The organism is Lonsdalea iberica (assembly GCF_002111585.1).
Lineage (GTDB): Bacteria > Pseudomonadota > Gammaproteobacteria > Enterobacterales > Enterobacteriaceae > Lonsdalea > Lonsdalea iberica.
In genome coordinates, this window is the sequence record NZ_LUTP01000002.1 from 1 (window position 1) to 57,671 (window position 57,671).

Here is a 57,671-nt window from a genome sequence, read left to right on the forward strand (position 1 = left end):
TGTTCGCACGCGTCGTGCGGGTGAGAAGCTGCGTTCAGGTTCGAGCCGAGCGAAGCGAGACAACAACGCGTAGTTTTGGACCAACGAAAGGCCGTGATTTCCTGCACACGTTCATCACAAGCGTCTATTGCATTCTGCACTCGCCCTTTTATTTTCTTTGTTCATCTATTGCCCATCCAAGCGACTGCACTCCGTCTATCCTTAAGAATCACGTTATCGGTTTTTAATAAATTGAACCTTTTTGCGATATATACCCCATCAAAGTGGAATTTGATGGAATGAAGGGATTGTTTTGTTTAGTATTTAAAACATTGTCTGACTGCAAGGTCAGATGCCATGACGATAACGTATTTTGGGGCAGACGAGGTGAAGATGGATTTTTTCAGTACGAGCAATATTTTGGTTCATATCCCTTTGGGGGCGAACGGTTACGACCTCTCGTGGGTTGAAGCCCTGGGAACCTTATTCGGCTTACTGTGTATCTGGTTAGCCAGCCTGGAGAAGACGAGCAATTATCTTTTCGGACTGATCAACGTGACGTTGTTTGCGCTAATTTTCTTTCAGATCCAGCTTTATGCCAGCCTTCTGCTGCAGATCTTTTTCTTCGGTGCGAATCTCTATGGGTGGTATGCCTGGAGCCGGAAGACCAGCGCCGACGAATCCGAGTTACGTATACGCTGGTTGTCTCTGCCGCAGGTGTTGGGGTGGGGGGCTGCCTGCGTCATTGCTATCGGGCTGATGACGGTTTATATCGACGCACTGTTCGCGCTTTTGACCGATACCGCCGTGATGCTGATGAAAGGCATTGGAATCAGCGCTGAGCGACCTCAGCTACAGCCTGACGCTTTTCCTTTCTGGGATTCCACCATGACCGTGTTGTCCATCGTGGCGATGATCCTGATGACGCGAAAATACGTAGAAAACTGGCTGGTTTGGGTGGTCATCGATGTCATCAGCGTGGTGATTTTTGCCTACCAAGGCGTCTATGCGATGTCGCTGCAATACGCCATCCTGACCCTGATAGCCCTCAACGGTTCTTGGCTGTGGATTAAGGGCGCGCGTGAAAACCAGTCACGCCCTTTAGCCCGAGGCCGAGCCCGCTAACAGCAACCAAGCACCTTTAGTGGTGGTGGTGGTGATGGTGCTCGCCGGTCACTTGCTGGATATGGCAGTGGCCGTGATCGCAGTGGTGATATTCCATTTGGATGGTCACGTGATCGATCTGATAGCGATGCAGCAGATAGTCCTGAATTTGATGTAACAGGGCGTCGTGATCGTCAGGAGGTGTCACCTGCGCATGCAACGTCAGCAGCGGTTTTTCTCCAACCTGCCATAAGTGGACGTGATGCACGTTCTGCACCGCCGGGATATCGGCACTCAGACTCTGTCTCAACGCGTCGACGTCAATTTGGGCAGGTGAACCTTCCAGCAACTCGTGAAGACTTTCTTTCAGCAGCGCCCAGGCGCTGCGCAATATCAACATTGACACCACCAAAGACAAAATGGGGTCGATGGGCGTCCAACCAGTCATCATGATGATGAGCGCCGCGGCAATCGCGCCGACCGACCCCAACATATCTCCCAACACATGCAGAGCCGCCGCTCGGACGTTCATGTTTTTCTCGCCGCTGCCGCGATGTAACAGCCAGAATGAAAGCAGGTTAACCAACAGGCCGCCGACTGCGATGATAAGCATCGGTATGCCCGCGACCGGCTGGGGATGGCTAAAGCGTTGAAAGGCCTCCCAGCAGATCCATACGGTGATGATGAATAGCGCGATGGCGTTAATGAAAGCTGCGAGTGTGGTCAATCGCAAGAAGCCGAAGGTGTGGTTTGACGTGGGACGCCGCGCCGCGAAGCGTACAGCTAGCAAGGCAATCAGCAGCGCGGCGGTATCCGTCAGCATGTGTCCGGCGTCAGCCAGCAGCGCCAGAGAGCCTGAGAGTAGCCCTCCGACCGTTTCCACAACCATGAAAAGGGCTGTGATCGTAAACGCCGCCAGCAGCCGTTGACTATTGTTCTGTTCGTTGGAGCGAGATTGAGTCATCGCATGGGTTCCTGTCTGCAGGTCTGTGTTAACTGTATGTCAAACAGGACAAAAAACCTACATTAGCGTCGCTAATGGGACCCCACTGCTAGAAAACGCCATGAGCGACGTCGTACTCCTCGGCGTGGGGTGAATTATTCAGGGATTTTAGTCCTTAGCTTGTTTTATAATGCGCCATCCGCGGGACTTCCTGCTTTTATTTGTGGCTGACTGAATTGTGGGCATGAATCACAGACCAAGCCTACCGTACAGGAACTATTGGGATTGCTATGAGTTATCAAAATGACGATTTAAGAATTAAAGAAATCAAAGAGTTGTTGCCACCTGTCGCACTGCTGGAAAAATTCCCCGCGACGGAAAATGCGGCCAAAACGGTGTCTCAGGCTCGCTCAGCCATTCATAAAATACTGCATGGCGGCGACGACCGTCTGTTGGTGATCATCGGCCCTTGCTCTATCCATGATGTTAAAGCTGCAAAAGAGTATGCAGCCAGGTTGCAGGAACTGCGTCAGGAATTGCACGGCGAGCTGGAAGTGGTCATGAGAGTCTACTTTGAAAAACCGCGCACGACGGTGGGCTGGAAAGGGCTTATCAACGACCCGTACATGGATCATAGCTTCCAGATCAACGACGGTCTGCGCATTGCCCGCAAATTGCTGCTCGACATCAACGACACCGGCCTGCCAGCGGCGGGTGAGTTTCTCGATATGATCACGCCGCAGTACCTTGCCGACCTGATGAGCTGGGGCGCGATTGGCGCTCGTACCACTGAGTCTCAGGTGCACCGTGAACTCTCTTCCGGTCTGTCTTGCCCGGTTGGATTCAAAAACGGCACAGATGGCACGATGAAGGTCGCTATTGATGCGATCAACGCCGCGCAGGCGCCGCATTGCTTCCTGTCAGTGACCAAGTGGGGTCACTCCGCGATCGTGAATACCAGCGGCAACAACGATTGCCATATTATTTTGCGTGGCGGTAAAGAGCCTAACTACAGCGCGAAGCATGTGCAGGAAGTGAAAGTCGGTTTGGAAAAAGCCGGGTTGACGCCGCAGGTGATGATCGACTTTAGCCATGCGAACAGCAGCAAACAGTTTAAGAAACAGATGGAAGTCGGCGCCGACGTTTGCGCGCAGATTGCCGGTGGAGAAAAAGCCATTATGGGTGTGATGATTGAAAGTCATCTTGTGGAAGGCAATCAAAACCCGGATAGCGGCGAGCCACTGGTCTACGGTAAAAGCATCACCGACGGCTGCATCGGCTGGGATGATACCGCGACGCTGCTGCGTCAGTTAGCCAGCGCCGTACGTCATCGCCGCGGCTAATCGTCTGTCTGGAGGGTAAACTACCGCCTTAACGGCGGTGGTTTTACGGTAAGGCGTTGGAAGAAGGGCGTGAAGATGTGCGGTTCTTGTCGCCGTCATTCTGGGGCGCAGGGGGCCCAGCCTGCTGACCCTAAGCCCTTCTGCTACCCTATGATGATGTCTTCAACGGCTTAGACAGCATCTGCGATATCGCTTCCAGTCGAGCAATCAATCCAAGTTTGACATCCCTTCCGGAGGAAACGATGGCAGACTGGCAATAAAAAACCCGGCCTGAGCCGGGTTTTTTTATGGAGTAAAAACGAATTACTTCGCTTTACCCTGATTAGCTACTGCTGCAGCTTTCGCGGCGATTTCGTCCGCGTTGCCCAGATAGTAACGTTTAGTCGGTTTGAAGTTTTCGTCGAATTCGTAAACCAGCGGAACCGCAGTCGGGATGTTCAGTTCCAGAATTTCGTCTTCGCTCAGGTCGTCCAGGTATTTCACCAGCGCACGCAGGGAGTTACCGTGGGCAGCAATAACAATGCGTTCACCGGTTTTCAGACGCGGCAGAATGGTTTCGTTCCAGAACGGTACAACGCGATCGATGGTCAGCGCCAGACTTTCAGTCAGCGGCAGCTCTTCGTCGGTCAGAGAAGCGTAACGAGCGTCGTGGCCCGGGAAACGCTCGTCTTCACGAGTCAGTTCCGGCGGAGTCACGGCAAAGCCGCGACGCCACAGTTTCACCTGATCGTCGCCATATTTTTCAGCAGTTTCGGCTTTGTTCAGTCCCTGCAAAGCACCGTAATGGCGTTCGTTCAGTTTCCAGCTTTTTTCTACTGGCAGCCAGGCCTGATCCAGTTCGTCCAGCACGTTCCACAGTGTGTGGATGGCACGTTTCAGCACGGAGGTGTAAGCGAAATCGAAAGAAAAACCTTCTTCTTTCAGTAATTTACCAGCCTGTTTGGCTTCGTTGACGCCTTTTTCAGACAGCTCAACGTCCATCCAGCCGGTGAAGCGGTTTTCTTTGTTCCACTGGCTTTCGCCGTGTCGTACCAGTACCAGCTTAGTTACAGCCATAGCTTAACTCCTTCAGATCCTAAGATTTCTGTAATGACTGGCCACATTATAGGGCTGTAGAACAGTCATCGGCAATCGCTTGTCGTCTCACTGTCAGTTTATTGCGCGCAATTGCGGCATAAAACCGCAAGCTTGATCGGTTCAGCCTGTTACTTTCCCCAAATGCCTGCGTGTCAGGGGACCGATGACCACAAAAGCGACCAGCGGGCGGCATTAAAACCGACGATTCCTATCGTATCTTTTGGCGACTATTCAAGCCACCTCTCGTCGGTCAGGGCTGCGCATAGTGTACCCATAATTTGCCGATGAATTTTGATCTGACCTAAGGTCGCGGACATTAACCCAGCAATCGGCTATCGAGACGCTAGACCACGTTCGGCGCATCCTCGAAGAAAAACCGATAGGCGGTAAGCGACAGATAAGTTTCTCCTGGATTGAGCCAGCAGTCTGGCTGCGGCCATTCGGGGTGGTGAGGGCTATCGGGCAAAAATTCGCTTTCGAGCGCGATGCCGGCATAGTTGGGGTAGCTGCCGCCGTTGCGGTCCGGCGTGCCTTCAAGCGCATTGCCCGTGTAAACCTGCAACGCGGGCGCGCTGGTGCTAACGTCCAGTCTGATCCGATTATCGCCGGACCACAATACGGCGGCAGGATGGGGCGAGGGCGTATCCTGCCGTAGTAAAAAGGCATGGTCATAGCCGCCGACCGCGCGTTGATCGTCGTCCGTCAAAAAATCCTGCATCAGCGTTTTCGGTAGACGGAAATCCATGCTGCTGTCGGCGACAGGCTTGAGCTCGGCAAAAGGAATGCCTTCCGCATTGGTGGGCAGAAACTGGTCGGCGAACAGCTGTAGATGGTGTTGACGCACATCCCCAAACGTCCCGTCGAGGTTGAAATAGGCGTGGTTGGTGAGGCAGACCGGACACGCTTGATCGACCTCCGCGCGATAGGCGATGGTCAGCCTATTATCGTCGGTGAGATGATAATGTGCCTCTACCTTAAGATGACCAGGAAAGCCCTGATCGCCTGCCGGAGAGTGTAGCTGGTAGGTAATGGCATTCTCGCTGTGTTGAACGATTCGCCAACGACGCGCATTAAACCCGACAGGACCGCCATGCAGCTGATGTTTTCCGCTGTTGGCCGCCAGTGGAATGAGGTCTCCCTCCTTGTACAAGGCCGCATTAGCAATTCTGTTGGCGTAGCGGCCGACGGAGGCGCCCATGTAAGCGCTCTGATGGGGATAGTGTTCGGGCGCGCAGCCGAGCAGAACTTCGCGTGTCTCACTCGGTGACAGCGGCAGAAGGCAGGACGTCCACGTGGCGCCCCAGTCCATCACGGTGACGCACATACCGGAGGCATTCCGCAGCTGATGCAGCTGAAAAGGCTGACCGTCCGGGGCCAGCGTAGAGGAAACTTCACTATGCATTACACTCTCCACCTCGCGACTGACAGCGCATCCCGCTGAGTGTTGCGGCGCAGAGAGACGCCACTGCCGTCGAAATTAGTCAGGAAACCCTGTCGGATGAGCGGACTGCCAGCGCCAGACGTCGGCGGCCATTTCATCCAACGTCCTTGCCACGCGCCAGTTGAGGTCGCGGGCCGCTTTTTCCGCATCCGCCCAGTAGGCGGGTAAGTCGCCTTCGCGCCGCGGCGCGAAGTGATAAGGGATGGGTTTGCCGCAGGCTTTGCTGAATGATTCTACGACCTGCAGCACGCTATAACCCACACCCGCCCCTAAATTATAGATGTGAACGCCGGGCTGACGATGCAGCGTATTCATGGCGGCGATATGGCCGTCCGCCAAATCGACGACGTGAATATAGTCCCGCACGCCAGTGCCGTCGGCGGTGGGGTAGTCGTTGCCAAATATCGCGAGGGAATCACGGCGGCCCACGGCGACCTGGGCAATATAAGGCATCAGATTATTAGGTATCCCCTGAGGGTCTTCACCCATTTCACCCGACGGATGTGCGCCGACCGGATTAAAATAACGGAGCAGAACGATGCTCCACGCCGGCTGGGCGCGTTGCAGATCCTGCAAGATCTGCTCCACCATCAATTTGCTGCGTCCGTAGGGGCTCGCAGGCATTCCCGTGAGAAAACCTTCCTGATAGGGAATTTGTGGTTGATCGCCGTAAACGGTGGCCGAAGAGCTGAAAATCAGCGTTTTGACGTTGGCTTTTTTCATTGCTTCGACCAGCGTCAGCGTGCCGTAGACGTTGTTATCATAGTAGTCGATCGGCTTTTGTACCGATTCGCCCACCGCTTTGAGACCGGCGAAGTGGATCACGGCATCGATCGCGTGCTCAGAGAAAATTTCATCCAGCAGCTGTTGGTCGCGTATATCGCCCTGATAAAAGATGGGAACCTGTTCGCTGAGTCGCGCAATGGTGGGGATGACGCTCGCTTTGCTGTTGCAAAGGTTGTCGAGGATGATGGGCTGATGGCCTGAGGCGATCAACTGCACGCAGGTATGGCTTCCTATGTAACCGCTTCCACCTGTAACCAGTACCTTCATAATGACCTCTAGTCAAAAAATAGGGGAAAGAGGGAGCACGCAAAGCCCGACGTAAAATCGATTGAAAAGGGGAACAATGAGCTTCGTTGAGCCTGATGCTCTCATCATGAAGACAGTGTACAAACTTCCGCGAAACAATTAAGTCTTTTACCTACAGAATAGGCTGAAAAGTAAAATCGTGAAATCGCTATCACGTCATAAGCTGACCGAAGGAACGTAATGCGGCGCAACCCGACCCCTGCGTCGGGTCACTGTAAGCATATTCAGCACGCTTCTTGCTGATAGCGGTAGGTTGAGCCTTCAGGCACGAATCTCAGGCGGTGCGTAATGCAGCGCGGGGCATCTTCCGCATGATGTGAGACGAAGAGCAGTTGTGTGTCGCCTTCCCCAATCAGTCGGTCCAACCAACTGCGAATCAGCTGACGATTAATCGGGTCCAGGCCCTGTAAAGGCTCATCAAGAATAAGCAGAGCGGGATGTTTTACCAAAGCTCGGACGATCAGAACCAACCGCTGCTGTCCCCACGACAGCGATTGGAAGGGCGCATCCGCCGCCGCGTCCGGCAGTCTCAGCAAGGATAGCCACGCCGTCGTCAGTTGGTTTTGCCGATCGGAGACCGTCTGATAAACGCCGATGGAGTCGAAAAAACCGGAAAGAATGACGTGGCGTACGCTGATGCTGACGCGATAGTCCATATGCAGGCTGCTGCTGACGTAGCCGATATGCCGCTTGATGTCCCAGATGGTTTCCCCGCTGCCTCGTCGACGGCCGAACAGCGTCAAATCGTTGCTGTAGCCCTGGGGGTGGTCGCCGGTGATGAGACTCAGCAATGTCGATTTTCCGGCCCCGTTAGGTCCAATAATCTGCCAGTGCTGGCCCGGCATGACGGTCCAGCTAAGATCGTCTAATATCCGGCGGTCGTCATAGCTCACAACGCCGTGATTAAGCCTGATCAAGGGCTGTGTCGCTGCGGCTGCGGCCCCTTGTGGTCGCGGCGATTCCGGTTCCGGTAAGCGGACATCGTGAAGTTTCTCGCTGTGAGCCAGCAGCGAGACCAGTTCATCCGCCATCATTTGCTCGCGTTTGCCGTGCCGGGTGAGCGAACAGTCCGCCAGCACGCCGACGTGTTCAACAAAAGTGGGAATATCCTCGAAGCGGTTGATGATCACCACCAGCGTGTAGCCCTGCGTTGCCAGTAGCGCAAGCAGGTCGCTTAGCTGTTGACGGGATCTTACGTCCAGCCCATCGAACGGTTCGTCCAAAATCAACAGGTCAGGCCGCGGCATCAGCGCCTGACACAGCATCGCCTTACGCGTTTCCCCCGTGGACAGATGCTTGAAACGCCGCTGTAGCAGGTGGGCGATGCCAAACTGTTCGGCCAGTGATGAACACCGAGCATCATCGCTGACGGCATCCTGAATCACTTCTGCGGTGGTACGGCCGGCATCGTTTTCGCCTTCGCTCAGCATGTCGGTATTGTTTCGCTGCCACTCCTGGCTCACCAACTGCTGCAACTGTTCGAACGAGAGCAGCGTGATGCGCTGAAAGTCGCTTTGCCGCTGGCCTTCCAACAGCGTCAACTCGCCGGCGATGGCTTTTGCCAGCAGCGACTTGCCGCTGCCGTTGGCACCGACGAACGCCCAGCTCTCTTTTTGGCGGATGATTACCTCATCCAGCCAGAATGTGCGGGTGTCGCTGAGACGATAGCGGGCCTGATGCAGTTGCAAAAACGACATAGTGATCTCCTTAGTGAGTATTCCAGCGCCCTCTATTCTGCTTATCGGCGTGCGAGTCATCGGCGCGTTTGCGGCTCAGCACAGCGTGGCGATAATCACCTGTTCAGCGCTAAAGCTGGCGTTGACGTGCTGATCGAGCCGAAGCGCATATCGTGCCACGGTGGCGTTGGAGAGCGTCGCGCACAACACCTCTCCCCCGGTCAGCGTCACCAGAATTTCGCTATGGTCGTGACCGGCTTGCAGATGGGTGATCTTGCCCGGCAAGATGTTATCCGTTTTTGTCGCGGTCTGGTCTTGAGGCGTGACGCTCACCCAGGGCGCTTTGATCAGCGCCAGCACCTCTTTGCCTTGCGTGAGTTGCAAACGCTCCGCGCTTTGGGCGGTGACGGCGGCCTGAATCCGTGTCTTGCCGTCGGCTAGCAACACCTCCAGATGTTGCTGCACCGGCCGTTCCGCCCGGCTTAACAGCGTGCCGAACAGCTGGTTGCGCGCGCTGGTTTGTAGCGAGAAGCGGGCGATGGCGGCCAGCAGACTGTCAAGCGGTAGGGAGTCCTGCTGCAAAACATCAAAGGCTTTCTGTTGAATTTGCGCCAAAAGATCATACAGCTGGATCAAGCGTTCCCCGTAGCTCGTGACTGCCGCGCCGCCGCCGCCTTTGCCGCCGGTAACCCGGTCCACAAGGGGCTGGTCGGCCAGTTGATTCATTTCGTTGATGGCGTCCCAGGCGCTTTTATAGCTGATGCCTGCCAGCTTCGCTCCCTGACTGATGGAACCCGTCTGCTTGATCTGTTTAAGCAGCGCGATACGGCGGAGATCGGCAAACAGACGCTGTTGCAGTTTCAGGGTAAGAAGAATTTCTGCTTGCATGACGATAGGTTCCATTGAGAGACGAGCGTGGAAAGGTATTGTCACCATTTTTCCTGGAGCGGGCAAATCGCACGAAAGGCCGCATTAATTCATCCTTTTCGGGTAGACTATTTACCAGCGCGGGCTAGCGTTGACGGTAGCCTGATAAACCTGGTTTGCTGTCTTTCCACGACAGCTATTGCTTCAAGCGAGGTCGACATGTTGGAGTTGCTGAGTAGTCTGCTATTTGCAGTATGTATGGTGCCGGTCATGATGGCCTTGATTCTGGGGTGCATCTACGGTCTGGGAGAAGTGTTCAACGTCTTCTCCGCCCTCGGTCATCATGAGTCCAAACCTTCACATAAAGCACCCTGAATCCACTCTCTGAAAATCCGGCGCCCGCCGGATTTTTCCCTGTCATTATCTCGTCAATTCGGCTTCCACAAAGCGGATGTTATTTTGTAACTACCGTTATATTATCCCCTACACAACGAAAAATAACGGGGAACATCGTCATGCAATACTCATGGAAAAAATGGCTGGCCATATTCACATTGAGCCTGGGAATGATCGCCTCGGCCTCCGCCGCGACCGACAAGGTGACGGTGTTCGCTGCCGCGTCGCTGACTAATGCGCTGCAGGATATCGCCGAACGCTATCAGCAAGAAAAACAGGTTTCCGTCGTGGCGTCGTATGCCTCTTCGTCAACGTTGGCGCGTCAAATAGAGCAGGGCGCTCCCGCCGATATATTCATTTCCGCCGACCAGCAGTGGATGGACTACGCACAGGACAAACAGCTAATCGATAACGGTAGCCGTTATACGTTGCTGGGTAACGAACTGGTTGTCATCGCACCAAAAAGCGCCGACGTAAAAACGATCGCCATTAATGCCTCCACCGACTGGAAGAGTCTGCTAAAAGGCGGCCGTCTGGCTGTCGGCGATCCTGACCATGTTCCCGCTGGCATCTATGCCAAAGAGGCGCTGCAACACCTCAAAGCCTGGGACACCTTATCGCCGTTGATGGCCCGTGCGAGCGATGTGCGCGGCGCGTTAGCGCTGGTCGAGCGTGAAGAGGCACCGCTGGGGATTGTTTATGGCTCCGATGCAGTGGCCAGCGCCAAAGTGAAGGTGGTGGGGATTTTCCCGGCCAGCAGCCATAAACCGGTGGAATATCCGGTCGCTATCGTCAAAAGTCGCGATACGGCGGCGGTCAAAGCCTTTTCCGACTATCTGAAAACCCCCCAGTCCGCCGACATCTTTAAACGTTACGGCTTCACTCCGCGCTAATGTGGCTGAGCGACTATGAGTGGCAGGCGATTCAACTGAGTCTCAAGGTCTCGCTGTTGGCCGTCAGTGCTAGCCTACCGTTAGGGATCCTGATGGCCTGGATACTGGTGCGCTGCCGGTTCCCCGGCAAGTCGCTGCTGGATAGTCTCATTCACTTGCCTTTGGTCTTGCCGCCGGTGGTTATCGGTTATCTGCTGCTGGTGGGGATGGGACGCAAAGGTGTGATCGGTGCCTGGCTTTACGAATGGTTCGGCCTCAGCTTCAGCTTCAGTTGGCGCGGTGCGGCGCTGGCCTCCGCCGTGGTGGCGTTTCCGCTACTGGTGCGGGCAATTCGCTTGTCGCTTGAAACGGTGGATCCGCGTCTTGAACTGGCCGCCCGCACATTAGGCGCGCACCCGTGGCGCGTCTTTTTCACCGTCACGCTACCCTTAACGTTGCCCGGCATTATTGTCGGCACGGTGCTGGCGTTTGCCCGCTCTTTGGGGGAGTTCGGCGCGACGATAACGTTCGTGTCCAACATTCCTGGTGAAACCCGCACTATCCCGCTCGCGATGTATACGCTGATCCAGACGCCCGGCGCGGAAATGCAGGCCGCCAGGTTGTGCCTCATCGCTATCGCACTGTCGCTGTTGGCGTTGTTGCTATCGGAATGGCTAACCGGCTGGAGCCGGCGGCGGCTGGGGGGATAATGCTACAACTGGATTTCTCTCAACAGTTGGGCGAACTGTCGCTCAGCGTCACATCGACCCTGCCCGCCAGCGGTATTTCCGCGATCTTCGGCGTTTCCGGCGCGGGGAAAACGTCGCTGATTAACGCCATTGCCGGGCTAACGAGGCCCGGTCATGGGCGTATTCAGCTCAATGACCGGGTACTGACGGATACTGAACGCCGTATTTTTCTGCCGCCCGAGCAGCGTCGAATCGGCTATGTTTTTCAGGATGCGCGGCTGTTTCCCCATTATCGGGTCGCGGGCAATTTACGTTACGGCATGGCGACGGCCATGCGCGGGCAGTTTGACGATATCGTGCAGCTGCTGGGAATCGAACATCTGCTTAAACGGCATCCGCTGACCCTCTCGGGAGGTGAAAAGCAGCGGGTGAGTATCGGCCGGGCGTTGTTGACGGCGCCGGATCTGCTGCTGATGGACGAGCCGCTGGCGTCGTTAGACGCGCCGCGCAAACGAGAACTGCTGCCTTATCTTGAGCGGTTGGGACGAGAGGTGAAAACGCCGATCCTTTACGTGAGCCATAGCCTGGAGGAAATCTGGCGGCTGGCGGACCGCGTCGTGGTGTTGGATCAGGGCAAAGTTAAAACGCAAGGCGAGCTGGAGACGGTATGGGCCAGCAGCGCGTTGCGGCCTTGGCTGCCGCGCGAAGAGCAAAGCACCATCCTGAAAACGAGGCTCTTGCGGCATCATCCTCACTATCCAATGACCGCGCTTTCTCTGGGAGATCAGATTCTGTGGGTGCAGAGAATCGACGCGCCGTTGAACAGCGCGCAGCGTATCCGCATTAACGCGGCGGATGTCTCGCTGGTACTGGAACGGCCCACGGCGACCAGTATTCGCAACGTGCTGGCGGCACGCGTGGCGGAGTGTCTGGAGGTCGGCGATTGGGTTGAGGTCAAACTGCTGGTCGGCGGTCAGGCCCTCTGGGCGAAAATTACCCCTTGGGCCAAAGATGAGCTGGGGCTACGCCCGGATCAACGGCTGTTTGCTCAGATAAAGAGCGTTTCAATCACGCCCTAATCCGTGTTTTGAGACAGGCTGTCGGCATAACAGCCTGTGCGCTTTCCAATCAGAGGATCTGTTTCATAATCAGTTCCGCAATGCCCGGCTCTTCGTTGTGACCGATCACGACATTCGCGCTCTCTTTAACCGCATCAGCGCTGTTCCCCATCGCCACGCCCAAACCGACCGTGGAAAGCATGCTGATGTCATTGAAGTTATCGCCGAAAGCGACAATATCCTGCATCTGCAACCCTTGCTGTTCCACCCAGCGGCGCAATAATTTGCCTTTGCTGTTGCCGGACTGAGCCACGTCGACCTGATCTTTCCACGACCACTCACAGGTGACGCCCAGCTCCTCTTCCACCTGCTGCGCGAAACCATTCAGATGGGCGTTGTCCGGATGGTGAGTGGCGAATTTCCAGATCTGCTGTGCGCGAGCGGTTTCTTCCTCCAGATTATCCACGTGGCGGAAATTCGGACGCAGGTCTGCTGGCAGCGTGTCGGACCAGGCCAGCGCTCGGACGACGTGACCGGTCGGTTTTTCATAGAGCATGTCGTCGTCGGCATACATCAGACCGTGGATGTCGAACTGCTGCAGTTTTTTCAACACGCCTCTGGCCTGCGCCGACGTCAGCGGCTGACCTTCCGAGATACGCTTTGTCTGATAATGATACAGATAAGAGCCATTACAGCAGATAGCAGGTGTATCGAGCTCCAGCGCCTGATAAAAAGGGCGTATGGCCGAGTGATGACGACCGGAAACGATCAATACTTTGATCCCGGCCTGCCGAGCCAGGGCCAGCGCTTTCATCGAAGCGGGCAGAATGGTTTTCTGTGCGGTCAGTAAGGTGCCGTCCAGATCGAGGGCGATTGCGCGATAGGTCATCGTGATTTCTCTCGGGTTATAGGTAAACTTTTTCAGATGGTACACCGTAAGGAGAGGGCACTGTAGGATCAATTTTTCCCCTTCGATCTGTCAGCCGCTTCTCTCAGAACATACGCCATGTGACAACCGCGCCCGCCTCGATGTGAGGAGCGATAGGCCGTTCCGGTCTACTATTGATGTCTGAGTGCTAAGAAGCGCAATCCGCGTTTAAAGGAGAGTCCAATGCAGCAAGTGGTTTATACCGCCAGTCCCGAAAGCCAGCACATCCACGTGTGGCGGCTCAATAGCGAAGGCGCGTTGACGTTGTTACAGGTCGTTGAAGCTCCTGGACAGGTTCAGCCCATGGTGGTGGCGCCCGACAAACGGCACCTTTACGTCGGCGTCCGTCCGTCGTTCCGCGCAATCAGCTACCGTATTGCGCCGGATGGAACGTTGACGCAGGCGGGGGAGGGCGCGCTGCCTGGTAGCCCAACGCATCTGTCTACCGACCACGAAGGCCGTTTTCTGTTCTGCGCGTCTTACAGTAATGCCTGCGTCAGCGTCAGCCCGATTGGCGACGATGGCGTTGCCGGAGAGTTTATTCAGCAATTGGAGGGTTTGGAAGGCTGTCACTCCACTAACATCGATCCGGAGAATAAGGTGCTATGGGCGCCTTGCCTGAAAGAAGATCGCATCCGTCTGTACGATCTGTCGACAGAAGGCAAACTCAGCGAGCATCAGCCCGCCGACCTGCCTGCCGCCGCGGGCGCGGGGCCCCGTCACATGGTGTTCCATCCCAACCAGCGTTTCACGTACTGCGTCAACGAGTTGGACAGCACGGTCGATGTTTTCGAACTCAAAGATGCTCATGGCGACATCGCCCGTGTGCAGACGTTGGATGTGATGCCGGAGGATTTCACCGGAACGCGTTGGGCGGCTGATATCCATATCACCCCGAACGGCCGCTTCCTGTACACCACCGATCGCACCGCCAGCGTAGTCAGCATTCTCGGTGTATCGGACGATGGCAGTCATCTGACGCTCCTCGGTCATCAGTCGACGGAGATTCAACCGCGTGGATTTAATATCGATAACAGCGGTCAGTTCCTGATTGTTGCGGGGCAGAAGTCGCACTATATCGAGGTCTATCAGATCAACGAGGAGGGCGGACATTTGCAGCCGCTATCGCGCTACGCGGTAGGACAAGGACCGATGTGGGTGACGATTCTGGCGCTGGATTGAGTCTGACGTATCAAGCTTGAATAATGAAAGAAACCCCGGTTCGGATGCCGTCCGATCCGGGGTTATGCACTACCCGCGATATTCAATAATCGACAGCCCGGCGTTATAGTCGGTGCTGTACACCATCCCTTCCGCATCCACAAACACGTCGCAAGACTGAATGACGCGCGGACGTCCGGGACGTCTGTCCATCATCTGTTCTGGCGCGGCGGGCACCAGCGCGCCGGTCTCTTTGGGGCGATAGGGGTTGCTGATATCGTAAACGCGCACGCCCGCGTTCTGATAAGTCGCGAAGATCAGCGTTGAGCTGATGAAGCTGCCTGGCCGGTTCTCGTGCAAATTATGTGGCCCGAAATGCGCACCTTTCTTCACATAATCCACTTCGTTCGGCTGGGGAAAGGTCGCGATGCTGATCGGGTTGGTCGGTTCGCGAATATCAAAGACCCAGATCAATTTTTCCCCGTCTTCCTGATGGTCCAGCACCGCTTCGTCTAGCACGATGAGTAAATCGCGATCTGGCAATGGCAGCGCAGTGTGCGTGCCGCCGCCGAAAGGCGGACTCCAGTTCCGGTGACTAATCAGCTGCGGCTGCGTGCGGTCGCTGACGTCCAGCAGCGTTAGTCCGCCGTCGCGCCAGCTGCCGTAAGCCGTATCGCCGCTCACGATAGCGTGATGCAGCGCGTAGCGTTTCCCGTCCGGCCAGTCAGGCGTTTCGCCGCCGGCGGTATGCATGCCCGGCAGCCAGTAACGTCCTGCGACTTCCGGTTTCCGCGGATCGGCCAGATCGAGGGTCAGGAAAATGTAGTCGCTGTAGCCTTCCAGCAGAGCGGACACGTAAGCCCAGCGTCCGCCAACGTACCAGATACGGTGGATGCCGATGCCGTTCAGCGGCAGGAAGCCGATCTCTTGCGGTTTATCCGGACGGGAGATGTCAAAGATGCGCAGACCGGCGCTCCAGGTATTGCCTTGTTGCCGTGTATCCACCGTTTCGGCGACGGAGCGGGTGTAATACACCTTTTCTTCGGCGAAATTCGCATCGGCGAACAGATCGCGAGCGTTGACGACCAATAACAGATCGTCGTGCGTTTGCAGATGGATATTCCAGGTACCGGGGGGCGCGGGGATAAAGCCTACCGTCCGGGGATTGACGGGGTCGCGAACGTCGACGATGGAAACGCCCTGCGACACCATATGGCCGATATACGCGTAGCCCCGATGAACCATCACCTGTACGCCATCAGAGCGTCCGGCCTGATCGCTGTGACCGATTAGCCGCATATTGCGGCTGTAATCGGGGGTAGGCAAAGGTGCTGATGCCATAACTCGCCTCCGTTATTTCGCTTTTGCGGCCAGTGTAGCAAACCACGGGGCGATGAAATCATCGGTCTGGCCCCAGCCCGGAATAATCTTGCCGAGGCTGGCGACGTTAACCGGACCGGTCTGGCTTGCCAGCAGCGCCTGCGGAATGGTGGCGGCGGTAAATTCGTAAGTGGCAGGCGTCGGCTCGCCGGCGATTTTGTTCGCGACCAGTCGCAGGTTCACTTTACCGATCAGTTTCGGGTCCACGGCGACGCTGACTTTCCACGGGCTTGAAGCTTCACGCATCAATTGCAGATCCTGATTGGAGATGTCGATGCTGTAGAGTTTGATCTCCGTCCGGCCGTTCTCTTTCAGCGCTTTGTAAGCGCCCTGACTGAAGGCATCCCAGGTGCCCCAAATAGCGTCAATCTTCCCGCGCGGGTATTTCGCCAATACCGCGCCGACTTTGTTGGCGGTATCGCCCTGCACGTCGGAGGAGACGGCGCCGATGGATTCCAGCTCTTTAATGCCGGGATTAGCTTTCAGGAGCTGCTGGTAGGCCGCCTGACGACGCTCCATCGGTGGGAACCCGGCGACCCAAAGCTTGATGATATTGGCTTTGCCGTTGAAATCTTTCACCAACTGACCGAAAGAGGCTTTGGTCAGCGAGGCGTCATCCTGTTGGGTAACGGTTACGCCGGGAATCTCCCGATTCACTGCGGTGTCGAACACCGATACCTTGATGCCGCTGTCCACGATGCGCTGCAGCAGCTCGGTCGAGTACGGGTCGCGCCCCTGAGACAAAATAATGCCGTCGTACTTCTGACTGATGGCCTGATTGACGAAGTCCTGGAAGCGGGCGTCGTCGCCATTGCTTAAGAACGTGCTGACTTTGAAGCCGAGTTTTTTCCCTTCTTCCAGCACGCCGGAAACGAACTGGGTGGTGTTGTCATCGGAGCCCAAATTACGGATGACGGCGATACGCACCGGACCGTTATGGTTGGCTAGCGCGGCAGGCAGCGGCGCGAGAGTCGGGGGATTTTCTGCCAACGCAGGCAGCGCGATCGTCATGCTTAATGCCACGAGTGCGGCGTGAAATTTCTTCATCATGGGCTCCTAGGTGGGAAATCGTGTTGCCAGTTTATGGATATCTTTATGTCTGGATGTCTATTTGTCTGGATGAAGCATCATAGCGACAACGGTGAAAGGAGCAAAGAGCCCGCGTTATGTCTTTTGGTTTTATCTTATAACGGGTCGTTCGCCGCGTCCGGGAGCAGGGATTGGCGGGAAAGCAGAGCGCGGGATGAGGGAAAACGAGCGCTCCCGCTCAACGCGGCGGGAGCATGAGTGACGCTTATTCAGCGAAGAAGGAAACGCCCTGACCGACGTTGCAGCGATAGCTCAGCGTAGCGCCGCGCTGTTGCAGACTGGGCAGATCGTACATGTAGGTCGTGAAGTTGACGGTGTTATCCGGCAGCACCTGATAGCGCATAAATTGCTGAATAGGTTTGCCGTCGTTCGCCACCGTAAAGTGTTCATCGCTGAACGACAGCGTACTGTCTCCCGTCACACGATAAGCCTGGATGCGCAGGCCGCCCCGGGTCTGGCTGGCGACGGCGCCATTCTGCGGCGTACACTGCGAAAGGTCGATATTGACGGCCACTTCGCTTCCCTGATTCAGCGCATTAATAATAGTTGATTGGCTGGTCAGCGGTTTGGCTGCGCAGGCGCTCGCGGCGAGTAAGGATACGGTTAAAAACAGCGGGGTCATGCGAGACATAAACGTCCTCCGTGATGTGAGTAAAATCCCTGCCAATCTGATTGGCTCAAAAAGCATAGCCGCATCTGGCGGCAGCGTCCTGTATCTTTAAAGCGTTAGATTGAAGAAATTAAAAAAATACATTTAAATACAAGGTTTTATGATTAAGTGAAAAAATAAATCAGGAATTCTCCGATCGCCGTTTATCCGCCAGAGGCGTCACATAAATGTCATTAGCGATGGTGGACCGGCCAAAGCCGCCATGATGTTTGAGGGGATAAAGCACCGCGGTCAGCGGGGGAACGCAGGTCCTGGGAGTGTTTCAGCGAAAGGGAAAATCGAAGGAAAGGAGATAGAAAGGAGATAAAAGTAGGCTGGGCCGAAGCCCAGCCTGACAGGCGTTATTTTACCAACATACCTGGCTGTGCGCCGCTATCCGGGCTTAACAGGAAGATATCTTTTCCACCGGGGCCCGCCGCCATCACCATGCCTTCGGACATGCCGAAACGCATTTTACGCGGGGCGAGGTTGGCGACCATGATGGTCAGGCGGCCTTCCAGTTGGCTTGGGTCCGGATAGGCTGCACGGATCCCCGAGAAGACCTGACGCGTTTCGCCACCCAAATCCAAGGACAGACGCAGCAGCTTGTCCGAACCTTCCACCAGTTCCGCTTTCTGAATCAGCGCGATACGCATATCGACCTTGTCAAAATCGTTAAAGGTAATGGTGTCCTGAATCGGATTATCCGCCAGCGGACCGCTGGCCGGCGCTGCTGCGGCTGCGATATCCTGCTTGGAGTCTTCAATCATCGCTGCGATATTTTTCGGATCGATGCGGTTGAACAGTGCCTTGAACGGATTAACCTGATGGCCCAGCAGCGGTTGAGCCAGCGCGTCCCACTGCAGATCCGTGTTCAAAAATGCCTCGGCACGTTCGGCCAGTGACGGCAGCACCGGTTTCAGGTAGGTCATCAACACGCGGAACAGGTTGATGCCCATGGAGCAAATTGTGTGCAGATCGGCGTCGCGACCTTCTTCCTTTGCCACCACCCATGGCGCCTGTTCGTCGACGTAGCGGTTGGCCAAGTCGGCCAGCGCCATGATTTCACGAATGGCTTTGCCGGACTCACGGCTACTGAACGCGTCGGCAATGCTGTCGGCCGCGTCGGTAAAGGTTTTGTACAGCGCCGGGTCGGCCAGCGTATCGGCCAGTTTGCCGTCGAAACGCTTGTTGATGAAGCCCGCGTTACGTGAAGCCAGGTTGACCACTTTATTGACGATGTCGGCATTTACGCGCTGCACGAAGTCTTCCAGGTTAAGGTCGATATCGTCGATGCGGGAAGAGAGTTTGGCCGCATAGTAATAACGCAGGCAGTCGGCGTCCAGATGCTTCAAATAGGTATCTGCTTTAATGAAGGTGCCGCGAGATTTAGACATCTTCGCCCCGTTGACCGTCACATAGCCGTGGACGAACAGGTTGGTCGGTTTGCGGAAGTTGCTGCCTTCCAACATCGCGGGCCAGAACAGGCTGTGGAAATAGACGATATCTTTGCCGATGAAATGGTAAAGGTCGGCGTCGGAGTCTTTGCGCCAGTAGTCGTCGAAATTCAGATCGTCGCGTTTGTCGCACAGGTTCTTGAATGAACCCATGTAGCCGATCGGCGCATCCAGCCAGACGTAAAAATATTTACCCGGCGCATCCGGCACTTCGAAGCCGAAGTAAGGCGCGTCGCGGCTGATGTCCCACTGCTGCAGACCGGAGTCGAACCACTCCTGCATTTTGTTCGCCACCTGATCCTGCAGCGCGCCGGAACGGGTCCAGGCTTGCAGCATGTCGCTGAAAGCGGGCAAATCAAAGAAGAAGTGTTCACTGTCGCGCATGACCGGCGTCGCGCCGGAAATCGCCGATTTCGGCTCGATCAGCTCGGTCGGCGTATAAGTCGCGCCGCACACTTCGCAGTTGTCGCCATACTGATCGGCCGCTTTACATTTCGGGCAGGTTCCCTTCACAAAGCGGTCCGGCAGGAACATGCTTTTTTCCGGGTCGAACAACTGGGAAATCGTGCGGCTCTTGATGTAACCATTTTCTTTCAGGCGACGATAAATCAGCGTAGACAGCTCGCGGTTCTCTTCGCTGTGCGTGGAGTGATAGTTGTCGTAGCTGATGTTGAAGCCGGAGAAATCCTGCTGATGCTCCTGACTGACAGCCGCAATCATCTCCTCCGGCGCGATCCCTAACTGCTGAGCTTTCAGCATGATAGGCGTACCGTGGGCGTCATCCGCACAGATGAAATTAACCTGGTTGCCGCGCATTCGCTGATAACGAACCCAGATATCCGCCTGAACATGTTCAAGCATGTGGCCGAGGTGGATAGGACCGTTGGCATAAGGCAGCGCGCACGTAACCAGAATTTTTTTTGCGACTTGAGTCATAGTGGGGAACTTGCTTGTTATTGAATGAGAAGGAGCCACGATGTTAACCGATAGCGGCGCGACGCGTAAACCTGTTCTGGATGCGGCTTCATGTGCGTAAGCCCGCGAAAAACGGCGGTCGGGCGGCGCTTGAAAAGACTTTGTTCCATGCCGGTACGCCCGTTCACGGCGTTCTGTTATGCTTAAAGCCGTGTTCTGATTAACGACAAAATTTCAAGGAGCCGGGATGAACGATAACCTCCCCGGGCACAGCCCTGACGCGCTGCACCAGACGGTGAGCCGCGTTCTCGCCGCCTTTAAACACCCGACATTGAACAAAGATCTGATAGCGCTTAACGCGCTGCACCACTGCGCACTGCTGGATGACGTGCTGCACATCGAACTCGTGATGCCGTTTGTCTGGCTGAGCGGCCTTGAGGTCTTGAAGGAATCGGTCAGCGATGCGCTGCTGCGTCTCACCGGCGCGAAAAGCGTTGAGTGGCGGTTGACGCACGCGGTGGCCACGTTGAGCCGAGCGAACAATCAGCCCGGCATCAAAGGGGTGAAAAACATCGTGGCGGTTAGCTCCGGCAAAGGCGGCGTCGGCAAGTCCAGCACCGCCGTGAATCTGGCGCTGGCGCTGGCAGCGGAGGGGGCGAACGTAGGGATCCTCGATGCGGATATCTATGGTCCTTCGATTCCCACCATGTTGGGGACGACTTATGAACGACCGACTTCGCCGGACGGCGAGCACATGGCGCCGATCGTAGCGCACGGCATCGCCTCCAACTCCATCGGTTATCTGGTGACGGACGACAATGCGATGGTGTGGCGGGGCCCGATGGCCAGCAAGGCGCTGTTGCAGCTGCTGCAAGATACGCTGTGGCCTGACCTCGACTATCTGGTGCTGGATATGCCGCCCGGCACGGGCGATATTCAGCTGACGCTGGCGCAGAACGTGCCGGTCACCGGCGCGGTGGTCGTCACCACGCCGCAGGACATCGCGCTGGTAGATGCGATGAAAGGCATCGCCATGTTCGAGAAGGTGAAAGTGCCGGTTCTGGGCATCGTGGAAAATATGAGCGTGCATATCTGTAGCCACTGCGGCCATCTGGAGCCTATTTTCGGTACGGGCGGCGCGCAAAAACTGGCGGACAAATATCACTGTGCGCTGCTGGGGCAACTCCCTCTGCACATTTCTTTGCGTGAAGATCTGGACCGCGGCGAACCGACCGTGGTGAGCCAGCCTGACAGCGAGTTTACCTCGCTCTATCGCGAGCTGGCCGGGCGGGTCGCCGCGCAGCTGTATTGGCAAGGCGAAGTGATCCCCACGGAAATCGCGTTTCGCGCGTTATAACGCTCCATTCCTGTTCGCGTCCTGCTCGGACGCGAACTCCCCTCCCGCTTAGTGCTGGCGTGCGAGCGGCTAACTCCCTATAATTGCGGCGTTCAGACACCCTTAGCGGTGTGTCCCTTCTTTTATTTTTCGTAAACCAGGTCTTTATTGCCATGACTGACAAGTCTCACCAGTGTGTCATTATCGGGATTGCCGGAGCCTCAGCATCCGGTAAAAGTCTCATAGCCAGTACCCTTTACCGTGAGTTGCGTGAACAGGTGGGCGATGAACATATTGGTGTCATTCCGGAAGACTGCTATTACAAGGATCAAACCCATCTGACGATGGAAGAGCGGGTGAAAACCAACTATGACCATCCCAGCGCCATGGACCACAATTTGCTGTTACAGCATCTGAGAATGCTGAAGTGCGGTGAGGAAATCGCGCTGCCTCAATACAGTTACGTGGAGCACACCCGCCTGGAAGAAACGAAGCGTCTCGAACCAAAGAAAGTCATTATTCTGGAAGGCATTCTGTTGCTGACCGATGCCCGCCTGAGGGGCGAACTCAACTTTTCCATCTTTGTCGATACGCCGCTGGATATTTGTTTACTGCGCCGTATGCGTCGCGACGTCAACGACCGCGGTCGTTCGATGGATTCCGTGATGGCGCAGTATCAGAAAACCGTACGTCCGATGTTTTTACAATTCATTGAACCGTCTAAACAATATGCGGACATCATCGTTCCGCGCGGCGGTAAAAACCGCATCGCCATCGATATTCTGAAGGCGAAAATCAGTCAGTTCTTTGAATAAATAGTTGCGTGCAGGCGCTGCCGCCCTTGGTGACTCAGCGCCGACGGCAGCGAAATTACCTGTCTAAATCCTGAGCGGAGAAAATGATGAGACTGTGCGATCGCGACATTGAAAACTGGCTGGATGACGGCCGGCTGGTGATTACGCCACGTCCCCCCGTCGAACGTATCAGCGGCGCGACGGTCGATGTGCGTCTGGGAAATCAGTTCCGCGTCTTCCGCGGTCATACCGCCGCTTATATCGATCTGAGCGGGCCGAAAGACGAAGTCAGCGCGGCGCTCGATCGCGTGATGAGCGACGAAATCAATCTGCCGGAAGGCGAAGCCTTTTTCCTGCATCCGGGAGAGCTGGCGCTGGCGGTGACGTTGGAGTCGGTGACGCTGCCGGACAATCTGGTCGGCTGGCTGGACGGCCGCTCTTCGCTGGCGCGGCTGGGGCTGATGGTGCATGTGACCGCACACCGCATCGACCCAGGCTGGCAAGGGCGGATTGTGCTGGAGTTCTATAATTCAGGGAAGCTGCCGCTGGCGCTGCGACCCGGCATGATGATCGGCGCGCTCAGCTTCGAACCGCTGTCAGGCCCGGCGGCTCGGCCTTATAACCGACGTCAGGATGCCAAGTACAAAGATCAGCAGGGCGCGGTGGCCAGCCGAATCGACGAAGACTAAGCTACAGACGCCGCCGCCCGGTGCAGCCCGAATATCAATGAGGATGGCATGAAAAGACTCTTTACCACGCTGGTTATTCTGCTAGTGGTTCTGGCCGCTGGTATGAGTGCGTTGGTCGTGCTCATCAACCCGAATGATTTTCGCGGCTACATGACCCGCCAGGTGGCGGCCAGAAGCGGCTATCAACTGACGCTGGACGGCGATCTGCGCTGGCATGTCTGGCCGCAGCTAAGTATCTTGTCCGGGGGCATGTCGCTAAGCGCGCCGGGTGCGCAGGCGCCGATCGTCAGCGCCGAAAATATGCGTCTGGACGTTAAGCTTTGGCCTTTGCTGTCCCATCGGCTGGAAGTGAAGCAGGTGATGCTGAAAGGGGCGGTGCTTCGGCTTACCCCGGAAAGTCAGCCTAAAAAAACCAATCAGCCGATTGCCCCGCCGGGGGTGTCCGAACCTGACATCGGCCGCGGCTGGCGTTTTGATATCGGGCGTATTGAGGTGGCGGACAGCCTGTTGATCCTACAGCAGCAGAACGGCGAACAGCTTAATTTGCGTGACATCAACCTGCGAATGATGCGCGGCGGGCCGAATGAAGCGCAGGTGACGCTTTCCACCCGCATCAACCGCGACCAGCGCGATCTTTCCCTCTCTGGCTCGTCCGTGCTGGACATGCGTGAGTTTCCCCAACGCGTTAGCGCCCGTATCGATCATTTAGATTATCAGCTACAAGGCGCCGGACTGCCCGCAAGCGGTATCACCGGCAGCGGTTCTATGCAGGCGGCTTATCAGCGTCAGCCGGAAAAGATTACCGTCAGTCAGTTTGCCCTAAGCGCCAACCAAAGCCAGTTAAGCGGAACCGCGGCCTTCACCTCGGGTAGCGTACCTGATTACACGCTCGACCTGCGTTCGGAACAGCTGGATCTGGACACGTTGCTGGGACTGGCCACAAGCGAGGACGATAACGTCAGCGCGGAAAAAGCGCCTGCCGTGAAACCGGTCATCTCCAACGATATCCCGCTGTGGCAGTCGAATAACGGGCTGCGCAATTACACCTCGCATATCGCCTTACAAGCCGATGCTTTGATCTTCCACGGTGTCAAAATGAGTCAGTTTAGCCTGCGCGGCGTCAACCAGCGGGGCAAAGTGACGATAGCCGAGTTGAGCGGCCGAGTAGGCGAAGGCCGTTTCTCACTGCCGGGCACGCTGGATATCGATGCCTCGCCGGCCATCAACACGCAACCTGAACTGGAGAATATCGAGTTATCCGATCTGATGCGGGTGCTGACGCTGCCGGAAACGCTGAGCGGCTCCTTTACCATGAAGGGTAAATTTAGCGGAGACAGCCTGACCGTGTCGGCAATGTTGTCTCAATGGCAGGGCAACGCGGCGCTACAGGCGAGCAGCCTGCGGCTGTATGGGCTGAATATTCCGCGGATGATCCAGCAGGCAGTGGAACGCAACAGCAACGGGGTTCGAGGACAAAGCGGCGACGAGCATTACACCGAGATGCAGCAGATCACCGGTCAGGCCCGCCTGAATGCCGGGAAACTGCGGATGTACAACTTGGATGGGCGTTCGCAGATTCTGGCGGTTGGCGGGGAAGGGGTGCTGGATTTGCCTGCACAGCGCTGCGATATCAACCTTAGTGTGCAGGTGGTCGATGGTTGGCAGGGCGATGATCGCGTGGTCCAACTGTTGAAAAATACCCGGATTCCTTTCCGACTGTATGGTCCCTTCAACAACCTGAACTATCAGTTGCCGATCGATCAGATGTTGCGTAAGCGGCTGCAAGATGAACTGAAGCAACAGATCAACGACTGGACGAAGAAGAATCAGGCTAACTAATGCGCGCGAGGCCAGCCGATGACGGCGTGGCCTCCTCGTTTTCCCGCTCGCTTTTATCACCCAGATAACGAACGTTGCAGATAGCGCACGGCTATCCGCATGCAACGCCTCTGCTATGCTTTTCCTTTCACGCCGTCGCATCCGGACAGATCTTCCGCCGCCGCCAGGGCTTCATATCCTCGGAAGAATGGGTCGTGGGCATCAGCGCAGTGTCTTCCTGTTGGCTCCCCGATAGCAATGTGACGGTCGTCGCATCGTTAATCACGCCTGGCGAGCTGCCGCAGCGGTGCAAACGCCTGGCTTCAGATATCGGAAGAGCGATAAGCGTAGGGCGGGCCGCCCTCTACACGTCGATTTGTTTCAGATAAATATCATAGGAGCAGAAGTGGGATTGCGCGCGTTATACCGAATTTGTCCGCAACAAATCCGGATAGTTTGGCTGGCATACGGTTGATTTCTCATTCGCGAGTGGCGTAAAGGCAATGTAGCAACATGGGGGGCGCTACGACATGCGGAGGGATTTTTGCTGGACGGTTGATGTAGATCGTGGGCGACCTGCTTGTCCTGTCGCTGGAGGAATAGGTTGGGGGAGCGTCATGGGAAGTATGAGCGCTAAGGGAGCGCGCCGCTCGATGAGCGACGCGGGCTGAGGCTCCGATCAGACTTCGTATTCCATTTCATCGTCGTTCTGAGGGATCACCAGCACCTTGATAATGCGATGGCTTTCGACGGACATTACACGGAACAACACGTTATCAATACGCACCTCGTCGCCTTCTGCCGGTATTTTCTGCGTATGTTCCATCAGCAGGCCCGCCAGCGTGTGGAACTCGCGCTTTTCTTCCAGCTTCAGCGGAACATACATCAGTAAATCTTCGACTGGCAGATAGCCATTGGCGATGAGCGTACCGTCTTCGTTCATCTGAATATCGTGGCGAGCGTCCAGCTCTTCCCCTTCGAGCGGCAGGTTGCCTGCAATGGTCTCCATGACGTCGCTCAGGGTCACGATACCCTCGACCGAGCCGAATTCATCCACGATAAACGCGAAATGCGTATGCGCTGCGCGGAATTGCTCCAGCGCGGACAGCAGCGAGAGCTGTTCCGGAAAGACCAGCGGCTGGCGGATCAGCGCCCGCAGATCCAGCGGCTGACTGTTGAGCTGCTGGCGCAGCAGCTCAATCACATGAACGACGCCGAGCGGTTCATCCGACACATTGCTGTCGGTCACGACCAGACGGGTATGCGAATTTTTTTCCATCAGGGCAGGGAGGTTTTCAGGGGCGGTGTTGATATCGATGTTGTCGATATCATGACGGGAAGTCATGATGCTGCCGACAGAGCGTTGAGACATCCCGAGTACGCGCTCAATCATCCGCTGTTCTTGCTGGTTGAAGACCTGCTGATTGTCGGCATCGGTGCTATCGGCGTTTGTCGTGGTTTCTCTATCGCCGTCTTCCTGCTCGCCGCGCAGGAGTTTGAGTACGGCTTCGGCCGTGCGCTGACGAAGCGGCATGGCGGAGGAGAGGAAACGGCGTCGGTTAAACATCGCTACCTGATTCAGCATTTCTATCATGACGGAGAAGCCGATGGCCGCGTAGAGGTAGCCTTTGGGGATGTTATAGCCGAACGCTTCCGCCACCAGGCTAAACCCGATCATCAAAAGGAAACTCAGACACAGGATAACGATGGTGGGGTGGGCGCTGACGAACCGGGTAAGCGGCTTACTGGCCAGCAGCATCAGGCCGATGGCGATGGTCACTGCGGCCATCATGACCAATAAATGATCGGTCATACCGACGGCGGTGATCACCGAATCCAGTGAGAAGATAGCGTCCAGTACCACAATTTGCGCGACCACAGGCCAGAAGCGCGCGCCTTTGCGCTGATTCTGCTGATTCTCGTCCTTGCCTTCAAGCCGTTCGTTGAGCTCCATCGTTCCTTTGAAGAGCAGGAACAGGCCGCCGATCAGCACGATAAGATCCCGCGCGCTGAATTCCTGTCCCAGCATGGAGAACAACGGCGAGGTTAACGTGACCAGCCAGGAGAGGGAAGAGAGCAAGACGAACCGCATCAGCAGCGCTAATGACAAGCCGACGACCCGTGCGCGATCCCTTAATTTTTCAGGCAGTTTTTCAGCAAGAATTGCGATGAACACCAGATTATCAATGCCCAACACTAGCTCCAGCACCACTAATGTGGCCAGACCGGCCCAGATTGTTGGATCGACCATCCATTCCATAATAGGAGATTACCTCTTTTAACATCATGCATTTAATAACCGGATAGGTTATCAGGACACTCCCCATGCCACCAGACATTGTGCCTTTGCGGGCAGCTCCCTCACGCGTATGAGACGTGGTTATAGGAATATACCTAGGGGAAAGAAAAACCGAAGGTGCTATCTTCCGGTAATAAATATTATTTAAGGATTTATTTAGTTATGGCTAATAAGCCCGTCTCTTTCAAGCCTAAACACGGACTTAATATCGTGTTTTTGAATCGAATTAGGAGGGGCTGTCAAAAATAACGAGGGGCGTTATGGCCATTATCCGAAAATGGCTTTGTCGTTGATATTCACCTTGTCATTAGGAATTATTTTTCCCTATGCTTCGGAGCGTGAATAAGGGGTATTTATTCATGGTTCGAAGTCTAATTTTGGGTAATTTTCCTATTGATTTTCCAGATAGCACACAGAATTCATGTTTGCCTTAAAAAATGAACTGTTTTTAGCGGATTGGTTGCTGCAAGCCAAGGGCGGTAGCGTACGCGAAAGCGACGAGTTAATTAATTTTCGTTGGTAACTTTAATTACTTTTTAAGGGGTGTCATTCAAATGTTCTCATGTTTTGTTCGAATCGGGAATGTGCGTCTCTTCATCGAGAGTCACTAACAAGCACAACCTTATTAGGGTTAATGAACGGAGTGGGAACACAATTGATGATACAAAGAAGGAAAGTGATGTTTTGGGCGGAAATATACCGTAATCTGATATTTTCCAACCACAATACTCATAAAACTTACTTATTTCACAAACATGAAAGTTTTTCCTTATAACTGGTGCGCCCTTTACTTCCATTATTGAAAAGCGATGGCATAACAGGATGATAAACCTAAAAATGAGATTGGTTCCGCTGCTTGTTTCGACGATATTACTGGGAGGGTGTACGGTTATTCCGGGTTCGCACCTCTCGATCTCCGATAAAGAAGTGGTGGAGCAACCGGATGACGATTTCAATATCAGCAAACTGGTGAACGTATACCCCATTACCCCTTCATTAATTGACCGTCTTCGGACCAAACCTGTGGTTGCACAGGCGAACCCGCACCTGGAGCAAGAGCTGCAGAGTTACGAATACCGCATAGGCGTGGGCGATGTCCTGATGGTGACGGTCTGGGATCATCCTGAACTGACGACCCCAGCAGGGACGTACCGCAGCGCCAGCGATACCGGCAACTGGGTCCACTCTGACGGCACCATTTTCTATCCCTATATCGGCAAGGTGAAAGTCGCAGGTAAGACGGTGAGCGAGGTTCGCAGCGAAATCATGCGCCGACTGGCGCAGTACATTGAATCGCCACAGGTTGAAGTCAGTATCGCGGCATTCCGCTCGCAGAAAGCCTACGTGACGGGCGAAGTTTCCAAGTCCGGTCAGCAGGCGATTACCAATGTGCCGTTGACTATTCTTGACGCCATCAATAGCGCGGGCGGCCTGACGACCAACGCCGACTGGCGGAACCTGATCCTGACCCATAACGGGAAAGACGAACGGATTTCGCTGCAGGCGTTGATGCAAAATGGCGACCTGTCCCAGAACCGATTGTTGTATCCAGGCGACATACTGTTTATCCCGCGTGATGACGATTTGAAAATCTTTGTGATGGGCGAAGTGAATAAACAGACCACGCTAAAAATGGACCGCAGCGGCATGACGCTGACCGAAGCCTTGGGCAATGCGGAAGGGATGAATCAATCCTTTGCCGACGCGACCGGGGTGTTCGTTATCCGTCCGTTGCATGGAACCCAGGGACCGAAGCTGGCGAACATCTACCAGTTGAACACCTCGGATGCGACCTCCTTGGTCATGGGATCGGAATTCAAATTGCAGCCTTATGACGTGGTATATGTGACGACCGCGCCGGTGGCTCGCTGGAATCGTCTGATCACACAGTTGGTGCCGACGATTGGTGGCTTCAACGACCTCAGCGAAGGTTCATTGCGTATCCGAAACTGGCCGTAGGAGTGAGGGAACGATGTTCGATTCCATTCTCGTGGTTTGTGTCGGCAACATCTGTCGCTCTCCTACCGGAGAGCGGCTGTTGAAGCATGCCCTGCCGGGAAAGACCGTGGCTTCAGCGGGGTTGGGGGCGTTGGTCGGCAACCCCGCCGACAGAACGGCAAATGAAGTCGCGGCCCAGCACGGTGTGTCGCTGGAGGGCCATAGCGCTCGGCAGCTCACGGGCGCACTGTGCCGTCAGTTTGACCTGATTCTGGTGATGGAGAAGGGTCATATCGATGCTGTCGGCCGCCTTGCGCCGGAAGTAAGAGGGAAAACCATGCTGTTCGGCCATTGGCTGAACCAGCAGGAAATAGACGACCCCTACCGTAGAAGTCGTGAAACATTTGAAATGGTATACACCCAATTAGAACAGTCTGCCCATCAATGGGTGCAGGCACTGAGCCGTTAACCAGCAGGGATTAAGATGTCAGAGAAAATTGCCGTGAAAACATCTGAAATTGATAAATCAGACGATGTCGATTTGGGCCGTTTACTGGGAACAATGCTGGATAACCGCTGGCTTATTATCAGCGTCACCACCATTTTTACTGTTCTCGGCATTCTCTATGTATTAATGGCGACGCCTATTTATCGCGCGGACGCGTTAATTCAGGTGGAGCAGGATGCGGGGGACAGCCTCTTAAAAGATGTCTCCAGCATGTTGCCGGACGCCAAACCGCAATCTGCCGCCGAGATTGAATTAATCAAATCCCGGATGGTGATTGGAAAAACCGTTCAAGATTTATCTTTGGACACGGAAGTGGAGCAGAAGTATTTTCCGGGCATCGGTAAAGGCATTGCGCGGATTCTTAATCAGACATCCGGAAATATCGCTATTTCCCGCCTGCAAGTTCCCGGCATATTAATGAACAAGATGCTGACGTTGGAAGTTTTAGAGGGCGGACGTTATCGCCTGACCGACAGTGACGGCCGCGTTGATATTACGGGGAAAGTCGGGCAGCTGGAAAGTCGCGATAGGGTTTCTATTCTGGTGAGTGATATCGAGGCGCCGGAAGGAACGGAATTTAACGTGCGCAAGCTGGATGAGCTGACGGCGATTAATAAAACGCTCAATGCGATGGCGGTGGCGGATAAAGGCAAAGATACCGGCGTATTATCGTTAACGTTGGAAGGCGTTAATCCGGAGAAGACGCAAAAGATTCTGGACAGCATCGCCAATAATTATCTGCAACAGAACGTGGAACGCAAATCGGCGGAAGCGGCGAAAAGTCTGGAATTTTTGAAAGGTCAGTTACCCATCGTGCGGACCTCGTTGGATGAGGCGGAGAACAAGCTGAATTTGTTCCGCCAACAGAATGATTCTGTGGACCTCTCGCTGGAAGCGAAATCCGTACTGGATACGATTGTGGGCGTCGAGTCTCAGTTGAACGAGCTGACCTTCAAAGAGGCGGAAATTTCGAAGCTCTATACCAAGGAGCATCCGGCGTACCGCGCCTGATGGAAAAACGCAAAACGCTGGAAGACGAGCGGGATAAACTGAACAAACGCGTCAACAGCATGCCGAAGACCCAACAGGAAATTCTGCGGTTGACGCGTGACGTCAACGTCGGTCAGGAAGTCTATGTCCAACTGATGAATAAACAGCAGGAGCTGAGCATCAACAAGGCCAGCACCGTCGGCAACGTGCGAATCATCGACTCTGCGATGGTGGAAATGAGTCCGGTAAAACCGAAGAAATCGCTGATGGTGTTGCTGTCTATCATCCTCGGCGGCATGGTGTCCGTCGCTTTCGTCGTGCTTAAAACCGTACTGCATAAAGGGATCGAAAACCCTGAACAGTTGGAAGAGCAGGGCGTCAACGTATACGCCAGCGTGCCGCTGTCTGAATGGCAGCAGAAGAAAGATCGCGAAACGGCTGTCAGACATAAACGGGGTAGCCCAATGGTTCCCGCCCTGTTGGCGATGGGCAATCCGACCGACCTGGCTATTGAAGCGATCCGGAGTCTGCGCACCAGCCTGCACTTCGCCATGATGGAAGCGAAAAATAATGTGCTGATGATTTCCGGCGCTAGCCCCGGGATCGGCAAGTCTTTCATCAGCGCCAACCTGGGTGCCGTCGTCGCCCAGTCCGGTCAGCGCGTTCTGGTGGTGGACTGTGATATGCGTAAAGGCTATGCCCACCAATTGATGGGGACGAGCGGTGACAAGGGTTTGTCGGACATTTTGTCTGGACAGCTCTCCGCCGAAACCACGGTGCGGCAGACGGTGCAGGAAAATCTGAGCTTTATTCCGCGGGGGCAGATCCCGCCGAACCCGTCGGAACTGTTGATGCACAACAACTTCTCCCGTTTCCTGGAGTGGGCGAGCGAAAACTTTGACATCGTGTTGCTGGATACGCCGCCAATCCTGGCCGTAACCGACGCGGCGATCATCAGCCGTCAGGTAGGTACGTCGCTGCTGGTGGCTCGCTTCCTGGTGAATACGCCGAAAGAGATCGAAGTCAGCATCCGTCGCTTCGAACAGAATGGCGCAGACATCAAAGGCGTGATCTTGAATGCCGTCGTAAAACGCGCGGCCAGCTACTACGGAGATGGCAGTTACCACTACTACGCGTATGAATATAAGTCGGATAAGTAACGACCACTGATTCAGCGCTGAGCGTGTATTCGACGTCGAATGGCCTGGAAGTTTCGTCCCCAAGGGCTTCCAGGCCGCATTTCCGCGATAGGGTCGTCTGACGCCTGCCATCCACCTATCTGTAGTTCATTTTATTTAGAGCGTACCCGCTAATGTCTATAGCAATCGAAAGTAACGCCCCGGTAGTGAAATCTAGGGAAGGTGCTCTGACATCGACATTGCGTTGGCTGATCGCTGCCTTGTTTGTCGCTACCCCGTTGAACCCCTATATCAGCGACATGACCGTATACCTATGGCTGCCGCTGGTGTTTTTGGATTTTCACTTCCTCGCGTTACTTAAAAAGGTCAATTTAAAACCCACGCTGTTCATTCTGCTCTTTCTGAGCTTTAGTCTGCTGCTTGGACGAATTGATATCGCGGTTAAAGGCACCGCTATTTGCCTTGGCGTGATTTACTTGATCAAAGTGGGTCGGCCGATCGTTGATAAGATTTTCGTCTGCCTGATTTTTTCGGCGCTGTGGTGCGTGCTGCAATTTATCGCCTTTCAGTTTGGGCAAGAGTATTCCGCCATGCTCGGCCCCAGCGCAATATCGACCCTTCTGTGGGGAGCCTACGCGACGGAAACATACACCAACCAATATGTCGTGTTCTTTCTGCCGCGTATGTCGGGGTTATCCCGAGAGGCAGGTTTTTTCGTATCGCTTTTGCTGATTACCTTCATCATCAGGGCTCGAGATAAAAAGCTGACGAAAAAAGAGATACTGATTTTTATCCTGGCCTTTATGTTCAGCCTGTCCAAAGTCTCTCTGGTGTTGTTTATCTTCCTGTTCCTGTATTTGCTGCGGCACTACATTCGAAAAATCCCCGTCAACATCACGATTATGGCGTTCATATTTCTGTCCGTGTGCCTGGCTAACTACCTGAATGTGGGATCGCCGGATTACTTTTACGATCATGAATCTTTCGCTCACCGTTTTTCGCCGTCCTATTTATTAACGGATATGAAGCTGCCGAACCTGCTGTTTGGTTGTGACAGGGAGTATCAGTGCTTCAACAGTAGCCAGCCGATCATCGGTTTCTTCGAGCCTAAAGGATTAAAACCCAATATTGGCCTGTCGGGCATTTTGGTGGAAATGGGGCTCTTCGGACTGGTGACGATATTCCTGGCTTCCGTCTTATTGAAGCTGGATAGCTACGACATGGGGATCCTGATCTGTTTCACGCAGACCGTCACGCTCTTCACCGTCGATAGCTTCATTATCCTCACGTACTACTACATCATCACGAACAAACAATATCGTTAGGGATGATATCGATAACGCCAACCAGACAATCAAGGTGATTATGTGATTTTCGTTAATGCCAGGTTTCTGACTCAAGATATTACCGGGGTGCAGCGCTTTGCAGAAGAACTGAGCCTGTCTCTGAATACAATGAGAGATGATGTCGTGTTCTTGTCACCGCGCAATATAGCGAGACAGGATGTCGCTAAACAGCTCAACGTCAAAATCATCGGTAAAAACAGCGGCCATATCTGGGAGCAATACGATCTCCCCCACTATCTCAGGCGGAACGGTTCGCCTTTGCTAATTAATTTGTGCAGCACCGCGCCGGTGTTTTATAAAAACAAAATTGTGACGCATCATGATGTCACTTATAAACGCTATCCGCAGAGCTACTCCAAGAAATTCAGGCTGTTGTATAACACCTTAGTTCCGCTGATGATCAAAAATTCGCATAAGCTAATTACCGTCAGCGAATTTTCCAAGCTGGAGTTGGGGAAATATTATCATGTCGATCCTCATAAAATCGCGGTGGTTTACAATGCGGTCAGCGGCAAATTTAGCGGCAAGGATAACGTGAGCGCGGGTGCTGGCCATGATGCCTATTTGTTGGCTGTATCGTCTCCGAATTATCACAAAAACTTCCATAGTCTGATCGAAGCATTCAGCCAGCTAGACAATAAAGATATTACGCTGAAAGTGGTGGGGGGCGGCTCAGGGAGCTTTAAAAAACAGAATTATCTGCAAGAACTCGACCAAAGCCGTATTAAATTTGTCGGCCGCGTCAGCGATGACGATTTGCTGGCGCTCTATCGCAACGCTACAGCCTTTATCTTCCCATCGTTGTATGAAGGCTTCGGCATCCCCCCGCTGGAAGCTCAGGCGTGCGGCTGTCCGGTGATTTCCTCCAACGCAGCGTCAATGCCGGAAGTGTTAGGCGACAGCGCGTCGTTTTTTTCACCGCTGAATATTGAGGATATGGGTGAAAAAATCACTTCGGTGATTTCTGATCCTGATTTGAGGAGTTCTCTTATTCAAAAGGGATATGAAAATATAGAAAGATTCTCCTGGAATAAATCCGCAGAACAACTCAGTCATATTATTGATGGCGTTTTAGTTAAACGCTGATTATTTTTTTATTTTTAGGGAGATGAATATGTCAGATAACTACAAAGTAGGGATCGTGACGGACTGGCTGGTAACTTATGCAGGCGCGGAGAAAGTGCTTAAAGAAATGCTGGCAGTTTATCCCAAAGCAGAACTTTACTCAGTCATCGATTTTTTTGATGAAAAAAGCCGTGAGTTAATTGCGAATAAAAAGGCGACGACCACTTTTATTCAAAAGTTTCCGAAGGCCAAAAAAAGCTATCAGAAATATCTGCCTTTTATGCCGTTGGCGATTGAGCAATTAGACGTGTCGGGTTATGACGTCGTTTTATCCAGTAGCCATGCGGTGGCGAAAGGGGTTATTACCGGGCCAGATCAATTACATATTAGTTATGTGCATTCACCTATGCGCTACGCCTGGGATTTACAGCACCAATATCTTAAAGAAACCGGATTGAATAAAGGGATGAAAGGTTTTATCGCCAAAGTCCTATTGCACAAGCTGCGGCTTTGGGATTACCGTACTGCCAACGGCGTAGACCACTTTGTGGCGAACTCTCAATTTATCGCCAGAAGAATAAATAAAATCTACCGCCGTGAAGCTGATGTGATTTATCCGCCGGTTGATATTTCAAGCTTCGAGTTTTCAGATAAGAAAGAGGAATTCTATTTAACGGCGTCCCGACTGGTTCCTTATAAAAAAGTTGATCTGATCGTGGAAGCGTTTGCAAAGATGCCAGACAAGAAATTGCTGGTGATTGGCGACGGTTCCGATATGGAAAAAATCAAAGCTCTGGCGAAACCGAATATCGAACTGTTGGGTTATCAGAGCGATGCCGCCCTCATTGACTATATGCAGCGAGCGAAAGCGTTTGTTTTCGCGGCTGAGGAAGATTTTGGTATTTCACCCGTTGAAGCTCAGGCTTGTGGCACGCCGGTGATTGCTTTCGGAAAAGGCGGAGCGTTAGAAACCGTGCTTCCGTTAGGGGTAGATAAACCGACAGGCCTGTTTTTCGAACAGCAAACGGCGGCGTCGCTGTGTCAGGCTGTGAACGATTTTGAACAATTGGATGGGAAGTTACTTGCGGAGGATTGCCGGGAAAATGCCTTACGGTTTTCCGTGAACCGGTTTCAGCTAGAATTTGATAACTATGTGAAAAATAAATGGGAGCTTTTTGACGAGAGCAAAAAGATTATTTATTGAGACTGACTCATTAAACTAAATCTATATGAGAAAAATGATGTTAAAAGAACCAGGTAACATCGTCTATACAAACGCCTCCATGATATCCATGTTGCAGCGTTTTACCGATATAGTAACCATATTGCTGAGTACATTTATTGTCTCTTTTTTCGTAAACGGTGAGATTGATCTTCAGCATTGGTTGCTTGCCTTTATTAGTCTTTCTATTTTTCAATTATTCGGGGGAATCACGGATTTCTATCGTTCATGGCGGGGCGTAAGTTTCCGGCGCGAAATTAAACTATTGATGCGCAACTGGGTGCTGAGCGTTATTTTCAGCGCCGGGATACTGTCTATTTTCCCCACCAAGTTTATCGGCTTTTACTATCATGCGCTGTGGCTCAGTATTTCGCTGATTTCGTTTATCTTGTCGCGGCTGTTAATTCGCATCGCGGTCAGATACCTGCGTCAGCTTGGTTACAACACGCGCCGGGTCGTAATTATCGGCGACTCGATGGCGGGTCTGCACATGATTGAAAGCATTCTCCGAGCGCCGTGGCTGGGATTAAACATGATCGGCTACTACCTGCCGGAAAAAGACGCGTTGGCGGAATCCTATGAAGCCGCCAACGTCAGAAAGCTCGGCGGCGTGGATGAACTGATCAAGAGCGCCAAGCGGGGCGAGATCGACAAGGTTTATATCGCTTTGCCGATGAAAGACTCCGAGCTTATCGACACCATTTTGCAGGCGCTTTCGGACACCACCTGCACCGTATTGCTGATCCCGGACATTCTCATGTTCAGCATGTTGCAGTCGCGCAGTGAAATGATAAATGGAATCCCCGTTATCTCCCTCTACGATACGCCGATGAGTGGTCTTAACGTCCTTATCAAGCGGATCGAAGACATTATCATCGCTTCGATAATCCTATTGCTGATTTCACCGCTGATGATCATGATTTCGATTACCGTGAAGGCCACTTCGCCAGGACCGGTTATCTTCCGCCAGAAACGCTACGGCATCGATGGGAAACCGATTGAGATCTGGAAATTCCGCAGCATGAGCGTGATGGAAAACGGCGACAAGGTAATTCAGGCCACAAAAGGGGATGCGCGTATCACGCCGGTGGGGGCTTTCTTACGCCGTACCTCGCTGGATGAACTGCCGCAGTTCTTCAACGTCATCCTGGGTGATATGTCCATCGTGGGTCCTCGTCCCCATGCCGTGGCGCACAACGAGCAATACCGGAAATTGATCAAGGGCTACATGCTGCGCCACAAGATGAAACCCGGTATCACCGGCTGGGCCCAGATTAACGGCTGGCGTGGAGAAACTGAGACCCTCGACAAGATGGAAAAACGGGTGGAGTTCGACCTTAGCTACATCCAGAACTGGACGCTGTGGCTGGACATCAAAATCATCTTCCTGACCATCTTTAAAGGCTTCGTCAATAAATCAGCCTATTAATCAGACCGAACGGATGCGGCGGTGACCGCACCGTCATCTGTCTCTGTTAACGAATCATAGAAGCCAGCGCCGGACAGCGAGACACGGCTGTTGTTGTCCGGTCACGCCTGCTGGACGGAGACGTAATCGCTTTGTCCGACAACGGCGTGATGGCAAGACGTTTGGCGTTATTCAAGCACCTAACATGGCTCAACCTTGCCCGGTTGAAGGGAGATAGAGTCAGAAGTCAGGCTCTGTGCTGTTATTCATAATTAATAAAGAAAAAACGCTATGGGACTAATTTCTAACACAAAGTGGGTTGGGTTTTCGCAAGGATTCAAGATCATCGTCCAGCTATTGAACATCGTGGTATTAGCCCGGATGATCCCGCCGCAGGAGTATGGCCTGATGGCGATGGCGTTAGTCGTCGTCAACCTGGCGACGCTGGTCCGCGATTTGGGGACTTCCGCCGCCATCATTCAGCGTAAAGAGTTGCAGGATAAAACCATCAACGCCGTGTTCTGGCTGAACATCTTTATGGGACTTGGCGTCTGCCTGGTGGTGGTTCTGGTTTCTCCCGTGGTATCGAGCTTCTTTAATCAGGACAAGCTGGTACTAATCCTGTGTCTGCTGTCGTTGAGTTTCCCGCTGGGAAGCAGCTCCGCCGCGCATCTGGCCTTGCTGGAGCGCCAGTCGCAGTTCAAGAAAGTGGCCTTCATCGAAATTTCGTCGTCGCTGTTCTCTTTCGTCGTCGCCGTCACGCTGGCGGTGATGGGGTACGGCGTTATGAGTCTGGTCGCGCAGGTCATCGTGCTGAATTTGATGTCGACGATTCAGCTCTGGCTGGCGTCTTCCTGGCGTCCCTCATTCGCTCATATTTGGGACAAGGCGGAACTGAAAAGTATCTTCGGTTTCAGCGCCAACCTTACGGCGTTCAACTTCATCAACTACTTTTCCCGCAACGCGGACAGCATGATCATTGGCCACTACTTTTCCTCGCTGATATTGGGCGCTTATTCGCTGGCCTATCGCATCATGCTGTTTCCCCTGCAAAGCCTGACGTTCGTCGCGTCGCGCGCGCTGTTCCCTGTGCTGAGCCGCTATCAGGATGAGCCGGAGAAAATACGCGAGGTCTACTACAACGTCCTCTACTACATCCTGCTGCTTGTGGTTCCTCTGATGATGGGGATTGCGATATTGAGCAAGGAGTTTGTGCTCATCGTCTTCGGCGACAAATGGGCGTTGACCGCCACCATTTTAGTCTGGCTGGCGCCGACGGCGATTATTCAGTCGATTCTCAGCACGTCCGGCACGTTGTTTATGTCGAAAGGGCGCACGGACACCCTGATGATACTAGGGTTGCTGGGCGCCATTTTGCAGGTGTCTGCGTTCATGATCGGGTCTCGGTACGACATCGTCACCTTCTCCCAGCTCTACTTCATTGCCAACATTCTCAACTTCATCCCGGTCATCGTGTGCGTAAGGTCGTTGATTGGATTCTCTCTCATCGCTTTTTTCAAACGCATCCTGCCGATTTTGGCATCAGGCGCTCTTATGGTGGGGCTGGTGTATTGGGTCAAAACGGCGCTGGGTCACGCTCTGACCACGGAATGGGTGTTGGCTATTTCTATTCTCTGCGGAGTGGCAAGTTACGCCATCGCCATACTGCTGGTGGATAAATCACTCCGCACGACGATAGCGGGGGTCGTGCGGAGAAAGAAAAAGGCGCTGATATGACGCCGCCCTACAGGGAAATAATAACGCTGATGTCTTGGCATAAATAACCTATCTGGTTCTTTATATTTAATGAATTCATCGAGGTGGATCGAGTATGAGTCCTTTGGTTTCCGTTTATATACCAACCTATAATCGCTCTTCTTTAGTCAAGCGCGCGGTTGAGTCCGTCAAAAATCAAACTTACAAAAATATCGAAGTGATCGTCGTCGATGACGGTTCCAGCGACGACACCGAAGAGGTCGTCAAGTCACTGGTCGGCGCCGCCGCCACCGTCAGGTTCTACAAAAACGAAAATACTAAAGGCGCCTGCGGCTGCCGGAATACGGCCATTAAATATGCGCAGGGCGAGTACATCACCGGGCTGGATGACGACGACGAATTTACGCCGGACAGAGTCGAGACTTTCGTGACGTTCTTCGAGAAAAATCGCTATCCCTACATCTCGTCCGGCATTGTGTTCCGGGGGGACAAGGGCGACTTCATCGAGTTCGATAAAGCCGGCGTGATTACGTTGGATGATCTCTGTCAGTCTAATGTGATCGGCAATCAGGTGTTCACCACCACTGAGAATATGCGTGAGATAGGCGGGTTCGACAACGCCTCGCCGGCGTGGCAGGACTACGATACCTGGTTGCGTTTGGCGGCGAAGTTCGGCAACGGATATCGCATCGGCGGGGCCACGTATATCCAGTATCTCGACCACGGCTTTAACCGCATCACCAAATCTAAAAAGCTCAAAAACGGCTATGAGTTCTTCATCAACAAGCACGCGGCGTTGTTGAATGAGAAGGCGATCAAGACGCTGTACTTCCAGTACAAACTAGCGGCTGAAGAGAAGTTGAGCTTCTCCGAACTGCTGACGCTGACAGATACGCGCGTCTTTTTAGGCGCCACCAAATACTACCTGAAAGGTCTGCTGCACAAATAACCGCTCGCGGTGGGTAGGCACCGCCTGGGATGACGCTCTCTCAGGCGTATTGGTCCGGTTATTTACGGTGAATTTTATGAGAGTTTTTTATTGCGATACTGACATCTTCAGCGGCCACGAGAAAATGTTTCTCGCCGCCGCCTGCGGCGTGTCAGACAAGTTTCCCTGCGTGCTGATTTTAAATGAGCATAACCCTAAGGCCCTGGCGTACTGCCGGGATCACGGTCATTTTGACCAGATCATCACTTTGCCGATCAAGACGGTCAAATTCGCCTCCTTGGTGACTTGGTTTATGTGGGGCGACATACTGAAAATAAAGCGCATTCTGCAGAAATATCACGCGACCTCGGTCGTGGTTTCTCAGGGGCGCATCGAAATCGGTAATCTGGGCAGCATGGCGGCTCGTCTGATCTCGGTCCCCGTGACCTCGTATATCCCGATGGCGCACGGGTACGTCGAGCTGTACGGCAAAAGCGCGACCCACTTTTTCAAAGATGCGCTCTGCGCCATTCTTTACCGGCTGCCTACGCGCTACATCACTATCAGCGACTCCGTCAAAGCCTCTCTGCAACAAAGAAGTGGCCGCGACACGCCTGTCGATGTGGTCGCCAATTACATCGATCGTAAGCCGCAGGCGGATGTCGCCAATGCCGTCACGCCACTGTCCGATGTGCCGCCGGGCACGTTTACCCTGGTGATCCCGGGACGACTGCTGGACAAGCAGAAAGGGCAAATCGACTATCTCACCGCATTCAAGGCCGTGATCGCCCAGCAGCCTAATGTGAAATGTTTTCTAGTGGGCGATGGGGAAGACAAAGCGCGTATTCGCGCGTTTATTACGGCGAATCAGCTGCAAAACCACGTCGAGCTGCTGGGCAATCGTGACGATATGCTGGCGATTATGTCGCAGGCGGATCTGATTGTTATTCCCTCCAAGTTTGAAGGCGTACCGCTGGTGCTGATCGAAGCGGCGTTGCTGAAGAAAAAAATAATTGCGTCCCGAATCGATGGAATTAAGGATTATCTCAACGCCACCTTCCTCTTCGAGAGTCATAATATTGACGAAATGAGCCGGGTGACGTTGCAGCATATGACGTCGAGCGGGGAAGATAATTACCAAACGTCGCTCAAGGCATTAATCCTGCGTCAGCAGGATGACTTCATTAACGATTTTTATGCGGTCCTTATTCAGCCGTCGGTTGAAAACGCACCGTGATAAAGGAACCTATAATGCATTGCAATTATGTCGTTGTCGTAGTGCTTTATAATAAACAGGTCGCCGCGTCCACGACATTATCTACGCTGGCGGATTATGATTTTAAAACCGCGAAGCTGATTATTCATAATAATGGTCCGCAGTCGATTGAACTTGACGCGACCTCCGAGAATGTTTTCCAACAGAATTTCGGAAAAATCGAATTGAATAACTGTCTGGATAATCCTTCGTTGAGCGTGATTTACAATCGTTATATTCAATCTCATCCGGAAGCGGAAAAATTTGTTCTGCTGGATGACGACACTACGATCAACGAAACATTTCAGCAGGCGCTATTAAAAGGGAACGCGGATGTCGAATGCCCGAAAATTATTTCGGTGTTTGATAAAGAAACCTATTACCCCATGTCGCACAATGCCGTGGTTGCCGATGCCGAAGTGCTGGATCCTTTCTCTGCGGTGTCCATCGGGTCGGGACTGATCATCCGTCGTTCGCTGGTCGACAAGTTTCGCCAGCATGGCCTGTCGTTGTTCGACGAGCACTATGCGCTCTATGGCGTCGACACCAGCTTCTTTCGCCGCATACATCTTCTGGCCCATAAAGGCGTCGCGATCACGCTGAGCACCACCTGCCATTTGATGCACTCTTTGTCCAGAACGGAAGGGGCGATGAATGACTTCAGAAAAAAAGAAAGAATATGGGATCTGGCGATTTCGACCCGTCAATATCCCAGCGTGAGAGGGTATTACGTCTTTTTGAAAAGAGTGTTTTCCGATCTGTGCGCATTCAATTTCAAAGATACTTTTCTGCTGATCTCGGCTTTTATTGCGGGTAGACACCCGAAATGTCGGACGCTGAAAAATCAGTAGCCTTATTTTCCACTCAGATATTTTCCAGGATACGCTATGTTAACTATTATCCCCGTCGTAATGGCAGGCGGAACAGGCAGTCGTCTATGGCCTTTATCTCGCGAATTATTCCCCAAACAGTTTTTGACGATTGGCGAATCTGTAGGAAGTCTGCTGCAAAATACGGTGACAAGAATTGAAGGGATCGAAAATATTTCGGTCAAGCCGCCCCTGGTTATTTGTAATGAAAATCATCGTTTTCTGGTCGCTGAGCAATTAAGAGAAATCGACAAGATTGACAATAATATTATTCTTGAACCTGTGGGGAAAAATACCGCGCCTGCGGTTGCGTTAGCCGCCCATTTGGCGAATCAGAGCGATCCGGAAAGTTTGCTGTTGGTACTGGCCGCGGACCATCTGATAAAGAAAGAAGATCATTTCCACGCCGCTATCATCGATGCGGTGCATTACGCGGCGAATAATCAGCTGGTGACGTTCGGCATTATTCCAGAGTACCCGGAAACCGGATATGGCTATATCAAAAAGGGCGAAGGATTGTCGGACTCTTGTTTCCGCGTCGACGCTTTCGTCGAAAAACCTGATTTGGCAAAAGCCGAAGCGTATGTCGCCGACGGTGGCTACAGCTGGAACAGCGGCATGTTTCTGTTCAAGGCGGGAAAATATCTGGAAGAGCTGGAGAAACACAGCCCGGAGATTTATCGGATAACCCGTGAAAGTATCGAGCGCAGTCAGAAAGATTTGGACTTCATCCGGGTGGATGCCGAGAGCTTCGCGCAGTGCCCGAGCGACTCCATCGATTACGCCGTGATGGAAAAAACCAGCGATGCGGTGGTAATCCCCATCGATGCGGGCTGGAGCGACGTCGGATCATGGTCTTCGCTCTGGGATGTCTCCGCGAAAGATGAAAACGGCAACGTCAACGTGGGCGAAGTGATCTCCTTCGACTCCCGCAACAATTATATCTCTTCCGAATCGGCGCTTGTCGCTACCATCGGACTGGATGACATCGTGGTGATCAACACCAACGATGCGCTGCTGATCTCCCGCAAAGACCGTGTTCAGGACGTCAAGAAGGTGGTCGAGGAGCTGAAAACGCGTGGCCACCACCATTTCCGCGAGCATCAATACTCTTTCCGCCCGTGGGGCAACATCTCCAACATCGACGCCGGCGACCGTTACCAGGTGAAACGCATCGTGGTCCATCCGGGTCAAGGGCTGTCGCTACAGCGGCATTACCACCGCGCGGAGCACTGGGTGGTGGTCAGCGGCACGGCGAAAGTGAAGGTGGATGACAAAGAATTTTATCTGTCGGAGAACCAGTCCACGGTGATCCCGACAAATAGCGTACATACGCTGGAAAATCCCGGACAGATCGACCTGATCATGATTGAAGTGCGTTCGGGGCATCACATAACGGAAGACGACATCGTCAGATTGAAAGATCGCTATGGTCGTGTTTAAGAGAGGGTATCGGTAATGGATCAGTTGACCTGCTTCAAAGCATATGACATCCGCGGACAGCTGGGCGAAGAGCTGAATGAGGATATCGCCTACCGGATCGGCCGCGCTTATGGGGAGTATCTGAAGCCCAAAACCATCGTGCTGGGCAGCGACGTCCGTTTGACCAGCGAGAGCCTGAAATTGGCGCTGGCCGAAGGGCTACAGGATGCGGGCACCGATGTGATCGATATCGGCCTATCGGGCACGGAAGAGATCTACTTCGCCACCTCGCATCTGAAAACGGACGGCGGTATCGAAGTGACCGCCAGCCATAACCCGATCAATTATAACGGGATGAAACTGGTGCGCGAAAATTCGCGCCCGATCAGCGGCGATACCGGTTTGCGCGAAGTGCAGCGCATTGCGGAAAACAACGGATTTTCCGACGATGGGCGTCCCCGTGGTCGCTACCGCAAAGAGAATACGCTTCCTGCCTACGTCGAGCATATTCTGTCTTACATCAACCTCGACAACCTGACGCCGCTGAAATTGGTGGTGAACTCTGGCAACGGTGCGGCAGGGCATGTTATTGACGCCATCGAGGCGATTTTCAAACAGAAGAACGTCCCGGTCGAATTCATCAAGGTGCACCACCAGCCTGACGGCCACTTCCCGAATGGTATCCCCAACCCGCTGCTGCCGGAGTGCCGTGCGGACACCGCGAATGCCGTGCGTGAAACGGGCGCCGACATGGGGATCGCATTCGACGGCGACTTCGATCGTTGCTTCCTGTTCGATAATCAGGGCAATTTCATCGAGGGCTACTACATCGTTGGGCTGCTGGCCGAAGCGTTCTTGCAGAAAAATCCAGGGAGTAAAATTATTCACGATCCGCGCCTTAGCTGGAATACCGAGGATATCGTCACCACGTCCGGCGGCCAGCCGGTCATGTCGAAAACCGGTCATGCTTTCATCAAAGAGCGCATGCGGTCTGAAGACGCGATCTACGGCGGTGAAATGAGTGCGCATCACTACTTCCGCGATTTCTTTTACTGCGACAGCGGGATGATCCCGTGGCTGCTGGTCGCGGAATTAATCTGTGTTAAACAGCAGCCGCTGGCGGAGATGGTGCGGTCTCGCATCGAGGCGTATCCCTCGTCCGGTGAAATCAACGTCACCCTGCAGCAGCCAGCCGCCTCGATCAACAAAGTCAAAACGCACTATGCCGCGACGGCGGAGTCGATTGACGAGACGGACGGCATCAGCATGTCTTTCGGCGCTTGGCGCTTCAACCTGCGTTCTTCCAACACGGAGCCGGTCGTACGCCTGAATGTCGAGTCGAAAAATGACATCGCGCTGATGAAACAGAAAACGGATGAAATTCTGGCGCTGCTTTCCGAGTAAACCAGACCGCGTAAGGCTTTGGCGCTTTTCCTCCCTAGTCGCGTTGAGTCGAGCTGACGCGAGACGGGATTGCCAGCCTCATGACGGTTCGGCATGGCAGGCTGTCGCCACTAAGCGCCAGCCTGAACATGCAATGAACGTGGGGAGAACCGTTGCCGTGCTGCGGTAATACGTCGTTGCCATTGTCGTTTCAATGATCCGCTTTTGCTCCATGCGGACCACTATTGGGTAGGTGAGAGGCCAGTATGCAGAACTTCAAAAAAACATCCGTGTGTTTATATTTATTGTCCTCCTGGGCTTTTACGTCTCTCGCCGCGCAGGCAGCAGGGAAAAACGATCAGGATTACTTCAGCGATAACAATAAATATATATACAGCGATCTCACGACCAAGCATTTTGTGTTGCAGGGACTACCCGACGATGGGGCGGTCGTCGAGGCCTATCAATATGACGATCTCGGCAATCCGCTGGCGATTCCTTTTTTCAAAAAAGTCCTAAAAAACAGTGATAACGGCGGCGAAATTTCGCGACCGTCGATATCACGTTTCCGGCGCTGGGCCTGTATAAAATCAACGTCATCGACGGCAACGATAAAAAGCTCGACGAACGTAACGTCGCACTCATTCCGCCCGTCGGACCGCTCAACGATGCGGTGGGCGTGAACACCCATTTCGGTCAGGGGCGTTGGGATGCGAATAAAGCAATGCCGCTCATCAAGGCGGCGGGTATCGGCTGGATCCGCGATGAAATCCCATGGAGCACGGTAGAAAAAAGCAAAGCCCGTTTCGCTTATCCCGGCTATGTGGACAACTATATTCGACTGGCGAGTGAGCTGGCGTTAAAACCGCTGGTGGTGCTGGATTACGCCAATGAGCGCGTCTATCCCGGTCCTATCGCCGGCAACGCCGAGCACTTCGCCAACTATGCCCAAAGCACGGTATCCCGCTATCGCGAGACGGTGAAACACTGGGAAGTGTGGAACGAACCGCGTCCACAGACTTTTGGCACCCAGGACTGGGAAGGGTATACGGCGTTTTTGAAACAGGTCTACACCGCAGTGAAAGGCGTCGATAAAAATTCGACGGTGATTGCATGTGGCGGCGGCGGAGCCGGGGGCGGGGCAGGGGGCGACTGCGTGGGCGGTATCTTCAAATACGGCGGTAAACCCTATATGGATGCCTTCAGCATTCACCCTTATATGTCGCCGTTCGACCCGGACAAAGGCTATCCCGCGAAAAACTCGCCGTTCACCCCGATGGGGGGGCGTGTCAACGTCGGCAGCGTGTCGCGGCTGATGGAAAGCCACATCAAGCTGGAAAAACGCTCGGCGAGTCGCTTCCCGCCGGTCTATGTCACCGAAATTGGTTGGCCTTCAACCACGATCCCTTACGCCAATGGCGAAGCCGTCCAGGCCGCTTTTCTGCTCAGGACTTTAATCCAAGCCCAGCGCCTCAACATCATTCAAAGTACGTTTTGGTATGACTTTGTGAACGATGGCGCGAATGGGGCCAACAAAGAGCATAATTTTGGTCTGCTTTATCAGGACTACACGCCTAAACCCGCCTATAGCGCGATGGCGGTGATGAACCACATGCTGACCGGCATGCACTTCAAAAATGCTGTAGTGGATGCACCGGACGTTAAAGTCTATCGCTTCTCCAACGGCAGCAAAGACCTGTTGGTGGGGTGGACGGTAGGCGCAGACAAGAAAGAAGTGCCGCTAGATGGCGGGAAAAAAGTGCAGACGGATTGGCAGGGCAATCAGACGGATATCGACGGAAAAACCTGGACGTTAGGCCCTATCCCTCGCTATCTGAGTGAATAGCGCGCCGGGGATTAACGACGCCGTGCAAGTGATAACAGCAGAGAATCATCAGGGCAGACGATGAAAGGCGCCTTTGCGGAAGCGTCGCTGCAAACTGCATTTTTATTAACCGGGTGAATGAGTTATCGGAGCAAGACCTTCCAATGTTCCGATTCGGCATCAAACCGTTCGGTGGTATCATTCGCAGATTCATCTCACCCACAACAATGAGTCATCTGATGAAATTCCTTGTCACCGGAGCCGCCGGATTTATCGGTTTTTATGTTTGCCAGTCGCTGTGTGCCGCCGGCCACGAAGTTGTCGGGATAGATAATCTCAACGACTACTACGCCGTCTCTCTCAAAGAGGCGCGCCTGGCCGAACTACTGCCGCTGGACAACTTCCGTTTCGAGAAGCTGGATATCGCGGATGATAAGGCACTACATCAGTTGTTTGCGGCGGAGAAATTCGACCGCGTGATCCATCTGGCGGCGCAGGCGGGCGTACGCTACTCGCTGGAAAACCCGCTGGCGTATGCGCAGAGCAATCTGACCGGTCACGTCAACGTGCTGGAAGGGTGCCGCCATCATGGCGTGGGTCATCTGGTCTATGCGTCATCCAGCTCGGTGTATGGGCTGAACAATAAAACGCCGTTCTCGACGGCGGATAGCGTGGATCACCCGGTGTCGCTGTACGCGGCCACCAAAAAATCCAACGAGCTGATGTCGCATGCCTATTCGCATTTGTACGGCCTGCCGACCACCGGCCTGCGCTTTTTCACCGTGTACGGGCCATGGGGACGGCCGGATATGGCCCTGTTCAAGTTCACGAAGAGCATGCTGAACGGCGAGCCGATCGATATTTACAATCACGGCGACATGCGCCGGGATTTCACCTACGTCACCGATATTGTGGAAGGCGTGCTGCGCGTAGCGGATGTTGTTCCACAGCCCGACCCGTCGTGGCGGGTGGAGAGCGGTTCGCCGGCCAATAGCGCCGCGCCTTATCGCGTTTACAACATCGGTCACGGCAGTCCGGTGAAGCTGATGGACTTTGTCACGGCGCTGGAAAACGCGCTGGGAATCGAAGCGAAGAAAAACTTCATGCCGATGCAAGCAGGCGACGTGTATCAGACCTATGCCGATACCGACGACCTGTTTGCGACGACAGGTTATCGCCCACAGGTGGAAGTCGCCGAAGGCGTGCAGGCGTTTGTTGACTGGTATCGCGGTTTCTACCGCCTCTGATCGAGGCGATGAAGCGCGGGCGGCCGGTTCTCACTGCCGAACGGCCATTTCTTCTGTGATTTTAGTTATATGCCACGTTGGATTAGTGTGATTTAAAATGAAAATTGCGATTGCAGGTACCGGTTACGTCGGCTTGTCGAATGCGATGCTGCTGGCGCAGCACAATGAAGTGGTTGCGCTGGATATCGTTGCCGAAAAGGTCGACATGCTCAACAAAGGTGTTTCACCTATCGTCGATAAGGAAATCGAGGATTTCCTGCGTAATCCGGCGCTCAATTTCCGGGCCACGCAGGATCCCGCAGCGGCTTATGAAGGCGCCGATTTCGTCATCATCGCCACCCCGACGGACTACGATCCCAAGACCAACTACTTCAATACCAGTTCGGTCGAAGCGGTTATTCGTGATGTGCTGGCGCACAATCCTGACACGGTGATGATCATCAAATCGACCGTTCCCGTCGGCTACACCCGTCAGCTGAGGGAAGAGTTCGAGACCGACAACATCATCTTCTCGCCGGAATTTCTGCGGGAAGGCAAGGCGCTGTATGACAACCTGTATCCTTCGCGCATCGTTATCGGCGAACGTTCAGAGCGTGCAGAAACCTTTGCGCATCTGCTGGTGGAAGGCGCGATTAAAACCGATATTCAGGTGCTGTTTACCGACTCCACCGAGGCTGAGGCCATCAAGCTGTTCGCCAATACCTATTTGGCGATGCGCGTGGCTTACTTCAACGAGCTGGACACCTACGCCCAGACGTTGGGATTGGACAGCAAGCAGATTATCCAAGGCGTCGGGCTGGATCCGCGTATTGGACAACACTACAACAACCCTTCATTCGGCTATGGCGGCTACTGCCTGCCGAAGGATACCAAGCAGCTGTTGGCTAACTACGAAGCGGTGCCCAACAACCTGATCCGTGCGATTGTGGATGCTAATACCACGCGTAAAGATTTCATCGCCGATGCGGTCATCAAGCGTAATCCTACCGTCGTAGGCGTCTACCGCCTGGTGATGAAAAGCGGCTCCGACAACTTCCGTGCTTCGGCCATTCAGGGCGTCATGAAGCGCATCAAGGCGAAAGGGATTGAGGTCGTGGTCTTCGAGCCTGCGCTGAAAGAAGACAACTTCTTCCACTCTCAGGTCATCAAGGATCTGGAAGAGTTCAAACAGATTTCCGACGTGATTCTGTCCAACCGCATGGCTCCGGAATTGTCTGATGTTGTGGAAAAAGTCTTTACCCGCGATCTCTTTGGCTCAGATTAGGTATAAGGTTAAGAGAGTGTGTGGCACGGCTAGGGAAGTGCCACGGAAATGGCTGACTGTTTAAGAGAGCGATAGATGACGACATTAAAAGCAGTGATTCCCGTTGCCGGGCTGGGTATGAACCTGTTGCCGGTAACCAAAGCAATTCCTAAAGAAATGCTGCCGCTGGTGGATCGCCCGGTAATCGAGAAAATCGTAAAAGAGTGCGCCAACGCGGGCATTAAAGAGATTGTGCTGGTGACCCACGCGTCGAAAAATGCCATCGAAAACCATTTCGATACGTCGTTCGAGCTGGAGTCCTTGCTGGAAGAGCGCGCCAAGCGTCAGCTGCTGGAGGAAGTGCAGGCCATCTGCCCGCCGGGCGTGACCATTATGAACGTGCGTCAGGGGCAGACCCTTGGATTGGGGCATGCGGTTTCTTGCGCATATCCGATTGTAGGCAACGCGCCGTTCGTCGTCGTCCTGCCGGACGTCGTGCTGGACGAAAGCTCTGCGGATCAGTCCACGGAAAACCTGGCCCGTCTGGTTGCGCGTTTCGAAGAGACCGGCCACAGCCAGGTTCTGGTGAAACATCGCCCGTATGAGGCGCTGCCGGAATACTCGGTGGTTGAATGCGAACAGCCGTTGACCCAGCCGGGCGCGACGTCGGCTATCACGTCGATGATTGAAAAACCCAAGCTGGCGCGCGTGGAAGGCTCAGACCTATCTGCGGTTGGCCGCTATGTGCTGACTGCGGATGCCTGGCCTATCATCAACAATATCCTGCCGGGCGCGTGGGGCCGTATCCAGTTGACGGACGCCATCGCCGAGCTGATCAAAACTCAGCAGGTAGACGCGGTAGAGATGGCAGGCCGCAGCTTCAACTGTGGTCGTAAGCTGGGCTATGCTCAGGCCTTCGTCTCCTACGGGCTGCGTAATCCGAGTCTGGGCAAGGCCTTCAAGAAAAATATCGAAAAGCTGCTGGCAAAACACTCAGCCTGACGACAGCTTCCCGCCCGAGCCCGTTTTATGCCGGGCGGGACCTATCCTATCGAACCAATTACTACCCACTCGATAAGAGCTGAGTTACCATATCAGCCTGCTTTTGATTGCCTGTGGCGCGCCAGCCGCGACCCGGGTAGGTTACCCTTCAAACAGGAGTTGCTTTAATGTCCAAACAGCAAATAGGCGTTGTCGGTATGGCGGTGATGGGGCGCAATCTGGCGCTGAACATCGAAAGCCGTGGCTATACCGTCTCAGTCTTTAACCGTTCTGCTGATAAAACCGATGAGGTGATTGCGGAGAATCCCGGTAAAAAACTGGTGCCTTGCTACACCGTTCAGGAATTCGTGGAATCCCTGGAAAAGCCACGTCGTATCCTGTTAATGGTCAAAGCGGGTGAAGCCACGGATAAAACCATTGCTTCTCTCAAACCCTATCTGGAAAAAGGCGACATTCTGATAGACGGCGGCAACACCTTCTACAAAGACACCATCCGTCGTAACCGTGAACTGTCTGCCGAAGGCTTCAACTTCATCGGCACCGGTGTTTCGGGCGGTGAAGAAGGGGCGTTGAAAGGCCCGTCCATCATGCCTGGTGGTCAGAAAGAAGCTTACGAGCTGGTTGCGCCTATCCTGGAAAAAATTGCCGCGCGCGCGGAAGGCGAAGCCTGTGTGACCTATATTGGCGCCGACGGCGCAGGTCACTACGTGAAAATGGTGCACAACGGCATCGAATACGGCGACATGCAGCTGATCGCGGAAGCCTACTCCCTGTTGAAGCAGGCGCTGAACCTGAGTAACGAGGAGTTGGCGAAAACTTTCTCCGAGTGGAACAAAGGCGAGCTGAGCAGCTATCTGATCGAAATCACCGCCGACATCTTCACCAAAAAAGATGAAGACGGAAAATATCTGGTCGACGTCATTCTGGATGAAGCCGCGAACAAAGGCACCGGTAAATGGACGAGCCAGAGCTCGCTCGATCTGGGCGAACCGTTGTCTCTGATCACCGAATCTGTCTTCGCTCGCTACCTGTCCTCTTTGAAATCGCAGCGCGTTGCCGCGTCCAAAGTGCTGTCCGGCCCTGCCGCTCAGGCCTTTGCGGGCGACAAGGCGGAGTTCGTCGAGAAAGTTCGTCGCGCGCTGTATCTGGGCAAAATCGTCTCCTATGCGCAGGGCTTCTCTCAGCTCAAAGCTGCGTCAGAAGAGAATAACTGGGATTTAAACTACGGCGAAATCGCCAAGATCTTCCGCGCGGGCTGCATCATTCGCGCCCAGTTCCTGCAGAAAATCACCGACGCTTACGCGCAGAATGCGGCTATCGCTAACCTGTTGCTGGCGCCGTACTTCAAGCAGATTGCGGACGAATACCAGCAGGCGCTGCGCGACGTGGTCGCCTACGCCGTACAGCATGGTATCCCGGTGCCGACCTTCTCGGCGGCCATCGCCTATTACGACAGCTACCGCTCTGAAGTGTTGCCAGCGAACCTGATTCAGGCTCAGCGGGACTATTTCGGCGCTCATACCTACAAACGCACTGATAAAGAAGGCGTATTCCACACCGAGTGGTTGGACTAAACGCCGCGTTGATACTCTCCAGCCGGGCGTCGATCGCCCGGTTGTTTCACCTTTTGCCTTTATCCTCGTTTCTTATCGGACAGCTCCGAAAAAATAATACGCAGTAAAACTAATCAGAGAAATGTCATTCCCTTCCTGTATGTTGTTAACACGCATCTCTATTTTTGTATTTATTTAATTCAAGGCTACGCAGTTGTTACATGCATCATGATGTAACGTCGTTTTCATTATGGTGATACCCCGAGTTTGAGGACAGTGAATGCCCGGTTTGGCTGAGAAATCAGCTGAAAAGTAGGGCAGGAAAGGCCGTCAGTTAAGTCTTCTCCTGTCCTGTAGTACTTCCTAGGAAAGAAGGAAATTGTGATGAAAAAAACGTTAATGACTGCGGTACTGGCCTTGGCCATGTCCTCCAGTGCATATGCTGCTGTAGGCGAATTGCTGGGGGATGCGGGTGGCGCTGGCGCCGCTTCCGCTGCCGTCGGTTCGTCTACGGCGGCCGGTGTCGGCGTAGCGGCGGCTGCCGTTGCTGCTGCTACCGTGGCGACTGCGAATGATAGCAGCACGTCTAATAGCACGGGTACGAGTACCTCTACAGTCACATCAACCCAGGGTTAATGGGATTGAGATAATAATAAGGCCACTTAGGTGGCCTTTCTTTTGCTTCAGGGGATTCAGGCGAGAACCAGAGCGATGATAAAAATTCTATCAGGTAGCAGAACCCGTGCGCTGATTGCTATTCCACTTTTTTCGTTAATGTTGATGGGGTGTTCGCAACAATTCGCTTTATTGAGTCAAACAATGAAGCTGGCTATCTGGGGGCAGGACGATACCAACCTTACGCCGCAGCAGGTGGCGAGGGTGCCGTATGCCTCGGCCTATATCAAAGTCGGCGAGGCGCCGCGCGCCTTCATGGTGTTGGCGTTCGCGGAAAATGGACTATTGAAGTGGGTGGCCGCGGATAAAAACATGGTCGCAACTCATGACGGACGCGTGGTGAAAACGCAGGGATTCGGCGAAGACATCCAGCATGTCGCCAATCAGGAGCAGGATCCGCTGCATTTAGGATTGTTGAAGTCGGGGACGCCCATGCGTTGGCAGACTGAGGTCAGTTGGTCGCAGGTCATGCGGGGCAGTTATGAACTGAACTCCTCGTTCGAAAACCGCGGCCGCGAGCCGTTGGTTATCCTCGGAAGAACCTACCAAACCGTGCGCTTCGACGAGTTCGTGACCGTCCCCGCGTTGAACAAACGCTATACCAACCAGTATTGGCTGAATGCGAACACCGGTCAGGTGATGCAGAGCCGTCAATACATGGGGCCGGATATGGCGCTGGTTCAGTTTACCGCTTTGAAATCCTACGCTCAGTCACTGTAAGGACGCTTCTATGTTGCTACACAATCGGCTGGCCGCCCTGCTGATGTTGATGACCGGAACGGTGGGCGCGGCGCAGCTTACGGTAAAATATGGCGACCGCACGTTGGACCCCGTGGTGTTGGAAGACGGCGTTCGCTTGGATCAATTTTATGCGAAAACGCCGTTCCCCGCCGACGTCAATTGGCAGAATGCGCTGATCACCAACCCGGCGATGACATCGCGCGTGGCCGCGCAAGGCCAGACGCTGCAAGACCACCTCTATCGTTTACAGCTGTGGTGGCGCGATCGCGGTGACGGCGATTACGCCATCGCGGCCTGGTATGTCGCGCAGGCGCTCAAGCAGGTCCCTGTTGCCGGACGAATCCCGACGGCGCTAGATCCGGACCGAGTGCGACTGGACCTACAGAGCAATCGTCCGCTGGTGGGAGATTATCAGCTCTATCTCGCCCCCTATTCCAAACAGCTGTTCCTGTTCGGCCTCATTCGAACGGAGATTGATATCGGTACGGCTCACGTGTTCAAAGATCTCCCGCTGCGCTCCGGCTGGTCGGTTGAAAACTATATACAGGGCCGACGTTTTTTGCCCGGCGGCGATAAAAGCACGGGGTATCTGATTTCGGGGGCGGGGACGTGGCGCAAGGTGCCGCTGGCGATGTGGAATCGCCAACATAATGAACCTGCCGCGGGGGAAACGCTGTTTATTGGCTTTGATCCCGCGATTTTGCCCGAAGAGCTGTCCTCGATTAATGAGCAGATTGCCGATTATCTTGCGAACCGGATCCCACACTAATGGCTAAAAACAATACTCTCAGACTGAATTGCCTCTCTCTGGCGATCGGCAGCGTTTTCAGCACGTCGGCGTTAGCGGATGCGGCAAACGGCACGGCGCGCGAGCTTGCCGACGCGACTAATCCAAATCACTATTACCAGCCTGCTGGCGTGTCTCAAACCGACTTTGGCGGCGTGGGCCTGCTGCAAATGCCGACCGCCCGTATGGCCGAAACCGGCGAGTTCAGCGCCAGCTACCGCGACAACGATCAATACCGTCGCTATTCCGTTTCCCTACAGCTGCTCGACTGGCTGGAAACCACGGTGCGTTACACCGACATCCGTACCCGGCTCTATAGCGCCGATCCCAACTTCAGCGGATCGCAAACGTATAAAGATAAAGGGTTCGATGTTAAGGCTCGGCTGTGGAAAGAAGACCGCTGGTTGCCCCAGGTCTCTGTTGGGCTGCGTGATATCGCGGGAACCGGCCTGTTCGACAGCGAATATCTCGCAGCGAGCAAACGCTGGGGACCGTTCGACCTGACGCTGGGCATCGGCTGGGGCAACATGGCCCAGAGCGGCAATATCACGAACCCCGCCTGTAAGCTGACGGAGAGCTTCTGCCAGCGCACCAGTTCAACGGATACCGGGCAGTTCGAGGTGAACAATTTTTTCCACGGACCGGCGGCGATATTCGGCGGGATCGAATACCAGACGCCGTGGGATCCGTTACGTCTCAAGCTGGAGTACGACGGCAACAATTACAGCGATGAAGCCGCAGACCGTGGGCGCAGGGAGCGTATCAAGCAGGACTCGCCGATCAACGTTGGCATGGTCTATCGGGTCGGCGATATTCTGGATACGTCGCTCTCCTGGGAGCGCGGCAATACGCTGATGTGGGGCTTTACGCTGCGGACTAATTTCAATCAACTGCGGCCGCACCATGTCGATGACGCGCCGCCGGTTTACGCGCCGGTCAGCCACCCGCAAGGCGGAACGGATTGGAAACGCGTGGCGAAAGAATTGGACGAGAAAGCGGGTCTGGGTCAACCGGATATCTACGCTGATGAGAAACAGGTCACCGTCGTCAGCCCGCAATACAAATATCCGGATAGTGTGGAGTACAGCAGCCGGGCAGCGACTGTCCTCGCCAACCACGTGCCGGATAGCGTCAGCGAATACCACATCGTGAGGGAGAGCCGTCATCTGCCGACTGACAGCACTCGCGTTGATGCGAATGCTTTCCGGCAGTTGCAAACTGCGTCGACCCCATTAGGACAGTCGGAACCGAATGCTTACCATGCTGAGCCGGTCGCGCCGCCACGCGGGCAAGAGGTGCTGCATACCCAGCCCCGGCGGCTGACATACTCCCTTGCGCCCGCACTGTCGCAGTCTATCGGTGGGGCTGAATCCTTCTATATGTATCAGGTGTCCGCGAACGCCAACGCCGATCTCTACCTCTCCGATCACTGGAGTGTGGGCGGTACGGTCAACGTCAACCTGTTCAACAATTACGACAAGTTCAACTATACGACGCCGCCTCAGGACACCAAGCTGCCGCGCGTCCGTACCTGGATACGTGAATACGTCACCTCATCTGATGTATTGCTGACCAATCTTCAGCTGTCGCGTACCGATCATCCGGCGCGGGATTGGTACACGCAGGTCTACGGCGGCTATCTGGAGATGATGTACGCCGGCGTCGGCGGCGAAATGTTGTATCGCCCTTATGGCAAAAGCTGGGCGGTCGGGCTGGATGTGAACTACGTCAAGCAACGTGATTGGAACGATACGATGCGCCTTGCTGACTACAGCGTGGCTACCGGCCATCTGACCACCTACTGGGAGCTGCCGTTTATCAAAGGCGGACTGGCTAAGGTCAGCGTTGGTCGCTATCTGGCGGGAGATAAAGGCGTGACCGTCGATCTGTCTCGCCGGTTTGACAGCGGTATTGTCGCGGGCGCCTTCGCGACGAAAACCAACGTCAGCGCCAAAGAGTATGGGGAAGGGAGCTTTACCAAAGGGTTCTATGTCTCCATACCGTTCAACCTCCTCTTCGCCTCGCCGACGACGAATCGCGGTTCGGTAGGTTGGGTGCCGCTAACGCGTGACGGCGGCCAGATGCTGGAGCGTCGCAATGTGCTCTACAACGTTGTCCAACAGCCATAAACTACCGATATGAGCGGCGGAGAAAAGGCGGCAGACGGAACATCACCCTGCCGCCTTTGTCGTCATAGGGCGTGTCGGTTGCTGGAAACCTTGGGCTAGCCGCCTGTTTTTGAGGGTGGTAATGTAAGGAAGTTGTTAGTTTTATGGTGATGGATGGTAAATAGTCTAATCCATTATTAATAGGCGGTTTTTTAAGAATAAGACGCTTGTTGGCCGGGGGATGGCTTCACTATGATGCAGCGAAACAGTAGTCAGATGAGGTTAAAATGAAACGAGTATTAAAACTGGTAAGTGTACTGGCGCTGCTGACAACCCTGAGCGGATGCATCTTCCCACCCCCGTGGGGCGGCGGTCACGGCGGTGGTGGCGGTGGCGGCGGTCATGGCGGCGGTCATCATTTCCAGGATCCGAGAGGTTGAGAATGTCATCACGCCAGCAGATGCTGGCGTGAACGACGAACGATTTGACACCCCTTTATTCAGGCCAGTGCGTTTGCACTGGCTTTTTTTATAGGCATTCGCTCAAGCTGATCGGCTCTGTTAAACGTTTCGGCGCTGAGGTTTTCCGCCAGCTGCGCATGCAGCTCATCGATCAACTGATAGCGGCGTCTATACTGCGCGCGTTTGTTGCTGGGCAACGCCTCTAGCGGCTTACGGGCGATGGGGAGCGGCAGCTGGTAGAGGCTGTCATGCGTTGGGACTGCATCCAGCGAGGTCCAGAACTCATCGTAGCTGCAAAACAGCACGTTTTTTTTGCTGCGATGATAACGTTGGCTTTGATAAACATGGCTACCATCGCCGACGGCCAGCACGCGACGAATTCCGGCGAGATCGGCCAGTGTCAGCAGGCTCTCAATCAACAACCGCTTGGGGAATAGACCATGGCAGGCCTTAGTTGCCTGTTTGATCAGGTCTCGGGTCGTTTGCTTGCCTTTACCCTGCAGGCCGCCGATAACAATGGCGGGTTGACCCAAGACATTAACGATACTGAACGATAATGAGATAAGCGTCGTCTCCTCCATCCCTATCTGCAGCGTCGTTTCCCCCTCTTTGTCATACCGCCACACGCTGCTGACGATAGTGAATTTTTCGCCTTCCTTACCGTAAAATTCGGCCAGACGACAAGGCGTTTCGCTGAGCAATGCATCATGCAGACGTGGTAAAGACAGGCTTTCCACGAAGGTATAGTGATGGCAAATCGCTTTAGCCCGCTCGGTCGCATTAAGACCGACATGCAGGTAAGGGCGATGAATTTTCGTGGGCAGGCAAGGATGGGTTTTCACTAATCGCTGCATGCAAGGCATGGCACATATCCCGCCCAGGAAGTAATAGGTCGAAAAAGGAAACAGCAGCGATCGCAACAAAAACTTCGCTTTTATCTTATTCTTAAACCCTATTTTTTCTGACCGGAAATGCCCGCTCAATAGCTGAAGAAACAGCGACGCTCTGGATATTTTTTTCATAGGCTCCACACGATAATTTACTATTTTTTATGTTATATTTTTCGAAAAACGGGGTGTTGGCCTCATTTCTCCCAAGAATGAAAAGAAATAGACGGAGGGATATAATAATAAGGGTGTCAGCCCATTTTCGGCAGGTTAATAGCACTTACTAGGATGGAGTATAAGAACAATGAATAAGGCATAAAGATATTCTGAGTTATAGTTTGTTTTCGTTGAGACTTTATTTACAAGATAAAAAATAAAACGTTTTTTTCAATTCGTTTGGGTTTTATTTAAATTGAATCCATCAGAATGCAGAATGGTATTAACATTCGCGTGTCGTTGTATCCAAAGCGCGGTGACTGCACGCGCGCCCATGTTTTCGCACCGTTGCCACATCTATATTCAGCGCTGCTCAGGCGGCGAGTACCTTCCAGGCGTATTCATTCCCCTAAGGCGTGTTCCACGGCCGACCTTATCTCCCATTCCCTATTCAATACCGATTAGCTCGTCTGATTAGTTATGATTTTTCGATTGCTAACCCCTTAATGAATTGTGGAATTAAGGTTTCTTCATTCGTTCAATATCGGCTTGTTAAATTTTTATGGCAATGGTAATAATTATCATTACACTCAGTGTCGTCACCTAAAACAATCCTGCGAAAGACAGCGCGAATGTCGGAGTTTTTTATTCATGCAATACGATTATCAAGATTATCTGCAACTCAAAGAGCAGCATCCCAAAAAATACGCGCGTGAACTGGCCCAATTGATGAATATCAGTGAAG

Annotated in this window: 47 protein-coding genes and 1 pseudogene (1 of these 48 running past the window's edge); 34 read left to right on the top strand and 14 right to left on the bottom strand. The window is 53.8% G+C overall.

The window, feature by feature from the left end; genetic code table 11:
* The first annotated feature begins 372 nt into the window (after positions 1-372).
* Positions 373-1,104: a nicotinamide riboside transporter PnuC gene (pnuC, locus tag AU511_RS00795; protein WP_094108458.1), complete on the top strand. Its 732-nt coding sequence runs from the start codon at positions 373-375 to the stop codon at positions 1,102-1,104.
* A 16-nt stretch (positions 1,105-1,120) separates the two neighbouring features.
* Here the strand turns inward: pnuC and zitB are convergent, their stop codons facing one another.
* Complete coding sequence (gene zitB / locus AU511_RS00800; protein ID WP_094108459.1) at positions 1,121-2,047, bottom strand: CDF family zinc transporter ZitB; 927 nt, start codon at positions 2,045-2,047, stop codon at positions 1,121-1,123.
* A 269-nt stretch (positions 2,048-2,316) separates the two neighbouring features.
* Here zitB and aroG point away from each other — a divergent pair, with 269 nt between their 5' ends.
* Positions 2,317-3,369: a 3-deoxy-7-phosphoheptulonate synthase AroG gene (gene aroG / locus AU511_RS00805; RefSeq protein WP_094108460.1), complete on the top strand. Its 1,053-nt coding sequence runs from the start codon at positions 2,317-2,319 to the stop codon at positions 3,367-3,369.
* A 303-nt stretch (positions 3,370-3,672) separates the two neighbouring features.
* On the opposite strand, the gene gpmA is transcribed toward aroG, so the two are convergent.
* The 5 genes from gpmA to modE form a co-directional block, all read right to left on the bottom strand.
* On the bottom strand, positions 3,673-4,425 hold the full coding sequence (gpmA, locus tag AU511_RS00810; protein WP_026743172.1) for a 2,3-diphosphoglycerate-dependent phosphoglycerate mutase: 753 nt from the start codon (positions 4,423-4,425) through the stop codon (positions 3,673-3,675).
* Positions 4,426-4,789: 364 nt separating this feature from the next.
* Positions 4,790-5,848, bottom strand: a complete 1,059-nt coding sequence (galM, locus tag AU511_RS00815) for a galactose-1-epimerase (protein WP_094108461.1) — start codon at positions 5,846-5,848, stop codon at positions 4,790-4,792.
* Between the two features lie 75 nt (positions 5,849-5,923).
* The gene (galE, locus tag AU511_RS00820; RefSeq protein ID WP_094108462.1) at positions 5,924-6,940 is read right to left on the bottom strand and encodes a UDP-glucose 4-epimerase GalE; all 1,017 of its coding nucleotides are present in this window, start codon (positions 6,938-6,940) and stop codon (positions 5,924-5,926) included.
* 263 nt (positions 6,941-7,203) lie between these two features.
* Entirely contained in the window at positions 7,204-8,676 is a 1,473-nt protein-coding gene (modF, locus tag AU511_RS00825; RefSeq protein WP_094108463.1) for a molybdate ABC transporter ATP-binding protein ModF, read from the bottom strand.
* A gap of 75 nt (positions 8,677-8,751) precedes the next feature.
* A complete protein-coding gene (modE, locus tag AU511_RS00830) occupies positions 8,752-9,543 on the bottom strand; it encodes a molybdenum-dependent transcriptional regulator (RefSeq protein WP_094108464.1) in 792 nt (263 codons plus the stop codon).
* A 198-nt stretch (positions 9,544-9,741) separates the two neighbouring features.
* On the opposite strand from modE, the gene AU511_RS00835 reads away from it, so the two are divergent.
* The 4 genes from AU511_RS00835 to modC all read left to right on the top strand — a co-directional run bounded on the left by AU511_RS00835 (position 9,742) and on the right by modC (position 12,558).
* On the top strand, positions 9,742-9,897 hold the full coding sequence (locus AU511_RS00835) for an AcrZ family multidrug efflux pump-associated protein (protein ID WP_094099690.1): 156 nt from the start codon (positions 9,742-9,744) through the stop codon (positions 9,895-9,897).
* Between the two features lie 140 nt (positions 9,898-10,037).
* Complete coding sequence (gene modA / locus AU511_RS00840) at positions 10,038-10,811, top strand: molybdate ABC transporter substrate-binding protein (RefSeq protein ID WP_094108465.1); 774 nt, start codon at positions 10,038-10,040, stop codon at positions 10,809-10,811.
* Positions 10,811-11,500 (top strand): molybdate ABC transporter permease subunit, encoded by a 690-nt coding sequence (gene modB / locus AU511_RS00845; protein WP_094099692.1) that lies wholly within the window; start codon positions 10,811-10,813, stop codon positions 11,498-11,500. The genes modA and modB overlap by 1 nt, the downstream gene beginning before the upstream one ends.
* A complete protein-coding gene (modC, locus tag AU511_RS00850) occupies positions 11,500-12,558 on the top strand; it encodes a molybdenum ABC transporter ATP-binding protein ModC (RefSeq protein ID WP_094108466.1) in 1,059 nt (352 codons plus the stop codon). Before modB ends, modC begins: the two co-directional genes overlap by 1 nt.
* Before the next feature lie 49 nt (positions 12,559-12,607).
* On the opposite strand, the gene AU511_RS00855 is transcribed toward modC, so the two are convergent.
* Positions 12,608-13,426 carry a pyridoxal phosphatase gene (locus AU511_RS00855; RefSeq protein ID WP_094108538.1) on the bottom strand — a complete coding sequence of 273 codons (819 nt, stop codon included), beginning with the start codon at positions 13,424-13,426 and terminating at the stop codon, positions 12,608-12,610.
* A 222-nt stretch (positions 13,427-13,648) separates the two neighbouring features.
* On the opposite strand from AU511_RS00855, the gene pgl reads away from it, so the two are divergent.
* Complete coding sequence (gene pgl, locus AU511_RS00860) at positions 13,649-14,647, top strand: 6-phosphogluconolactonase (protein ID WP_094108467.1); 999 nt, start codon at positions 13,649-13,651, stop codon at positions 14,645-14,647.
* A 69-nt stretch (positions 14,648-14,716) separates the two neighbouring features.
* Here the strand turns inward: pgl and AU511_RS00865 are convergent, their stop codons facing one another.
* The 4 genes from AU511_RS00865 to metG all read right to left on the bottom strand — a co-directional run bounded on the left by AU511_RS00865 (position 14,717) and on the right by metG (position 20,137).
* Positions 14,717-15,967: an LVIVD repeat-containing protein gene (locus AU511_RS00865; RefSeq protein ID WP_094108468.1), complete on the bottom strand. Its 1,251-nt coding sequence runs from the start codon at positions 15,965-15,967 to the stop codon at positions 14,717-14,719.
* A 12-nt stretch (positions 15,968-15,979) separates the two neighbouring features.
* Positions 15,980-17,053 carry a sugar ABC transporter substrate-binding protein gene (locus tag AU511_RS00870; RefSeq protein WP_094108469.1) on the bottom strand — a complete coding sequence of 358 codons (1,074 nt, stop codon included), beginning with the start codon at positions 17,051-17,053 and terminating at the stop codon, positions 15,980-15,982.
* Between the two features lie 247 nt (positions 17,054-17,300).
* The gene (locus AU511_RS00875) at positions 17,301-17,726 is read right to left on the bottom strand and encodes a VirK family protein (protein ID WP_094108470.1); all 426 of its coding nucleotides are present in this window, start codon (positions 17,724-17,726) and stop codon (positions 17,301-17,303) included.
* Between the two features lie 380 nt (positions 17,727-18,106).
* Positions 18,107-20,137, bottom strand: a complete 2,031-nt coding sequence (gene metG, locus AU511_RS00880) for a methionine--tRNA ligase (RefSeq protein WP_094108471.1) — start codon at positions 20,135-20,137, stop codon at positions 18,107-18,109.
* 226 nt (positions 20,138-20,363) lie between these two features.
* On the opposite strand from metG, the gene apbC reads away from it, so the two are divergent.
* The 4 genes from apbC (at position 20,364) to asmA (ending at position 24,774) form a co-directional block, all read left to right on the top strand.
* Complete coding sequence (gene apbC, locus AU511_RS00885; protein WP_094108472.1) at positions 20,364-21,473, top strand: iron-sulfur cluster carrier protein ApbC; 1,110 nt, start codon at positions 20,364-20,366, stop codon at positions 21,471-21,473.
* Between the two features lie 152 nt (positions 21,474-21,625).
* Positions 21,626-22,267 (top strand): uridine kinase, encoded by a 642-nt coding sequence (gene udk, locus AU511_RS00890; protein WP_026740947.1) that lies wholly within the window; start codon positions 21,626-21,628, stop codon positions 22,265-22,267.
* A gap of 86 nt (positions 22,268-22,353) precedes the next feature.
* The gene (gene dcd / locus AU511_RS00895; RefSeq protein WP_026740948.1) at positions 22,354-22,935 is read left to right on the top strand and encodes a dCTP deaminase; all 582 of its coding nucleotides are present in this window, start codon (positions 22,354-22,356) and stop codon (positions 22,933-22,935) included.
* Positions 22,936-22,983: 48 nt separating this feature from the next.
* Complete coding sequence (gene asmA / locus AU511_RS00900; protein WP_094108473.1) at positions 22,984-24,774, top strand: outer membrane assembly protein AsmA; 1,791 nt, start codon at positions 22,984-22,986, stop codon at positions 24,772-24,774.
* Positions 24,775-25,432: 658 nt separating this feature from the next.
* Here the strand turns inward: asmA and AU511_RS00905 are convergent.
* A complete protein-coding gene (locus AU511_RS00905; protein WP_094099700.1) occupies positions 25,433-27,013 on the bottom strand; it encodes a TerC family protein in 1,581 nt (526 codons plus the stop codon).
* Positions 27,014-27,874: 861 nt separating this feature from the next.
* Here AU511_RS00905 and AU511_RS00910 point away from each other — a divergent pair.
* The 22 genes and pseudogenes from AU511_RS00910 (at position 27,875) to AU511_RS01020 (ending at position 55,443) form a co-directional block, all read left to right on the top strand.
* Positions 27,875-29,011, top strand: a complete 1,137-nt coding sequence (locus AU511_RS00910; RefSeq protein WP_094099701.1) for a polysaccharide export protein — start codon at positions 27,875-27,877, stop codon at positions 29,009-29,011.
* Between the two features lie 13 nt (positions 29,012-29,024).
* The gene (locus AU511_RS00915; RefSeq protein WP_094099702.1) at positions 29,025-29,459 is read left to right on the top strand and encodes an arsenate reductase/protein-tyrosine-phosphatase family protein; all 435 of its coding nucleotides are present in this window, start codon (positions 29,025-29,027) and stop codon (positions 29,457-29,459) included.
* A 15-nt stretch (positions 29,460-29,474) separates the two neighbouring features.
* A pseudogene (gene wzc / locus AU511_RS00920) lies at positions 29,475-31,648 on the top strand (tyrosine-protein kinase Wzc).
* A 152-nt stretch (positions 31,649-31,800) separates the two neighbouring features.
* A complete protein-coding gene (locus tag AU511_RS00925; protein WP_139823875.1) occupies positions 31,801-32,952 on the top strand; it encodes a hypothetical protein in 1,152 nt (383 codons plus the stop codon).
* 42 nt (positions 32,953-32,994) lie between these two features.
* Positions 32,995-34,059 carry a glycosyltransferase family 4 protein gene (locus tag AU511_RS00930; RefSeq protein ID WP_094108474.1) on the top strand — a complete coding sequence of 355 codons (1,065 nt, stop codon included), beginning with the start codon at positions 32,995-32,997 and terminating at the stop codon, positions 34,057-34,059.
* A 28-nt stretch (positions 34,060-34,087) separates the two neighbouring features.
* A complete protein-coding gene (locus tag AU511_RS00935) occupies positions 34,088-35,242 on the top strand; it encodes a glycosyltransferase family 4 protein (protein WP_094108475.1) in 1,155 nt (384 codons plus the stop codon).
* A 37-nt stretch (positions 35,243-35,279) separates the two neighbouring features.
* On the top strand, positions 35,280-36,689 hold the full coding sequence (wcaJ, locus tag AU511_RS00940; protein ID WP_100052941.1) for an undecaprenyl-phosphate glucose phosphotransferase: 1,410 nt from the start codon (positions 35,280-35,282) through the stop codon (positions 36,687-36,689).
* Between the two features lie 270 nt (positions 36,690-36,959).
* Positions 36,960-38,405, top strand: coding sequence for an MOP flippase family protein (locus AU511_RS00945; RefSeq protein ID WP_094108476.1), 1,446 nt, complete (start codon positions 36,960-36,962; stop codon positions 38,403-38,405).
* Between the two features lie 94 nt (positions 38,406-38,499).
* Complete coding sequence (locus AU511_RS00950) at positions 38,500-39,333, top strand: glycosyltransferase (protein WP_094099708.1); 834 nt, start codon at positions 38,500-38,502, stop codon at positions 39,331-39,333.
* A gap of 76 nt (positions 39,334-39,409) precedes the next feature.
* Positions 39,410-40,549, top strand: a complete 1,140-nt coding sequence (locus AU511_RS00955) for a glycosyltransferase (protein WP_094108477.1) — start codon at positions 39,410-39,412, stop codon at positions 40,547-40,549.
* Positions 40,550-40,563: 14 nt separating this feature from the next.
* Complete coding sequence (locus AU511_RS00960) at positions 40,564-41,418, top strand: glycosyltransferase family 2 protein (RefSeq protein ID WP_094108478.1); 855 nt, start codon at positions 40,564-40,566, stop codon at positions 41,416-41,418.
* Between the two features lie 36 nt (positions 41,419-41,454).
* A complete protein-coding gene (locus AU511_RS00965) occupies positions 41,455-42,879 on the top strand; it encodes a mannose-1-phosphate guanylyltransferase/mannose-6-phosphate isomerase (RefSeq protein ID WP_094099711.1) in 1,425 nt (474 codons plus the stop codon).
* Positions 42,880-42,894: 15 nt separating this feature from the next.
* Positions 42,895-44,262 carry a phosphomannomutase CpsG gene (gene cpsG, locus AU511_RS00970; protein WP_094108479.1) on the top strand — a complete coding sequence of 456 codons (1,368 nt, stop codon included), beginning with the start codon at positions 42,895-42,897 and terminating at the stop codon, positions 44,260-44,262.
* A 245-nt stretch (positions 44,263-44,507) separates the two neighbouring features.
* A complete protein-coding gene (locus AU511_RS00975) occupies positions 44,508-44,924 on the top strand; it encodes a hypothetical protein (RefSeq protein WP_094108480.1) in 417 nt (138 codons plus the stop codon).
* Entirely contained in the window at positions 44,921-46,087 is a 1,167-nt protein-coding gene (locus AU511_RS00980; RefSeq protein ID WP_139829348.1) for a GH39 family glycosyl hydrolase, read from the top strand. Before AU511_RS00975 ends, AU511_RS00980 begins: the two co-directional genes overlap by 4 nt.
* A gap of 218 nt (positions 46,088-46,305) precedes the next feature.
* Entirely contained in the window at positions 46,306-47,313 is a 1,008-nt protein-coding gene (locus tag AU511_RS00985) for an NAD-dependent epimerase (RefSeq protein ID WP_094108482.1), read from the top strand.
* A 97-nt stretch (positions 47,314-47,410) separates the two neighbouring features.
* Positions 47,411-48,577, top strand: coding sequence for a nucleotide sugar dehydrogenase (locus AU511_RS00990; RefSeq protein ID WP_026740965.1), 1,167 nt, complete (start codon positions 47,411-47,413; stop codon positions 48,575-48,577).
* A gap of 75 nt (positions 48,578-48,652) precedes the next feature.
* A complete protein-coding gene (locus AU511_RS00995; protein WP_094099715.1) occupies positions 48,653-49,558 on the top strand; it encodes a sugar phosphate nucleotidyltransferase in 906 nt (301 codons plus the stop codon).
* A 167-nt stretch (positions 49,559-49,725) separates the two neighbouring features.
* Positions 49,726-51,132: an NADP-dependent phosphogluconate dehydrogenase gene (gene gndA / locus AU511_RS01000; RefSeq protein WP_094108483.1), complete on the top strand. Its 1,407-nt coding sequence runs from the start codon at positions 49,726-49,728 to the stop codon at positions 51,130-51,132.
* 798 nt (positions 51,133-51,930) lie between these two features.
* Positions 51,931-52,506, top strand: a complete 576-nt coding sequence (locus AU511_RS01010) for a YjbF family lipoprotein (RefSeq protein ID WP_338037387.1) — start codon at positions 51,931-51,933, stop codon at positions 52,504-52,506.
* Between the two features lie 10 nt (positions 52,507-52,516).
* The gene (locus AU511_RS01015; RefSeq protein WP_094108485.1) at positions 52,517-53,296 is read left to right on the top strand and encodes a capsule biosynthesis GfcC family protein; all 780 of its coding nucleotides are present in this window, start codon (positions 52,517-52,519) and stop codon (positions 53,294-53,296) included.
* Entirely contained in the window at positions 53,296-55,443 is a 2,148-nt protein-coding gene (locus AU511_RS01020) for a YjbH domain-containing protein (RefSeq protein WP_094108486.1), read from the top strand. Before AU511_RS01015 ends, AU511_RS01020 begins: the two co-directional genes overlap by 1 nt.
* Before the next feature lie 278 nt (positions 55,444-55,721).
* Here the strand turns inward: AU511_RS01020 and AU511_RS17360 are convergent, their stop codons facing one another.
* Positions 55,722-55,913, bottom strand: coding sequence for a hypothetical protein (locus AU511_RS17360; protein WP_167371980.1), 192 nt, complete (start codon positions 55,911-55,913; stop codon positions 55,722-55,724).
* Between the two features lie 8 nt (positions 55,914-55,921).
* A complete protein-coding gene (locus tag AU511_RS01025; RefSeq protein WP_094108487.1) occupies positions 55,922-56,905 on the bottom strand; it encodes a VirK/YbjX family protein in 984 nt (327 codons plus the stop codon).
* Positions 56,906-57,577: 672 nt separating this feature from the next.
* Between AU511_RS01025 and AU511_RS01030 the strand changes: the two genes are divergently transcribed.
* A protein-coding gene (locus AU511_RS01030) for a hemin-degrading factor (RefSeq protein ID WP_094108488.1) crosses the window boundary here: on the top strand, positions 57,578-57,671 show its start. It continues 938 nt past the right edge of the window; 94 of the gene's 1,032 nt are visible here — the first part of the coding sequence; the start codon lies at positions 57,578-57,580; the stop codon falls past the right edge of the window.

Excerpts from the sequence above, each read along its gene's own strand:
- AU511_RS00910 (WP_094099701.1), top strand. The coding sequence starts at position 27,875 with ATGATAAACCTAAAAATGAGATTGGTTCCGCTGCTTGTTTCGACGATA.
- gpmA (WP_026743172.1), bottom strand. The coding sequence starts at position 4,425 with ATGGCTGTAACTAAGCTGGTACTGGTACGACACGGCGAAAGCCAGTGG.
- AU511_RS01010 (WP_338037387.1), top strand. The coding sequence starts at position 51,931 with ATGAAGCTGGCTATCTGGGGGCAGGACGATACCAACCTTACGCCGCAG.
- AU511_RS00925 (WP_139823875.1), top strand. The coding sequence starts at position 31,801 with ATGTCTATAGCAATCGAAAGTAACGCCCCGGTAGTGAAATCTAGGGAA.
- cpsG (WP_094108479.1), top strand. The coding sequence starts at position 42,895 with ATGGATCAGTTGACCTGCTTCAAAGCATATGACATCCGCGGACAGCTG.
- AU511_RS00975 (WP_094108480.1), top strand. The coding sequence starts at position 44,508 with ATGCAGAACTTCAAAAAAACATCCGTGTGTTTATATTTATTGTCCTCC.
- AU511_RS00960 (WP_094108478.1), top strand. The coding sequence starts at position 40,564 with ATGCATTGCAATTATGTCGTTGTCGTAGTGCTTTATAATAAACAGGTC.
- apbC (WP_094108472.1), top strand. The coding sequence starts at position 20,364 with ATGAACGATAACCTCCCCGGGCACAGCCCTGACGCGCTGCACCAGACG.
- metG (WP_094108471.1), bottom strand. The coding sequence starts at position 20,137 with ATGACTCAAGTCGCAAAAAAAATTCTGGTTACGTGCGCGCTGCCTTAT.
- modA (WP_094108465.1), top strand. The coding sequence starts at position 10,038 with ATGCAATACTCATGGAAAAAATGGCTGGCCATATTCACATTGAGCCTG.
- AU511_RS00995 (WP_094099715.1), top strand. The coding sequence starts at position 48,653 with ATGACGACATTAAAAGCAGTGATTCCCGTTGCCGGGCTGGGTATGAAC.
- galE (WP_094108462.1), bottom strand. The coding sequence starts at position 6,940 with ATGAAGGTACTGGTTACAGGTGGAAGCGGTTACATAGGAAGCCATACC.
- AU511_RS00870 (WP_094108469.1), bottom strand. The coding sequence starts at position 17,053 with ATGAAGAAATTTCACGCCGCACTCGTGGCATTAAGCATGACGATCGCG.
- zitB (WP_094108459.1), bottom strand. The coding sequence starts at position 2,047 with ATGACTCAATCTCGCTCCAACGAACAGAACAATAGTCAACGGCTGCTG.
- AU511_RS00985 (WP_094108482.1), top strand. The coding sequence starts at position 46,306 with ATGAAATTCCTTGTCACCGGAGCCGCCGGATTTATCGGTTTTTATGTT.
- AU511_RS01025 (WP_094108487.1), bottom strand. The coding sequence starts at position 56,905 with ATGAAAAAAATATCCAGAGCGTCGCTGTTTCTTCAGCTATTGAGCGGG.
- gndA (WP_094108483.1), top strand. The coding sequence starts at position 49,726 with ATGTCCAAACAGCAAATAGGCGTTGTCGGTATGGCGGTGATGGGGCGC.
- pnuC (WP_094108458.1), top strand. The coding sequence starts at position 373 with ATGGATTTTTTCAGTACGAGCAATATTTTGGTTCATATCCCTTTGGGG.
- AU511_RS01020 (WP_094108486.1), top strand. The coding sequence starts at position 53,296 with ATGGCTAAAAACAATACTCTCAGACTGAATTGCCTCTCTCTGGCGATC.
- AU511_RS00905 (WP_094099700.1), bottom strand. The coding sequence starts at position 27,013 with ATGGAATGGATGGTCGATCCAACAATCTGGGCCGGTCTGGCCACATTA.
- galM (WP_094108461.1), bottom strand. The coding sequence starts at position 5,848 with ATGCATAGTGAAGTTTCCTCTACGCTGGCCCCGGACGGTCAGCCTTTT.
- dcd (WP_026740948.1), top strand. The coding sequence starts at position 22,354 with ATGAGACTGTGCGATCGCGACATTGAAAACTGGCTGGATGACGGCCGG.
- modB (WP_094099692.1), top strand. The coding sequence starts at position 10,811 with ATGTGGCTGAGCGACTATGAGTGGCAGGCGATTCAACTGAGTCTCAAG.
- modF (WP_094108463.1), bottom strand. The coding sequence starts at position 8,676 with ATGTCGTTTTTGCAACTGCATCAGGCCCGCTATCGTCTCAGCGACACC.
- AU511_RS00835 (WP_094099690.1), top strand. The coding sequence starts at position 9,742 with ATGTTGGAGTTGCTGAGTAGTCTGCTATTTGCAGTATGTATGGTGCCG.
- modE (WP_094108464.1), bottom strand. The coding sequence starts at position 9,543 with ATGCAAGCAGAAATTCTTCTTACCCTGAAACTGCAACAGCGTCTGTTT.
- AU511_RS00990 (WP_026740965.1), top strand. The coding sequence starts at position 47,411 with ATGAAAATTGCGATTGCAGGTACCGGTTACGTCGGCTTGTCGAATGCG.
- AU511_RS00915 (WP_094099702.1), top strand. The coding sequence starts at position 29,025 with ATGTTCGATTCCATTCTCGTGGTTTGTGTCGGCAACATCTGTCGCTCT.
- AU511_RS01015 (WP_094108485.1), top strand. The coding sequence starts at position 52,517 with ATGTTGCTACACAATCGGCTGGCCGCCCTGCTGATGTTGATGACCGGA.
- AU511_RS00955 (WP_094108477.1), top strand. The coding sequence starts at position 39,410 with ATGAGAGTTTTTTATTGCGATACTGACATCTTCAGCGGCCACGAGAAA.
- aroG (WP_094108460.1), top strand. The coding sequence starts at position 2,317 with ATGAGTTATCAAAATGACGATTTAAGAATTAAAGAAATCAAAGAGTTG.
- udk (WP_026740947.1), top strand. The coding sequence starts at position 21,626 with ATGACTGACAAGTCTCACCAGTGTGTCATTATCGGGATTGCCGGAGCC.
- AU511_RS00950 (WP_094099708.1), top strand. The coding sequence starts at position 38,500 with ATGAGTCCTTTGGTTTCCGTTTATATACCAACCTATAATCGCTCTTCT.
- AU511_RS00935 (WP_094108475.1), top strand. The coding sequence starts at position 34,088 with ATGTCAGATAACTACAAAGTAGGGATCGTGACGGACTGGCTGGTAACT.
- wcaJ (WP_100052941.1), top strand. The coding sequence starts at position 35,280 with ATGTTAAAAGAACCAGGTAACATCGTCTATACAAACGCCTCCATGATA.
- AU511_RS00865 (WP_094108468.1), bottom strand. The coding sequence starts at position 15,967 with ATGGCATCAGCACCTTTGCCTACCCCCGATTACAGCCGCAATATGCGG.
- AU511_RS00965 (WP_094099711.1), top strand. The coding sequence starts at position 41,455 with ATGTTAACTATTATCCCCGTCGTAATGGCAGGCGGAACAGGCAGTCGT.
- modC (WP_094108466.1), top strand. The coding sequence starts at position 11,500 with ATGCTACAACTGGATTTCTCTCAACAGTTGGGCGAACTGTCGCTCAGC.
- AU511_RS00945 (WP_094108476.1), top strand. The coding sequence starts at position 36,960 with ATGGGACTAATTTCTAACACAAAGTGGGTTGGGTTTTCGCAAGGATTC.
- AU511_RS00875 (WP_094108470.1), bottom strand. The coding sequence starts at position 17,726 with ATGTCTCGCATGACCCCGCTGTTTTTAACCGTATCCTTACTCGCCGCG.
- asmA (WP_094108473.1), top strand. The coding sequence starts at position 22,984 with ATGAAAAGACTCTTTACCACGCTGGTTATTCTGCTAGTGGTTCTGGCC.
- pgl (WP_094108467.1), top strand. The coding sequence starts at position 13,649 with ATGCAGCAAGTGGTTTATACCGCCAGTCCCGAAAGCCAGCACATCCAC.
- AU511_RS00855 (WP_094108538.1), bottom strand. The coding sequence starts at position 13,426 with ATGACCTATCGCGCAATCGCCCTCGATCTGGACGGCACCTTACTGACC.